The sequence below is a fragment of the Sphaerisporangium sp. NPDC088356 genome, assembly GCF_040685555.1.
Taxonomy (GTDB): domain Bacteria; phylum Actinomycetota; class Actinomycetes; order Streptosporangiales; family Streptosporangiaceae; genus Sphaerisporangium.
The window spans coordinates 57,672-115,342 of record NZ_JBFBIK010000006.1 but is presented as its reverse complement, the minus strand read 5'-3'; the positions used below and the strand labels follow the sequence as shown (position 1 = coordinate 115,342).

At 71.3% G+C, this 57,671-nt stretch carries 47 protein-coding genes and 1 pseudogene (2 of these 48 cut by a window edge); 33 read left to right on the top strand and 15 right to left on the bottom strand.

Annotated features, from left to right (window positions below; all coding sequences use genetic code 11):
- On the top strand, positions 1-225 hold the 3' end of the coding sequence (locus AB0O34_RS04615; RefSeq protein ID WP_363912556.1) for a glycosyltransferase family 2 protein. Its footprint begins 669 nt before the window's first position; 225 of the gene's 894 nt are visible here — the last part of the coding sequence; its start codon lies off the left edge, out of view; it ends in the stop codon at positions 223-225.
- Between the two features lies 1 nt (position 226).
- The gene (locus AB0O34_RS04610; RefSeq protein ID WP_363912554.1) at positions 227-1,303 is read left to right on the top strand and encodes a glycosyltransferase family 4 protein; all 1,077 of its coding nucleotides are present in this window, start codon (positions 227-229) and stop codon (positions 1,301-1,303) included.
- On the opposite strand, the gene AB0O34_RS04605 is transcribed toward AB0O34_RS04610, so the two are convergent.
- Positions 1,258-2,202 (bottom strand): lysylphosphatidylglycerol synthase domain-containing protein, encoded by a 945-nt coding sequence (locus tag AB0O34_RS04605; RefSeq protein WP_363912552.1) that lies wholly within the window; start codon positions 2,200-2,202, stop codon positions 1,258-1,260. The genes AB0O34_RS04610 and AB0O34_RS04605 overlap by 46 nt on opposite strands.
- 145 nt (positions 2,203-2,347) lie before the next feature.
- On the opposite strand from AB0O34_RS04605, the gene AB0O34_RS04600 reads away from it, so the two are divergent.
- The 7 genes from AB0O34_RS04600 (at position 2,348) to AB0O34_RS04570 (ending at position 12,371) form a co-directional block, all read left to right on the top strand.
- A complete protein-coding gene (locus tag AB0O34_RS04600; protein ID WP_363912550.1) occupies positions 2,348-3,178 on the top strand; it encodes a class I SAM-dependent methyltransferase in 831 nt (276 codons plus the stop codon).
- Positions 3,175-4,098: a lysylphosphatidylglycerol synthase transmembrane domain-containing protein gene (locus AB0O34_RS04595; protein WP_363912548.1), complete on the top strand. Its 924-nt coding sequence runs from the start codon at positions 3,175-3,177 to the stop codon at positions 4,096-4,098. The genes AB0O34_RS04600 and AB0O34_RS04595 overlap by 4 nt, the downstream gene beginning before the upstream one ends.
- Positions 4,099-4,326: 228 nt before the next feature.
- The gene (locus AB0O34_RS04590) at positions 4,327-5,454 is read left to right on the top strand and encodes a glycosyltransferase family 1 protein (RefSeq protein WP_363912546.1); all 1,128 of its coding nucleotides are present in this window, start codon (positions 4,327-4,329) and stop codon (positions 5,452-5,454) included.
- Positions 5,455-5,468: 14 nt separating this feature from the next.
- Positions 5,469-6,572, top strand: a complete 1,104-nt coding sequence (locus tag AB0O34_RS04585; protein ID WP_363912544.1) for an NDP-sugar synthase — start codon at positions 5,469-5,471, stop codon at positions 6,570-6,572.
- Positions 6,573-6,665: 93 nt separating this feature from the next.
- Positions 6,666-7,538 (top strand): DNA-3-methyladenine glycosylase 2 family protein, encoded by an 873-nt coding sequence (locus AB0O34_RS04580; protein WP_363912542.1) that lies wholly within the window; start codon positions 6,666-6,668, stop codon positions 7,536-7,538.
- Between the two features lie 316 nt (positions 7,539-7,854).
- Positions 7,855-10,428, top strand: a complete 2,574-nt coding sequence (locus AB0O34_RS04575) for a bifunctional FO biosynthesis protein CofGH (RefSeq protein ID WP_363912540.1) — start codon at positions 7,855-7,857, stop codon at positions 10,426-10,428.
- Positions 10,429-10,598: 170 nt separating this feature from the next.
- On the top strand, positions 10,599-12,371 hold the full coding sequence (locus AB0O34_RS04570) for a substrate-binding and VWA domain-containing protein (protein ID WP_363912538.1): 1,773 nt from the start codon (positions 10,599-10,601) through the stop codon (positions 12,369-12,371).
- A 20-nt stretch (positions 12,372-12,391) separates the two neighbouring features.
- On the opposite strand, the pseudogene AB0O34_RS04565 reads toward AB0O34_RS04570, so the two are convergent.
- From AB0O34_RS04565 to cofD, 3 genes and pseudogenes are all read right to left on the bottom strand, one after another.
- Positions 12,392-12,520 (bottom strand): annotated as a pseudogene (locus AB0O34_RS04565) (DNA-binding response regulator); the annotation flags it as partial.
- 18 nt (positions 12,521-12,538) lie between these two features.
- Positions 12,539-13,843 (bottom strand): coenzyme F420-0:L-glutamate ligase, encoded by a 1,305-nt coding sequence (locus AB0O34_RS04560; protein ID WP_363912536.1) that lies wholly within the window; start codon positions 13,841-13,843, stop codon positions 12,539-12,541.
- Complete coding sequence (gene cofD / locus AB0O34_RS04555; protein WP_363912534.1) at positions 13,840-14,766, bottom strand: 2-phospho-L-lactate transferase; 927 nt, start codon at positions 14,764-14,766, stop codon at positions 13,840-13,842. The genes AB0O34_RS04560 and cofD overlap by 4 nt, the downstream gene beginning before the upstream one ends.
- Positions 14,767-15,028: 262 nt before the next feature.
- Here cofD and AB0O34_RS04550 point away from each other — a divergent pair, with 262 nt between their 5' ends.
- The 4 genes from AB0O34_RS04550 to AB0O34_RS04535 all read left to right on the top strand — a co-directional run bounded on the left by AB0O34_RS04550 (position 15,029) and on the right by AB0O34_RS04535 (position 22,678).
- Positions 15,029-17,416 carry a hypothetical protein gene (locus AB0O34_RS04550; protein ID WP_363912532.1) on the top strand — a complete coding sequence of 796 codons (2,388 nt, stop codon included), beginning with the start codon at positions 15,029-15,031 and terminating at the stop codon, positions 17,414-17,416.
- Between the two features lie 279 nt (positions 17,417-17,695).
- Positions 17,696-17,938, top strand: coding sequence for a WhiB family transcriptional regulator (locus AB0O34_RS04545; protein WP_114031515.1), 243 nt, complete (start codon positions 17,696-17,698; stop codon positions 17,936-17,938).
- Between the two features lie 238 nt (positions 17,939-18,176).
- Entirely contained in the window at positions 18,177-21,251 is a 3,075-nt protein-coding gene (locus AB0O34_RS04540; RefSeq protein WP_363912530.1) for a glycosyltransferase family 2 protein, read from the top strand.
- Positions 21,248-22,678, top strand: coding sequence for a DUF5719 family protein (locus AB0O34_RS04535; RefSeq protein WP_363912528.1), 1,431 nt, complete (start codon positions 21,248-21,250; stop codon positions 22,676-22,678). The genes AB0O34_RS04540 and AB0O34_RS04535 overlap by 4 nt, the downstream gene beginning before the upstream one ends.
- Before the next feature lie 18 nt (positions 22,679-22,696).
- On the opposite strand, the gene AB0O34_RS04530 is transcribed toward AB0O34_RS04535, so the two are convergent.
- Positions 22,697-23,161 (bottom strand): metallopeptidase family protein, encoded by a 465-nt coding sequence (locus AB0O34_RS04530; RefSeq protein WP_363912526.1) that lies wholly within the window; start codon positions 23,159-23,161, stop codon positions 22,697-22,699.
- A 196-nt stretch (positions 23,162-23,357) separates the two neighbouring features.
- On the opposite strand from AB0O34_RS04530, the gene AB0O34_RS04525 reads away from it, so the two are divergent.
- The 5 genes from AB0O34_RS04525 to AB0O34_RS04505 all read left to right on the top strand — a co-directional run bounded on the left by AB0O34_RS04525 (position 23,358) and on the right by AB0O34_RS04505 (position 27,524).
- Complete coding sequence (locus tag AB0O34_RS04525) at positions 23,358-23,723, top strand: DUF3499 domain-containing protein (RefSeq protein ID WP_344947442.1); 366 nt, start codon at positions 23,358-23,360, stop codon at positions 23,721-23,723.
- 128 nt (positions 23,724-23,851) lie between these two features.
- A complete protein-coding gene (locus AB0O34_RS04520; RefSeq protein ID WP_363912524.1) occupies positions 23,852-25,210 on the top strand; it encodes a phosphomannomutase/phosphoglucomutase in 1,359 nt (452 codons plus the stop codon).
- Between the two features lies 1 nt (position 25,211).
- Complete coding sequence (locus AB0O34_RS04515) at positions 25,212-25,385, top strand: Trm112 family protein (protein WP_358548907.1); 174 nt, start codon at positions 25,212-25,214, stop codon at positions 25,383-25,385.
- Positions 25,382-26,503 (top strand): SIS domain-containing protein, encoded by a 1,122-nt coding sequence (locus tag AB0O34_RS04510; RefSeq protein WP_363912522.1) that lies wholly within the window; start codon positions 25,382-25,384, stop codon positions 26,501-26,503. Before AB0O34_RS04515 ends, AB0O34_RS04510 begins: the two co-directional genes overlap by 4 nt.
- Before the next feature lie 64 nt (positions 26,504-26,567).
- On the top strand, positions 26,568-27,524 hold the full coding sequence (locus AB0O34_RS04505) for a cation diffusion facilitator family transporter (protein WP_363912520.1): 957 nt from the start codon (positions 26,568-26,570) through the stop codon (positions 27,522-27,524).
- 57 nt (positions 27,525-27,581) lie between these two features.
- On the opposite strand, the gene AB0O34_RS04500 is transcribed toward AB0O34_RS04505, so the two are convergent.
- Positions 27,582-27,917: a MerR family DNA-binding transcriptional regulator gene (locus AB0O34_RS04500; protein ID WP_363912518.1), complete on the bottom strand. Its 336-nt coding sequence runs from the start codon at positions 27,915-27,917 to the stop codon at positions 27,582-27,584.
- Positions 27,918-28,027: 110 nt separating this feature from the next.
- Between AB0O34_RS04500 and ahcY the strand changes: the two genes are divergently transcribed.
- From ahcY to AB0O34_RS04465, 7 genes are all read left to right on the top strand, one after another.
- Complete coding sequence (ahcY, locus tag AB0O34_RS04495; RefSeq protein ID WP_363912516.1) at positions 28,028-29,455, top strand: adenosylhomocysteinase; 1,428 nt, start codon at positions 28,028-28,030, stop codon at positions 29,453-29,455.
- Positions 29,456-29,547: 92 nt separating this feature from the next.
- Positions 29,548-30,801, top strand: a complete 1,254-nt coding sequence (locus AB0O34_RS04490) for an adenosylhomocysteinase (protein WP_363912593.1) — start codon at positions 29,548-29,550, stop codon at positions 30,799-30,801.
- Positions 30,802-31,092: 291 nt separating this feature from the next.
- Positions 31,093-32,913, top strand: coding sequence for an ABC transporter substrate-binding protein (locus tag AB0O34_RS04485; protein WP_363912514.1), 1,821 nt, complete (start codon positions 31,093-31,095; stop codon positions 32,911-32,913).
- On the top strand, positions 32,910-33,941 hold the full coding sequence (locus AB0O34_RS04480; RefSeq protein ID WP_363912512.1) for an ABC transporter ATP-binding protein: 1,032 nt from the start codon (positions 32,910-32,912) through the stop codon (positions 33,939-33,941). Before AB0O34_RS04485 ends, AB0O34_RS04480 begins: the two co-directional genes overlap by 4 nt.
- Positions 33,942-33,967: 26 nt before the next feature.
- Entirely contained in the window at positions 33,968-35,023 is a 1,056-nt protein-coding gene (locus tag AB0O34_RS04475; protein ID WP_363912510.1) for a dipeptide ABC transporter ATP-binding protein, read from the top strand.
- Entirely contained in the window at positions 35,020-36,018 is a 999-nt protein-coding gene (locus AB0O34_RS04470; RefSeq protein WP_363912508.1) for an ABC transporter permease, read from the top strand. Before AB0O34_RS04475 ends, AB0O34_RS04470 begins: the two co-directional genes overlap by 4 nt.
- Positions 36,019-36,022: 4 nt before the next feature.
- Positions 36,023-36,985, top strand: coding sequence for an ABC transporter permease (locus tag AB0O34_RS04465; RefSeq protein ID WP_363912506.1), 963 nt, complete (start codon positions 36,023-36,025; stop codon positions 36,983-36,985).
- A gap of 142 nt (positions 36,986-37,127) precedes the next feature.
- Here the strand turns inward: AB0O34_RS04465 and AB0O34_RS04460 are convergent, their stop codons facing one another.
- Positions 37,128-38,042: an RDD family protein gene (locus tag AB0O34_RS04460; protein WP_363912504.1), complete on the bottom strand. Its 915-nt coding sequence runs from the start codon at positions 38,040-38,042 to the stop codon at positions 37,128-37,130.
- Positions 38,043-38,081: 39 nt separating this feature from the next.
- Here AB0O34_RS04460 and AB0O34_RS04455 point away from each other — a divergent pair, with 39 nt between their 5' ends.
- Positions 38,082-39,071: a stage II sporulation protein M gene (locus tag AB0O34_RS04455; protein ID WP_363912502.1), complete on the top strand. Its 990-nt coding sequence runs from the start codon at positions 38,082-38,084 to the stop codon at positions 39,069-39,071.
- Between the two features lie 76 nt (positions 39,072-39,147).
- Here AB0O34_RS04455 and AB0O34_RS04450 read toward each other — a convergent pair whose 3' ends face one another.
- The 6 genes from AB0O34_RS04450 to AB0O34_RS04425 all read right to left on the bottom strand — a co-directional run bounded on the left by AB0O34_RS04450 (position 39,148) and on the right by AB0O34_RS04425 (position 46,856).
- On the bottom strand, positions 39,148-40,785 hold the full coding sequence (locus tag AB0O34_RS04450; RefSeq protein WP_363912590.1) for a penicillin-binding transpeptidase domain-containing protein: 1,638 nt from the start codon (positions 40,783-40,785) through the stop codon (positions 39,148-39,150).
- 205 nt (positions 40,786-40,990) lie between these two features.
- Positions 40,991-42,376 (bottom strand): DUF58 domain-containing protein, encoded by a 1,386-nt coding sequence (locus AB0O34_RS04445; RefSeq protein WP_363912500.1) that lies wholly within the window; start codon positions 42,374-42,376, stop codon positions 40,991-40,993.
- Complete coding sequence (locus tag AB0O34_RS04440) at positions 42,376-43,314, bottom strand: MoxR family ATPase (protein WP_363912498.1); 939 nt, start codon at positions 43,312-43,314, stop codon at positions 42,376-42,378. Before AB0O34_RS04440 ends, AB0O34_RS04445 begins: the two co-directional genes overlap by 1 nt.
- A 200-nt stretch (positions 43,315-43,514) precedes the next feature.
- Positions 43,515-44,699, bottom strand: coding sequence for a DUF4350 domain-containing protein (locus tag AB0O34_RS04435; RefSeq protein WP_363912496.1), 1,185 nt, complete (start codon positions 44,697-44,699; stop codon positions 43,515-43,517).
- A 52-nt stretch (positions 44,700-44,751) separates the two neighbouring features.
- Positions 44,752-45,408, bottom strand: a complete 657-nt coding sequence (locus AB0O34_RS04430; RefSeq protein ID WP_363912494.1) for a DUF4129 domain-containing protein — start codon at positions 45,406-45,408, stop codon at positions 44,752-44,754.
- The gene (locus tag AB0O34_RS04425; RefSeq protein ID WP_363912492.1) at positions 45,405-46,856 is read right to left on the bottom strand and encodes a hypothetical protein; all 1,452 of its coding nucleotides are present in this window, start codon (positions 46,854-46,856) and stop codon (positions 45,405-45,407) included. Before AB0O34_RS04425 ends, AB0O34_RS04430 begins: the two co-directional genes overlap by 4 nt.
- 304 nt (positions 46,857-47,160) lie before the next feature.
- On the opposite strand from AB0O34_RS04425, the gene mtrA reads away from it, so the two are divergent.
- From mtrA to AB0O34_RS04395, 6 genes are all read left to right on the top strand, one after another.
- Positions 47,161-47,838 carry an MtrAB system response regulator MtrA gene (mtrA, locus tag AB0O34_RS04420; protein ID WP_114031473.1) on the top strand — a complete coding sequence of 226 codons (678 nt, stop codon included), beginning with the start codon at positions 47,161-47,163 and terminating at the stop codon, positions 47,836-47,838.
- Positions 47,839-47,879: 41 nt separating this feature from the next.
- On the top strand, positions 47,880-49,649 hold the full coding sequence (mtrB, locus tag AB0O34_RS04415; RefSeq protein ID WP_363912490.1) for an MtrAB system histidine kinase MtrB: 1,770 nt from the start codon (positions 47,880-47,882) through the stop codon (positions 49,647-49,649).
- The gene (locus AB0O34_RS04410) at positions 49,639-51,405 is read left to right on the top strand and encodes an LpqB family beta-propeller domain-containing protein (protein ID WP_363912488.1); all 1,767 of its coding nucleotides are present in this window, start codon (positions 49,639-49,641) and stop codon (positions 51,403-51,405) included. Before mtrB ends, AB0O34_RS04410 begins: the two co-directional genes overlap by 11 nt.
- A 114-nt stretch (positions 51,406-51,519) precedes the next feature.
- The gene (locus AB0O34_RS04405; RefSeq protein ID WP_363912486.1) at positions 51,520-52,221 is read left to right on the top strand and encodes a ComF family protein; all 702 of its coding nucleotides are present in this window, start codon (positions 51,520-51,522) and stop codon (positions 52,219-52,221) included.
- Between the two features lie 687 nt (positions 52,222-52,908).
- Positions 52,909-53,580 (top strand): ribosome-associated translation inhibitor RaiA, encoded by a 672-nt coding sequence (raiA, locus tag AB0O34_RS04400; RefSeq protein WP_363912484.1) that lies wholly within the window; start codon positions 52,909-52,911, stop codon positions 53,578-53,580.
- A gap of 136 nt (positions 53,581-53,716) precedes the next feature.
- Positions 53,717-54,421, top strand: a complete 705-nt coding sequence (locus AB0O34_RS04395) for a response regulator transcription factor (RefSeq protein WP_363912482.1) — start codon at positions 53,717-53,719, stop codon at positions 54,419-54,421.
- A gap of 42 nt (positions 54,422-54,463) precedes the next feature.
- On the opposite strand, the gene AB0O34_RS04390 is transcribed toward AB0O34_RS04395, so the two are convergent.
- A complete protein-coding gene (locus AB0O34_RS04390; RefSeq protein ID WP_363912480.1) occupies positions 54,464-55,738 on the bottom strand; it encodes a crosslink repair DNA glycosylase YcaQ family protein in 1,275 nt (424 codons plus the stop codon).
- 128 nt (positions 55,739-55,866) lie between these two features.
- Positions 55,867-56,154, bottom strand: coding sequence for an HGxxPAAW family protein (locus AB0O34_RS04385; protein ID WP_363912478.1), 288 nt, complete (start codon positions 56,152-56,154; stop codon positions 55,867-55,869).
- A 293-nt stretch (positions 56,155-56,447) separates the two neighbouring features.
- On the opposite strand from AB0O34_RS04385, the gene secA reads away from it, so the two are divergent.
- Positions 56,448-57,671 carry the 5' end (the start) of a preprotein translocase subunit SecA gene (gene secA / locus AB0O34_RS04380; RefSeq protein WP_363912476.1) on the top strand. The gene runs 1,581 nt beyond the window's last position, so 1,224 of the gene's 2,805 nt are visible here — the first part of the coding sequence; it begins with the start codon at positions 56,448-56,450; its stop codon lies off the right edge, out of view.

Sequence of the window (57,671 nt, the reverse complement as noted above, 5' to 3'; positions counted from 1 at the left end):
TACATCCTGCAGGTGCTGCGCATGGTGATGTACTTCAACCCGCTCAAGGTGCTCATGCCGCCCGCGATCTGGCTGGTCGTGATCGGTCTGGGCAAGGGTGTCGTCGACATGTTCCGGCACCCGTTCTACTTCCCGGCGAGCACGGTCATGCTCGTCCTCTCCGGGCTGATCATCGGATCGCTCGCACTCCTGGCCGACCTGATCGTCCGGTCCCGGGGCGCCTGAGGTGCGGGTCGCGATCGTCGGGCCCGCCTACCCGTACAAGGGCGGCGGGGCCCAGCACACCACGGAGCTGGCGCACCGGCTGGCGGCCCTGGGCCACGACGTCGTGATCGAGTCCTGGCGTGCGCAGTACCCCTCCTTCCTGTATCCCGGGCAGCAGACGATCTCGGCGCCCGAGGGCAGGCCGTTCCCGCACGTCCGGCGTGACCTCGACTGGCGTCGTCCCGACGGGTGGGTCCGCTGCGGGCGACGGCTGCGCGGCGCCGACCTCGCCGTGCTGACCCTGCTGAGCTCCGTGCAGGTGCCCGCCTACCTGGGCATCCTTTACGGCCTGCGCCGCAGGAGCCCGGTGGTCGCGCTCTGCCACAACGTGCTGCCGCACGAGCGCAAGCCGTACGACGCCCCGCTGGTGAAGGCGTTGCTGCGGCGGGCCGACCGGGTGCTGGCGCATTCCGAGGAGCAGGCGGGGCTCGCCCGCGACCTGGCGTCCGCGCCGGTCCGGGTCGCCGCGCTGCCGCCGCACCTGCCCACGACCGCCGAGGCGAGGTCCGACGGCGGGGTTCGGCACAGGCTGCTGTTCTTCGGCATGGTCCGGCCGTACAAGGGGCTCGACCTGCTGCTGCGCGCGCTGGCCCCCGTGCCGGGCGTCTCGCTCACGGTCGCGGGCGAGTTCTGGGGCGGCCTGGACGAGACCCGCGCCCTGATCGCGGAGCTGGGCCTGGGTGAGCGGGTCGAGCTGCGGCCGGGGTACGTCCCCGCCGGCGACCTGCCCGCGCTGTTCGCCGGGGCCGACGCCCTAGTGCTGCCCTACCGCAGCGTCACGGCCAGCCAGAACGCCTGGCTCGGCCACGAGCACGGCCTCCCGGTCATCGCCACCCGCGTGGGGGCCCTGGCAGACCACGTCACCGACGGGGTCGACGGGCTGCTCGTCGAGCCGGGTTCGGCCGGGGCGCTCACCGAGGCGATCACCCGGTTCTACGCGGAGGGCGAGCCCGAGCGGCTGCGCCAGGGCGTGAAGGCCGTGGACCCCGACCCCTACTGGGCGGCGTACGCCGAGGCCCTGCTCTCCTCGGACGCCTGACCGCGCGCCAGCAGGAAGCCCAGCCCGGCCCACAGGACGTCGGCCAGGGTGAAGGCCAGCCGGGACACGATCGCGATGACCAGCGCGCGGGGAGCGTCCAGGAGGGGTGCGAGCACCAGCACCATGGCGCCCTCGCGGACCCCGATGCCGGCCGGGACGATCACGGTGAGCAGGCCGGTCACCCACGCGAGCGCGTACGCCCCGGCGGCGACGGCGAACAGCGATGGACCGCCGGGACGCATGTCGGTGAGCAGCAGCCAGATGTGCACGCCGTAGAACAGCCAGCCGATCATCGTCCACGCGGTCGCGGCCAGCATCGCCGGCCCGGACAGCACCCGGTCGAGCGGCTCCTTGCGCCCGATCCTCAGCACGAGGTTGAGCCCGAAGGTCAGCACCCGGGGGTGCAGGCCAATGACGATGAGCGGGATCAGCAGCAGCAGGTACCACGTCTGCCTGGCCACCGCCTGCGAGGTCAGGGGCAGCGTCACCGCCGCGAGCGCGAGCGCGCAGCCGAGCGAGGTCACAAGGCCCACCACCGTCGCGCCGAACGTGCGGCGGGGCGGGGAGCCGTGGTCGCGGGCCAGCTCCACCATCGCGGCGAACGCCCACACCGAGCCGGGGACGTACTTGCCGAGCTGTCCCATGAACAGGACCTTGGCGGCGACGCGCAGAGGCAGCGGGGAGCCGAACCCGGCCAGCACGGCCCGCCAGGCCAGCAGCATGAACCCGAGCCCGATGAGGACGGCGGCGAGGGACCCGGCCACCGTCCACCACGACAGCCCGCTCAGCGCGGCCACGGAGTCGTTCCAGTTCCTGCGCAGGCCGTACGTCAGGAAAGCCAGGGCGACGAGCGCCAGACCCACCCGGAGCAGGGGACTCGATCGCAGACGGCTCAGCATCCGCTCAGCGTACGGCCACTCGTTACCGGCTGGTAGGTTCTGCCCCGCATCGTTACTCCACGTGGAACCGTTCATGGTCAAGAGAGAGGAATCGGAGCCGCGCGCGCCGAACCCACTACTCTTGGGCGGCGTGGGTAAGGAACGCGTGGCGCAGCTTGAGTACTCCGAGCTTCAGGCCGCGATGCTGGATGAGGCCAAGCGACGCCGCAAGGCCGCCAAGATCATCGCTGTGCTCGCGCACTTCCTGGGCCGCGATCCCGATTCGCCGGTGCTCGACGGGCTGACCGTCGCCGACATCGGGTGCTCGGCCGGGTTCATCGCCGACGAGCTGGCTTCCGCGGGCGCTCACCGGGCTTTCGGGGTCGACATCGACGTCCCCGGGCTGCGCAGGGCGGCCGAGCGTTTCGGCAAGAGGGTCGAGTTCGTCTGCGCCGACGGCACCGCGCTGCCCTTCCCCGACGGGTCGATCGACGTCCTGGTGTTCAACCACATTTACGAGCACGTCGTCGACCCCGACGCCGTGGTCAAGGAGATGCACCGGGTGCTCGCCGGCGACGGCGTGCTGTATCTCGGCCTCGGCAACCGGCTCGGCGTGATGGAACCGCACTACAAGCTGCCGTTCCTGTCCTACCTGCCGCCGTCGCTCGCCGATCGCTACGTCCGCGCGTCCGGCCGGGCCGACCACTACTACGAGCGGTTCCGCACGAGGGGCGGGCTGCGCCGGATGCTCCGGGACTTCCACGTCTGGGACTACTCGTTCCCCGTGCTCGCCTCGCCGGAGCGGTTCGCCGGCACCGAGTTGTTCCCCGGCGCCGTCGGGCGCGCCGCCCAGGGCACGCTGGCGAGGACGCCCCGCGCCGCGCTGCGGGCGCTGCTGCCGGTCGTGCCGACCTACCTGTGGGTCGCGACCAAGAGCCCGCGCCGGCCCCTCGGCCCCGCCCTCCCGCAGCCTCCCGAGCCCGTACGCGCGCCGTGACGCGCAAGAAGCTCGTCAGGCTCGCCTTTCTGCTGGTGGCGCTGGGGTTCGGGGCCTGGGCCATCGCGGGGCGGTGGACACAGGTGGCCGACGGCTTCACCAGGCTCTCCTGGCCGCTCCTCGCAGGGTCCCTCGTCGCCGTGCTGGCGGCGCTGACGGCGGGCATGATGATGTGGCGGGCGCTGCTGGCCGATCTCGGCTCGCCGCTGCGGTTCCGCGACGCGGCCAAGGTGTTCTTCGTGGGGCAGCTCGGCAAGTACATCCCCGGGTCGCTCTGGCCGGTGCTCGCGCAGATGGAGATGGGCAAGGACCTCGGCGTCCCACGCCCCCGCAGCGCCGCCGCATTTTTCCTGACATATCCGATCTACCTGGTCAGTGGTCTCGCGGTGGCCCTCGTGACCCTGCCCGCGTTCGCCGGTGACTCGGTGGCGGGCTACGCGTGGATGCTCCTGCTGCTGCCCCTGCTGGTCGTGGGCCTGCATCCCCGCGTCGTCAACGCCGTACTCGGCTTCGGGCTCAAGCTGATCAAGCGGCCCCCGCTGGAGCGCCCGCTGACCCGCAGGGGCGTGCTCACCTCGGTCGGATGGGCCTTCCTGGGCTGGGTGGCGTACGGGGTGCACCTCGCGCTGATCGTCGCCGGGCTCGGCGCCCCCGGGCCGAGGGCACTGGTCCTGTCCGTCGGGGCGTTCGCACTCGCCTGGTGCCTGGGCTTCATCGTGGTCATCGCCCCGGCCGGAGCCGGCGTGCGCGAGGTGGCCATGGTGGCGGCCCTCGCGCCGGTGCTCGACGGGGGCTCGGCGATCGCGGCGGCGCTGTGCTCGCGCCTGGTCGTGTCGGCCGGGGACCTCGTCTGCGCCGGGCTCGCCGGCCTGGCCGCACGCCGTGCGGAGACCGTGCCGGCGGCGGCTCAGAGCGACTGATGTCTCCCCATTCGCCGCCGCCGAGAAGGATGAAATGGCCTGTGATTTCTCTCACGGATTCGGGGAGCATCGCAATAGAGTGAATCTGATGGGGATCGGCGGCGACGGTGCCGGCGGCAGCCGGTGGGACATTTCATTGCCCCTGCCGGTTCGCACGAGCAGGCGGCCTTCGCCCGCATCTGGTCTCCGTCCTTGACCGGCCCGGAGACCCGAGAGGAGCGATCGCTCTTGACGCCCCGAGTGCTCGTCGACGCCGCAGCCGTTCCCGCGGACCGCGGGGCCCTGATCCGCTATGTCGACGGACTCCTTGCCGCTCTCGACCGGGCGGGCGCCGATCTCGCGGTCGTCTGCCAGCGGGCCGACGCCGAGCGGTACGGCAAGATCGCCCCCTCCGCGCGCATCCTCGCCGGGCCTCCGGCGATCTCCAGCAGGGGCACCCGGCTGGTGTGGGAGCAGACCGGCATACCGGTGCTGGCCCGCCAGGTCGGCGCGCAGGTCATCCACGCCCCCTTCTACTCGATCCCCTTGCACTCCGGGCTGCCCACTGTGGCCACCGTGCACGACGTCACGTGGTTCACCGAGCCCGAGCAGCACAACCCCGTCAGGGCGTCGTTCTTCCGGGCCGCCACGCGCACCGCGGTCCGCAACTCCACGCGCGTCATCGTGCCCTCCAAGGCCACCCGCGACGAGCTCGTACGGGTGCTCGCCGCCGACCCGACGCGCATCGACGTCGCCTACCACGGGGTCGACACAGGGCTGTTCCACCAGCCCTCCGAGCAGGAGATCAAGAGGGCGGCCGACCGCCTCGGCCTGCACGGCCGTCCCTATGTCGCCTTTCTCGGCGCCTTCGAGCCCCGTAAGAACGTTCCGAATCTGGTGAAGGGCTTCGGCCAGGCCGTCAGCGACCTGCCATCGCCGCCCGCCCTGGTGCTGGCCAGCGGGGCCGGCTGGAACGACGAGGTGAACGCCGCGATCAGCGAGCTCCCCGTCACCGTGCGGGTCGTGCGCCCCGGCTACCTCTCCTTCGCCGACCTGCCGGGGTTCCTCGGCGGTGCGGTCGTGGTGGCGTTCCCTTCGCGTGGCGAGGGCTTCGGCCTGCCCGTCCTGGAGGCCATGGCCTGCGGCGCGCCCGTGCTCACCACCCATCGCACGTCCCTGCCGGAGGTCGGCGGGGAGGCCGTCGCCTACACCGAGCCCGACGCCGAGAGCATCAGGGACGCCCTGAGGACGTTGCTGGAGTCGGCGGAGCGGCGGGCGTGGCTCTCCACGGCCGGTATCGCCCGTTCACGGGAATTCACGTGGGATGTGTCGGCTGAGGCACATATGGTGTCCTACCAACGTGCGGTCGATCAGTGAGCTAGCCTCACGGTGTGACGGAGAGCTACTCGCCGGAGTCGGCGCACCTTGAGGCCATTCTCCTTGTGGGCGGGCAGGGCACGAGGCTCCGCCCCCTGACCCTGAGCACCCCCAAGCCGCTGCTCCCGACGGCCGGCGTCCCTTTCCTGGCCCACCAGCTGGCGAGAGCCAGGTCGTTCGGCGTGCGCCGGATCGTCTTCGCCACCTCCTACCGCGCCTCGATGTTCGCCGACGTCTTCGGTGACGGCTCGGCGTTCGGCCTCTCGCTCGAATACATGACCGAGGAGAGCCCGCTCGGCACGGGCGGGGCCATCCGCAACGCCGCCGAGGCGCTGACCTGCGGCGCCGACTCTCCGGTGCTCGTGCTCAACGGCGACATCCTGTCCGGGCACGACGTCTCCGAGCAGGTCGGGCTGCACGTCTCGCGCGGGGCCGCTGTAACGCTCCATCTGACCGAGGTGGACGATCCGTCGCGGTTCGGATGCGTGCCGAGCGACGCCGACGGCCGGGTCACGGCCTTCCTGGAGAAGACCCCGAACCCTGTGACGAACCGCATCAACGCCGGATGCTACGTGTTCCAGCGGTCGTTCATCGACCAGATCCCGCAGGGGCAGGTCGTCTCGGTCGAGCGCGAGACCTTCCCCGGCCTGATCGCCTCCGGCGAGCTGGTGCTCGGGTACGCCGACCGGTCCTACTGGCTTGACGTGGGCACCCCCGCGGCCTTCGTCCAGGGCTCCTGCGATCTGGTGCTGGGCCGCCTGGCCTCTCCCGCGCTTCCCGGCCCGTGCGGGGAGTCCCTCGCGCTGCCGGAGGCCAGGGTCTCCCCGAACGCCAAGGTCGCCGGCGGCACGGTCGTCGGCCCCCGGGCGGTCGTCGAGTCCGACGCCTCCGTCCGGGGCAGCGTGCTGTACGCCGACTGCGTGGTCGAGTCCGGGGCGACCGTGGTCGAGTCCGTGGTGGGCGTGGGAGCGCGCATCTGCTCGGGGGCGGTACTGAGGAACGCCGTGATCGGTGACGGCGCCGTCGTCGGCCCCGGCAACGAGCTGCTGGCCGGCGCCCGCGTCTGGCCCGCGGTGACGCTGCCCGCGGGCGCGGTCCGGTTCTCCAGCGACATCTGACCACTGTCAGCGGGCGCTCCAGGTCGCCCGTAGCCTGGCGTCGTGCGAGAACGCAGGTGGCGCCCGGAGGGGCCCCTCGATGTGGAGGCCACGATGGCCCCGCATCGCCGTGGCAGCGGTGATCCCGCCTGGCAGTTCGCGGCCGACAGGGCGATCTGGCGCACCTGCCGCACGCCCGAGGGGGCGGGCACCATCCGCGTGACGGCCCGGCCGCACGAGGCCGTCGTCGTCGCCCAGGCGTGGGGTCCGGGGGCCGAGTGGATGCTCGAGACGCTGCCCCGGCTCCTCGGCGCGGAGGACGAGATCTCCGGCTTCCATGGGCTGGTCGAGCGGCTGGGGCTCGACGGCCACCAGCTCATCCGCGAGCTGGCCGCCCGGTACGGCGGCTTGCGCGTCGGCCGTACGCTGCGGGTCTTCGAGGCGCTGGTGCCCGCGGTGCTGGAGCAGAAGGTCGTCGGCCGAGAGGCGTGGCGGGCGTGGCGGTGGCTCCTGCGGAAGTACGGCGAGCCCGCGCCGGGCCCGGCGCCCACGGCCATGCGGGTCTTCCCCGAGCCGGAGGTGTGGCGGAAGGTCCCCTCGTGGGACTGGCACCGCGCGGGGGCGGAGGCCGTACGGGCCAGGACGATCGTGAACGCGGCCCTGCACGCGGAGAAGCTGGAGGCGGCGGGGTCCGCGGAGGCGGACAGGCTGTTACGGGCGCTGCCCGGCATCGGGGTGTGGACGTCGGCGGAGACGCGGCAGCGGGCCCACGGTGACCCGGACGCCGTCTCGGTCGGTGACTACCACCTGCCCTCGCTGGTCGGGTGGTCGCTCACCGGCCGCAAGACCGACGACGCCGGGATGCTGGAGCTGCTCGCTCCCTACCGGGGGCACCGCCACAGGATCATCCGCCTGCTCGAACTTGGCGGGCACAGGCCACCGGCGCGCGGACCTCGGATGGCCGCTCGGGACTATCGGGCCTTCTGAGCGGAGGTCGCGGGGGATACGAGCGCCGCTCGCCGGGTATCAGCGGCGTGCTCGGCTTCCAGTCGCGGCCGTCGCGCGTGTCGGCGCCGAAGAACGGGGCGAGAAGGGCGGCCGCGACGATGAGGGCGAGGACCAACAAGGACATCGGAGTCTCCTTGGGGGATGCGCGGGGAGTGACTCTGTAAGTGTGTGCCCGTGCATATGTTTACGTCTATCGAGAATTCGTGACTCTTACTCTTAAGGATCGCTAAATGCGACAGCATCTGCTGGACCCCGCCCGCGTGCCGGGTCCAGGTGATTCCGTACTGTGCGTTCCATGGACGTGAACCCCACAGACGCCGCGATGCGGCGGGCGCTGGCCAGGGCCAGAGACGGCAAGGCGCTCGACGTGACGGAGGCCACGGTTCTGTTGCATGCCCGAGGAGCCGACCTGGACCGGCTCCTCGAATACGCCGGCCGCGTCAGGGACGCGGGGCTGGCCTCGGTGGGACGGGAGGGGGTCGTCACCTACAGCCGCAAGGTCTTCATCCCCCTGACCAGGTTGTGCCGCGACCGATGTGGCTACTGCACGTTCGCCACGGCGCCCGGCAAGCTTCCCGCCGCCTTCCTCAGTCCCGACGAGGTGCTGGACATCGCCCGCCAGGGCGCCGCCATGGGCTGCAAGGAGGCCCTGTTCACGCTGGGCGACCGCCCCGAGGACCGCTGGCACCAGGCCAAGGAGTGGCTGGACGCCCACGGGTACGACGACACGCTCTCCTACGTGCGCGCCATGGCGATCCGCGTCCTTGAGGAGACGGGGCTGCTCCCGCACCTCAACCCGGGCGTGATGACCTGGAGCGACCTGCAGCGGCTCAAGCCGGTCGCCCCGTCCATGGGCATGATGCTGGAGACGACCTCCCGGCGGCTGTTCGAGGAGAAGGGCGAGGCCCACTACGGCTCGCCCGACAAGGACCCGGCCGTACGGCTGCGCGTGCTGGAGGACGCGGGGCGCACCAACGTGCCGTTCACCACGGGCGTACTGATCGGCATAGGTGAGACCATCGCCGACCGCGCCGAGTCGATCTTCGCGATCCGCCGCGTCGCCCGCGAGTACGGGGCTGTGCAGGAAGTCATCGTGCAGAACTTCCGCGCGAAGCCGGACACGGCCATGCGCGGCATGCGGGACGCCGACCTGCATGAGCTGGCCGCGACGATCGCCGTCACCCGGCTCGTGCTCGGCACCAAGGCACGCGTCCAGGCGCCGCCGAACCTCATCGGCGACGAGTACGCCCTGATGATCAGGGCCGGCATCGACGACTGGGGCGGGGTATCGCCGCTGACGCCCGACCACGTGAACCCCGAGCGCCCCTGGCCGCAGATCGAGGAGCTCGCCGCCCGCACGGCCGAGGCCGGGTTCACGCTCAAGGAGCGGCTCACGATCTACCCGGAGTACATCCTCGCGGGGGAGCCCTGGCTGGACCCGCGCCTGCGGGGTCACGTGGCCGCGCTGTCCGACCCCGAGACCGGCCTGGCCCTGGACACCATCCCGGTCGGCAGGCCGTGGCAGGAGCCCGACGGCGGGTTCGCCTCGATGGGTCGTACGGACCTGCACGTGGAGGTGGACTCCACAGGCCGCACGCACGACAGGCGCGACGACTTCGACAACGTCTACGGTGACTGGGAAGCCCTGCGTGAGCGGACTCCCGCCCCGGACGGGGCGCCGGCGGGCAGCGCGATCGGCGCCGACATGCGCGAGGCGCTCCGCCGCGCCGCCTCGGACCCCGCGGGGCTCACCGACGCCCAGGCTCTCACGCTGCTGAGCGCCGACGGGGCCGACCTGGATGAGCTGTGCCGGGTCGCGGACGACCTGCGCAGGCAGGCCGTGGGCGACGACGTCACCTACGTCGTGAACCGGAACATCAACTTCACCAACGTCTGCTACACCGGCTGCCGCTTCTGCGCGTTCGCGCAGCGGCGTACCGACGCCGACGCCTACACCCTGTCCCTGGAGCAGGTCGCCGACCGGGCGGCCGAGGGGTGGGAGGCGGGGGCGACCGAGGTGTGCATGCAGGGCGGCATCCACCCCGACCTGCCCGGCACGGCCTACTTCGAGATCGCCAAGGCGGTCAAGGAGAGGTGCCCGGAGATGCATGTCCACGCCTTCTCGCCGATGGAGGTCATCAACGGAGCCAGCCGCACCAACATGTCGGTCCACGACTGGCTCGTGGCGGCGAAGGAGGCCGGGGTCGACTCGCTGCCGGGCACGGCGGCCGAGATCCTCGACGACGACGTGCGCTGGGTCCTGACCAAGGGCAAGCTCCCCACCAGGGAGTGGGTGGACGTCGTCACCACCGCCCACCGCGTGGGCATCCCGACGACCTCGACGATGATGTACGGCCACGTGGACACGCCCGCGCACTGGGTGGCGCACATCCGGCTGATCCGCCGCATCCAGGAGGAGACCGGCGGCTTCTCGGAGTTCGTGCTGCTGCCGTTCGTCCACCACAGCGCGCCGATCTACCTGGCGGGCATCGCCCGGCCGGGCCCGACCCCCCGGGAGAACCGCGCCGTGCACGCGCTCGCGCGGATCATGCTGCACGGCGCGATCGACAACATCCAGTGCTCGTGGGTGAAGCTCCAGGACGAGCTGTGCCGGGCCGTGCTGTCCGGCGGGGTGAACGACCTGGGCGGCACGCTGATGGAGGAGACGATCAGCCGCATGGCCGGGTCGGAGAACGGGTCGTACAAGACCATCAGCGAGATCGCCGCGATGGTGGAGCCCACCGGACGTCCGCTGCGCCAGCGCGTCACCGGGTACGGCAGGCCGTCCGAGGAGCGCATCGCGGCGGCGAGGGCCAGTGACGGCGTCTGCCGCAGCGTGCGCAGGACCGTCCCGCTGCTGGCGCCGTAGCCGCGTCCCGTCCATGACCCGCCAGCCGGGGGCTTTCCAGACACGGTTATAACAAGTTCTACATTTCCGCCTTAGGGATACTTGCGCTGCCTACGGTGTCCGTTGGGAGAATCGTCCGACTCCTCCCCGAAACACGAGACATGCAACACGAGACACCGAAAGGCGAACCCGTGGCGTCTGGTCGACACGGTCGGCACCGCGCGGAACCGGTCTTCGAGCCCCCGCGCCGGCGGACCGGGCGCCGCGGCGTGCTGGCCGCGGTCATCGTCGTCGTCCTGGTCGCCGGGGTGCTCGTTGTGGTCGGCCGGCGCGGGGCGGGCTCGTGCTCGTCCCGCGATCCGGTGCTCGTCGGCGTGGACGCCGCGGTGGACATCGCCCCTGTCGCCATGGAGGCCGCCGAGGGGTTCAACGCGACCAGGGCCGCCGTGGACGGGCGCTGCGTGCTCGTGCAGGTCACCGAGCAGTCCCCGGCACCCGTGCTGCGCACGCTGATCGGCGACCGCGCCGGGGTGCTCGCCCACCGGCCGGACGCCTGGATCGCCGACTCCTCCGCCTGGATACGGCTCGCGCGCAAGCAGGGCGCACCCAGCATGGCGCCCAGCGAGACCGTGATGGCCGCCTCGCCGCTGGTGTTCGCGACCAGGCGCTCCCTGGCCCAGCGGTTCGCCACCAGGAACACCGACATGAGCTGGGAGATGATCTTCCCGGCCACGGCGAGAGGACGGCTCCAGCCGACCGGGGACGAGCCCGACATCGTCCGCATCCCGGACCCGTCGGTGGCGGGGGCGGGCATCGCCACCGTGGCCGCGGCCAGGGACATCGCGGGCGAGGGAGACCAGGGCGACAAGGAGCTGACGGCCTTCGTCCGGATGGCGCAGGCGGGCTCGGCCCCCGACTACCGCTCGATGCTCGCCGCCGTGGACGACCACTCGTTCTGGAAGCGGCCGGTCGTCGTCGTGCCCGAGCAGTCGGTGTGGCTGCACAACCGGACGCCGTCCCCCGATCCGGTCGTGGCGCTCACCCCCAAAGAGGGCACGATCATCCTCGACTATCCGTACGTGGTCACCTCCGCGGACCCCGCCGACGCGGCCGGCGCGCGGCTCTTCGGGAACTGGCTGACCTCCCCGGAGGTGAGGGCGGCGGTGCGCGGCGGCGGGTTCCGCCTCCCCGACGGCATGGACGCGCCGATGAACGCGGGACCTGAGATCCCGTCCGGCCGCCCGAGGCCGCGCCCGTCGATCACCCCACTGATGATCGACGAGGCCCTGGACGCGTGGAGCCGGCTCGCGCCGCCCAGCAACATCCTGGTGCTGGCCGACGCCGCCAAGCACATGGCCGAGCCCATCGCCGGAGCCAAGGGCGACACCCCCTTGTCGGTGGCGCTCCAGGCCACCCACCTCGGGCTCCAGCTCTTCCCCGGCTCTACCCGGATGGGCCTGTGGGAGTTCGCGGACGGGCTGGGCGGCGGCAAGGGCTACCGCTCCCTGGTCAGGCTCGGGCCGATCACGCAGCCGGACGGCGCGGACGACCAGTTCACCAGGCAGAGCCGCCTCGACCGGTTCACCCAGACGCTCAAGGCCTACAAGGACCGCGACAGCTCGCTCTACGACTCGATCTTCGCGGGGTTCCGCGAGGTGACGGACAAGTACGACCCCGCGATGAACAACTCCTTGCTGATCATCACGGCGGGCAAGGACGACGGCAAGGGGCTCTCACGGCAGGACCTGGCGGACAGGCTCCGCCAGGACTGGGACCCCGACCACCCCGTGCAGATCATCGTGCTCGCCTTCGGCAAGAACGTGGACACCGCCGGGCTTCGCGAGATCACCTCGATCACGAACGGGTCCCTCCACGTGGCCACCTCGGCCGGCGAGATCATCGACGTGTTCCTCAGCGCCCTCGCCCGCCGCCTCTGCCACCCCACGTGCGTCAAGCCGGGCTGAGGCCGGGCCGCTCCAGAAGGTCAGCCGCGCAGGCAGGTGACCACCGCGAGGACACGGCGGTGGTCGTCCTCGGCGGGGGGCAGGTCGAGCTCGGCCAGGATGTTGCCGATGTGCTTTCCGGCGGCGGCCTTGTAGACAACCAGCGCCCGCCGACCCGGTAGCTCCCATTAGCGGGTGACGATGAAGTCGGCGGCGTCGCGCGGGGGACGCTGCCTGGGCGGGGCGGCCGGGTGGCCGACGGCGACGGCGCCCATCGGGTCCCAGGACTCCGGTAGGTCGAGCACCTCCCGTACGATGTCGCGGCAGAACATCGTGGAGGACACCCAGGCCGAGCCGAGGCCCTCGACGGCGAGGTGGACCAGAAGGTTCTCCACGCCCGCGCCCATGGCGACGACGAACATCTCGCGCTCGGCCGCGTTGCGGCGGTCGTCGGGATAGGTGTGCGAGCCGTCCATGACCAGGCAGGGGACCACCAGGTAGGGCGCCCGGCGAAGGACGTCGCCGCGCCGCACCCGGCGCGTGATCGACTCCTCGGTGAAGCCGGTGGCGCGCAGGTCGCGGATCCAGGCCTCCAGCATCGCGTCCAGCAGCTTCTCGCGCGCCGAGGGCGACTCCAGCAGCACGAAACGCCACGGCGTCGTGTGGTGGGGGGCCGGCGCGCTGATCGCGGCGTTCACGGCCCGCCTGACCGCGGCCGGGTCCACAGGCTCGGGGGAGAACTCCCTGATGGTGCGGCGGGCGAACAGCACGTCGGCGGAGCCGTACCGGAACATGTCCTCGTCGGCGGGCCGTACGAGCGGCCGGACGCCCGGGCCGTCCTCGGCGGTCACCAGGTGGGACAGGCCCCGGACGACCGCCACAGGCACCCCGTCGAGCTTGCCCTTGACCAGCTCGGCCGCCGCCGCGATCTCGTCGACCAGCGCGGTGACCGTAGCGGACAGCGGGTTGCCGTAGGTGTCCGATCTGCCGCGGAAGTCGTCGAGCGGCCGGACGCCCGCCGCGCCGATCGCCACGTCGGTCAGGCCGTTGCGCCAGGGACGCCCGAAGGTGTCCGACAGGATGACCCCGGCGTTCGCCTTCAGGCCGGCCCGGATGCGGCGGGCGGAGGCGTCAGGGTCCTCGGGGAGCAGCAGCACGGTGCCGGGCTCGGTGTTGGAGGCGTCCACACCGGCGGCGGCCATCACGAAGCCGTGCCGGGTCTGGGCGATCACGGTCTCGCCGCGCCGCGCGACGACGCGCTCGGTCTCCTCGGCGATGGCCGCCGCCCGGCTGTCGCCCTGCCGGACGCGGCCCTCGGCCTTGCTGACGATCTTGGACGTGACGACGAGGATGTCGCCGTCGGCCAGGCCGGGCAGGGCTCGCGTGATCAGCTCGGCGAGGTCGTCGCCGGGCCGTACCTCGGGCAGCCCGTGCACCCCCTGGACGGTGATCGACTGCCCGGCTCCGGCGCGGCCGGTCTCCACGTCACTCATCCGGCCAGCTCGAGGGCGGCGCGGGCGATGTCGGCGGTGGCGTCGAGGTCGCTCATGAGCAGGGGTCTGGCCACCACGCGGACCCCGTCGAGCGCGACGTCCTTGTCCTCCTCGGCGACCAGCCAGCCGTCGACCAGGCGCGAGCCGTACAGCTCAAGGACCGCCTGGGCGCTGGTCTCCACGCCGATCGCGGTGAGGCACGCGTCGGCCATGCCGCGGACCGGGGCGCCGCCGATGATGGGCGAGACGCCGACCACGGTCTTGGCTTCGAGGGCCTCGCGGATGCCGGGGATCTGCAGGATGGTGCCGATGCTGACCACGGGGTTGGAGGGCGGGAGGATCACCACGTCGGCCGCCTCGATCGCCTCGATCACGCCGGGCGCGGGCTTGGCCTCCTCGGCGCCGACGAGAAGGATCTGCTCCGCCGGGATCGACGCCCGCAGCCGCACCCACCACTCCTGGAAGTGGATCGCGCGGCGGCCCCCCTCGTCGTTGACGACCACGTGGGTCTCGGCGCGGTCGTCGGTCATGGGGATCAGGCGCACGCCGGGCTGCCAGCGCGTGCAGAGCGCCTCGGTGATCGCCGACAGCGGGTAGCCGGCGCTCAGCATCTGAGTGCGGACTATATGGGTGGCGATGTCCTTGTCGCCGAGGCCGAACCACTGCGGCTCCATGCCGTAGGCGGCCAGCTCCGACTTGATCAGGTGCTGCTCGCCGGCCCTCCCCCAGCCTTGCTCCTCGTTGATGCCGCCGCCGAGTGTGTACATCACGGTGTCGAGATCGGGACAGACCCGGAGGCCGAAAAGGGTGATGTCGTCACCGGTGTTGCCGATGACGGTGATCTCGGCGTCGGGGATGGCGGCCAGGAGTCCGCGAAGAAAACGGGCGCCGCCGATTCCACCCGCTAGGGACACGATGCGCATGCTGTCAAGTGTTCCATTGCCATCTTCTTGCCTGGTCCCTGGCCGGGGCAATCGGCGAAGTGATCTGTAAAACCCCTGCTCACAGGCTTGTGGAAACGGTTGAATGGCTTTCATACGGGGCTTGTGTGATCAATGAGGTTGTTGGGTCCGGCGTCCTCGAAGTGGGGAGATGTGCGAAACTGCGGGTGCCGTATGGACCCATTGGGGGGTAGTTGTGGTGAAAGTTGAGCCCGGACGGCTCCGCGAGCCTGCGGCGTGGATCATGCTTGCGGTGGTTTGCGCACAGGTTCTCGTCGCGGCCGTGGGACTGATCCTCGGAGACGGGGCGTTCGGCTCCAGGTCGGCGGGCGCGCTCGGCACGCTGACCTCTCCACTCGCCCTGGCGCTCGCGATCGGCGCCGTCGTGCTCGTCACGAGGTTCGGACAGCCCACCCCGCGTGCCCGGCTCGTGAACCTTGTCGCCGTCGCCGCGCTCGCGGTCGCCGCGCTCTTCGGGTTCATCAGCCTCATCGGCGTGCTCCTCGGTGGCGGCACGGGCGGCTGGAGCATCATCGAGTACCTGCTGACCGGCGTGCCCGCCCTCGCCCTCACCGCGGTCGCCCTGGTGTACGCGCTGTCCATCCTGCCCCCCGGCGCGCCCTCGACGGCGCGGCCCCGGCAGGGCTTCGCCGAGCAGCCGGCACCCCACGGCAACGGTCAGGGGCTGTACCCCCCGCAGCCTCTCCAGGGAGAGAACCCGGGGTTCGGCGGGCCCGGAGAGCACCCGCCGTACGCGCCCGCGCAGAACGCCCCGGTCTCCGCGCTTCCCGCGCTGCCCCCGGCTCACACCCCCCAGCAGCCGTACGGGCAGGGCGACCAGCGGCCGGCCGAGACCTACCCGCAGCAGCAGCCGGTCCCCGACCCCTACAACCCGCAGCCCCAGTTCGGCCAGCAGGGTGAGCAGCCCCAGTTCGCCCAGCAAGGGGAGCAGCCCCAGCCGCAGTTCGCCCAGCAGGGTGAGCAGCCGCGATACGGGCAGCAGGGTGAGCAGCGGTTCGGTCCGCAGGAGCAGCAGTTCGGTCCGCAGGGGGAGCCGCAGGCACGGCCGTACGCTCCCGCCGGTGAGGCCGGCGCCCTCGGCGACACGTCCTACGCGCCCCAGCACTCGCAGCCGCTCGACGCCTACGCGGCGGCCCTGAGGTCCGAGCCGTACGCGCAGGGCTCCCAGGGTGAGTCCGCCGCCCCGCAGCCGTCAGGGTCGTACGGGCAGCAACCCCCGTCCCCGTACGCTCCGCAGTCCAACGCCTCGTACGGCCAGCAGAGCCAGCAGAGCCAGCAGAGCCAGCAGGCGTCCGATCTGTACGCTTCGCAAGGGTCTGACCCGTACGCTCCGCAGGCGGCATCGTCGTACGCGCCCTCGGGCGGCGGGGTGGGGGCCTTCGGCATGAACGACGCCTTCACGACCGGTGCCCGCCAGGCCGTGCCTGAGCCGCTCACGGCACCGACCGCCTTCGATCAGCCCCACGCCTACGGCCGGCCCGCGCCCGAGGCCGCCACCCCCTACGGCCAGACGGGTCAGCAGCCGAGCCCGCTGGACCAGTCGCCGGCGTACGGCCAGACGGGCTCGCCGGACCAGCCGTCTTCGTACGGTCAGACCGGTCCGCAGACGAACCCGCTGGACAAGGCTCCGGCCTATGGCCAGACGGGCCCGCTGGACCAGCCGTCCTCGTACGGCCAGACCGGTCCCCTGGACCAACCGCAGACCTATGGCCAGCAGCCCAGCCCGCTGGACCAGCCGTCTTCGTCATATGGTCAGACCGGTCCGCAGGCGAACCCGATGGACCAGACCCAGGTCTACTCCCAGACCAGCCCGCAGCCGAGCCCGCTGGACCAGCCGTCCTCTTATGGTCTGACCGGTCTGACCGGTCTGACCGGTCTGACCGGTTCGTACGGCCAGTCCGGCTCGCAGCCGGCCGGCGGGTACTCCGGCGCCGACTACGGCCACCAGCCCGAGCCGTCCCCGCTGTACGCCGAGGCCGCCGACGCGCGCCAGCAGCAGATCGCGCAGGCCTACCAGCAGGCGCAGAGCTACCAGCAGTCGCAGGCCGGGTCGTCCTCGGAAGGCGCGCAGGAGTACACCACGGGCACCCATCCGGTGAGGACGCCCGACTACGCGCCCGGCTACAGCGGCAGCCCGTTCGGCCACCCGCAGCCGGCGGGGGACTCCTCGGGCTATTCGCGGCCCCCGGCGGACGCGCAGCCGTACCGGCCGGCCCAGGAGCAGCCGTATCCGCAGCCCCAGGACCAGCCGTACCAGCGACCGCAGGACCAGGCGTATCCCCAGCCGCAGGACCAGGGCTACCCCCAGCCGCAGCAGGACCGGCCGTACCAGCAGGCGCCGGAGCCGCCTTACCAGCCGCAGCAGCCGGCCTGGGAGGACCCCGCCGCCGAGAGGACGACCCGGTTCGACCCCAAGGCGTTCCAGAACGACCCGCTGAACGCTCCCATGCCCCCGGCCGGGGCGCAGGGACAGCGGGACGAGCCGATCGACCCGACCGCCATCTACGCCCCCGACCGGTCGGCCCAGGCAAGGCCAGAGGAAAGCGGAAGTAGAGAACAGGCAGGTCCAGGTGTTGATCAGGGAACACGCTGGTACGGTTCCGACCGCTGAGGGCATTGAAGATCGGGGATAACAGAACGCCGTCGGATCCCGCGTAGCGGGATACGTCGAAGACGGCCACATATTCCGCCAAGGCCCGCATACCGGGGTGAGCTGGTCTTTCCCCGGATACTGCCCTGCTGCTTGACGCCACACGCGGCACACGCGTGTAATTACAGCTGTGTTGTTACGCCTTTCACATGGTGGGTATTGAGGAAGGTGTTCAAAAGGGGGGCTCCGTTGCGGGGCGGGCGGGCGATCGGCAGGAGGTGTGCATTGACCGATCTGGTCATGGCACAGGTGCTCGGCGCGGAAGAGCTGGGATGGCAGGAGCGCGCGTTGTGCGCGCAGACGGATCCGGAGGCGTTTTTCCCGGAGAAGGGCGGTTCCACCCGGGAGGCCAAGAAGGTGTGCCGGTCCTGCGAGGTGCGGGCCGAGTGCTTGGAATACGCGCTACAGCATGATGAGAGATTTGGCATCTGGGGAGGGTTGTCCGAGCGTGAGCGTCGCCGGATCAAGCGAGAGGCCGGCTGACACACGGTAGTCGCCGGAAGGCGACGGTTACGGTTTGAGAGTCCAGGATCAACACTGAGCGATCACGGTCACGGCCGAACGGCTAGGGTCTAGGGGGGCCATAGCCGGAGGCCGGGCGAGGGGACGTGCCCGCCGGTCGATGATCTGGACCCGATTGGAAGAGTGGCAGACCCGGCGCGCTCGGGGTGCCGTATCGTGATCGGCGCAAGCCACACGAGCCCCCAAGGACACCACCTCCGTGCACCCGCCGCGTCAATCCGTCACAGCGATCGTCGTCGCCCATGATGGCGCCCGCTGGTTGAGGGAGTCGCTGGAGGGCGTTCTCCGGCAGTCGCGTCCCCTCGACAGGGTCGTCGGCGTCGACAACGGCAGCCGCGACGGCAGCGGCAAGATCCTCGCCGACGCCCTCGGCGTCAACGGCATCCTGACCCTGCCCCGCTCTACCGGTTTCGGCGAGGCGGTGGCGGCGGTGCTCGAGCGGCTCCCCCGCACCGGCGGCGAAGAGTGGATCTGGCTGATCCACGACGACTGCGCGGCCCACCCGCAGGCGCTCGAAGCGCTCCTGTGGGCCGCCTCCGAGGACCCGAAGGTGGCCATCCTCGGCCCGAAGCTCCGTGACTGGCTCGACCGCCGCATCCTGCTCGAAGTCGGCGTCACGGTCGACCGGTCGGGCCGCCGCGACACCGGCCTGGAGCCCAGGGAGTACGACCAGGGACAGCACGACGGCGTACGCAAGGTGCTCTCGGTGTCCACGGCCGGCATGCTCATCCGCCGCGACGTGTGGGACGAGTTCGGCGGTCTCGACCCCGGCCTGCCCCTCTTCCGTGACGACCTCGACCTGTGCTGGCGCGCGACGGCCGCCGGCCACCACGTGCTGACCGTCACCGACGCGGTCGCCTGGCACGCCGAGGCCTCGACGCGCCGCAGGCGCCGCATGACCGCGAGCACCGACCACCCGCGCCGGCTCGACCGGCGCAACGCCATGTTCGTGATCATGGCGAACCTGCCGTTCCGGTCGCTGATGTGGTCGCTGGTGCGCAACGTCTTCGGCTCGGTGTTCCGCACGCTCCTGCTGCTGCTGGCCAAGCAGCCGGCGAACGCCCTCGACGAGGTTGTCGCGCTCGCCTCCGTGCTCGCCGCCCCCCGCCGTCTCATGAAGGCGCGAAAGGCGCGAAAACAAGGCAGGAAACAGGGCTATCCCCAGGTGAAGCGGCTGCTCACTCCCTCGGGGATGGCCTACAGGCGGCTCGCCGACATGGTCCAGAACTACCTGTCCGGCGCCGGGCCCATCGACTCCGCAGGGCGGCACCACGCGGTGATCTCCGAGCCCTCCAAGGAGGACGAGGGCGACGAGCTGCTGACCGACGCAGGTCTGATGCAGCGCGTCTTCAGCAACCCCGGCGTGCTGCTGTGCCTGGCCCTGCTCGCCGTCACGGTGGCCGCCGAGCGATCGCTGCTCTACGGCGGGCTGCTCGGCGGCGGCGCGCTGGTGCCCGTCGTGGGCGGCGCCTCCGACCTGTGGCAGTTCTACACCTCGGCCTACCACGCCAGCGGGCTCGGCTCCGACGGCTGGGCGCCGCCGTACGTCGCGGTCCTCGCGGCGCTGTCGACGATCTTCCTCGGCAAGACGTGGCTCGCGGTCTCGGTCCTGCTGCTCGGCTGCGTGCCGCTCGCGGGTCTGTCCGCCTACGTCGCCACCCGGTCGATGATCTCCTATCCGCTGGCCCGGGTCTGGCTGGCGGCCTCGTACGCGCTGCTTCCCGTCGCGACCGGAGCCGTCGCGGGCGGGCGGCTCGGCACGGCGGTGGTCTTCGTCCTGCTCCCCGCCTACGCCGCGCTGGCCTCCCGGGTCATCATGGGAGAGCGCCGTAGCGCCCGCCGGGCGGCGTGGGCGCTCGGCCTGCTGCTGGCGGTCGGCACGGCGTTCGCGCCCCTGGTCTACGTGCTGGTCGCGGTCCTCGGCGGCCTCGCCGCGGTGTCCTTCGGCGGGGTGCGGCGCGGGGTGGGCCTCTCGCTCGGCATCGCGATGGCCGTGCCGATCGTCCTGCTGTTCCCGTGGCTGGTCCAGATCGCGGGCGACCCCGGGCGCATCCTGCTGGAGGCCGGGCTGCACCGCCCCGGGCTGGCCGATCCCCGGCTCACCGCCGAAGCGCTCCTGCTGCTCAGCCCCGGCGGCCCTGGTGTGCCGCCCGTGTGGGTGACCGGGGGGCTGATCGCCGCCGCGCTGGCCGCGCTGCTGTTCCGGCGGCACCAGATGGTGGTCATCGTCGGGTGGGGCGTCACGGTCTTCGGCATCCTGGTCGCGATCGTGGTCAGCCGCGTCCCCGTGGCGGGCACGGCGGCCTGGCCCGGCGTGCCGCTGGCGTTCGCCGCCACGGGCCTGATCGTGGCGGCGGCGCTGACCGGGCACCGCATCATCGAGCTCAACCAGGCCGGCGGCCTTCGAAAGGCCGGCGCGGCGTTCATGGTCCTGGTGGCCTGCGCCTCGCCCGTCGCCGTGGCCGCTCTGTGGATCAAGGACGGCGCGCGAGGGCCGCTCCAGCGCGGCGTGCCCAGCGTGATCAGCGACTTCGCCGCCGCGAGCTCCACCGAGGGCGAGGGCACGGTCGTGCTCCGCTCGGAGGCGGACGGGCGGCTCACCTTCACCGTGCTGCGCGGCCGCACCCCTCTGCTCGGCGAGACCGACCTGCCGGTGTCCGCCGCGATGCGCCGGCGGCTCTCCGGCCTGGTCGCGGGCGTCGCCTCCGGGCGCGGCGGCGACGACGCGCTCACGCTCGCCGGCTACGGCGTCCGCTTCATCGCCGTCCCGGCTCCGGTCGATCCCAAGGTGCGGCGCTCGCTCGACTCCGATCCCGCACTGGTCAGGGTGAACCTCTCGCCCGCCGCCGGGCTGTGGCGCATGGCCCAGCCCCTCGGCCGGGCCTACCTCCAGGACCAGGCGGGGGACCGCACGCCCGTCCCGTACACCGAGGCGGCGGGCGGCGGCCTGACGGTCACGGTCCCCGCCGGTCAGGGCACCCGCACGCTGGTGCTGGCCGAGCCCGCCGGCGGGTGGACCGCCACGGCCGGCGGCTCGTCGCTCGCCGGTCGCGCCGTCGACGGCTGGGCCCAGGGCTTCGACGTGCCCGCCGCGGGCGGCCGCGTCACGGCCGAGCACGGGGCGTTCTGGCACGACCTCTGGCTCTGGGCGCAGGCCGCTCTCGTGGCACTGGTCCTCGTCCTGGCCTCTCCGGGCGCGCGGAGCGCCGAGGCCTCGGAGGAGTACGTCGAGATGCCGGTGGAGCGCGAGACCGAGGGAGTGCTGGTCCGGTGAGGGCGCTGATCGAGAACCGCTTCGGATTCCTTGCCCTGGTCCTGGTAGCCCTGACGGCCCTGTTCGGCGTGGCGTTCGTGACCCGTCCCGGCGTCGCCGCCGTGCCCGCCGTCACCCCGGACAAGGTGGCCGTGGAGACGGTCTCCACCGTCTGCCCCGACCCGGGCGGCGCGCGAGTCAGCACGATCACACCGTCCGGCGGCAAGGGCGCGGGCCACACCACGGTCTCCGAGGTCAAGGCCAAGGCCTCGCCGCTGGCGAGGCTCGACCGGCCCGGCCTGCTGTGGCAGCGCGACGTGCCCGCCAAGTCCGGGCCGCTGGAGATCGCCGGCGTCGGCGCGATGGCGGCGGGGCTGGAGGCCACGCAGACCACCCGCCAGGCCGACGGCACGGCACGCGGGCTCGCCGGGGTGCGGTGCGCCGAGCCTGGCTCCAGCGCGTGGTTCGTCGGCCCCGGCCCGGCCGCCGCCGACGTCGTGCTCTACCTCACCAACGCCGACGCCGCCCAGGCCGTCCTGGAGGTCATGGTCTACGCCGGTGAGGGTCCCGTGGTCAACGACTCCGGCAACGGCCTCGTGCTCAAGCCTGGAGAGCACCGGGCGGTACGGGTGCGCGACCTCGCGCCCTCCCCTCTGGTCATGGCCGTGGAGGTGCGCACCATCAGCGGGCGCGTGGCCGCCTCCGCGCGGGCGGTACTCGGCAAGGGCAAGGGCACCGACTGGCTCCCCGCCGCCGCCGAGCCCTCGACCAGCGTCGTCGTTCCCGGCATCCCCGGCGGGGGCGGGCTGCGCGAGCTGTACGTCACGGCGCCGGGGGAGGCCGACACCGTCGTCCACGTCAAGGCGCTCACGGCCGACGGGTTCTACGCCATGAAGAACCGCGAGTCACTCGACGTCACCGCCGGGTCCACGGCCTCGCTCGACCTGTCGACCGGCATCGCCGGGCAGCCGTCGGCCCTCGTGCTCACCGCCGACGTCCCGATCGTGGCCGGGGTGATGGCCACGGGCACCGGCACCAAGCAGGACGTCGCGTTCAGCGCGGGAGCGGTGCCGATCGACATCGGAAGCGTGGTGGCCGACAACCGCACCGGGAAGAAGATCTCCTCCCGGCTGATCCTCTCCGCGCCCGCCGCCGCGGGGAAGGTGCGCGTGCAGGCGCTGCCGCAGAAGGGCGCCGTGCCCCCGCCCGTGGAGGTGGAGATCCCCGCGTCGCGCACCAAGGAGGTCAAGCTGGCCCCGCCGGGTGTCCATGGCGACTTCGGGGTGGTCGTGCTGCCCCTGCCGGGCTCAGGCCCGGTCTACGGCGGGCGGGTGATGGACGAGCGCTCGCCCGACGGGCTGCTCGTCACCACGCAGCCCCTGGCCCTGGCGCGCACCTGGGCCATCGTGCCGCGCATCGCCGAGTCGGCCACGGTGGTGCTGCCCTGAGCCGCCGGTGACGGCCGCTCAGTGGCGCTCGTCGTAACCGGGATCGACGGTCTCGGGCGACAGGCCCAGGAGGTTGGCGACCTGCTCGACGACCACGTCGTGCACCAGCGCGCCCAGGGTGTCGCGGTCTCGGGCCCTCGCTTCGAGCGGGCGGCGGTAGACCACGACGACCGCAGGAGAGCCGCCCGCGGCGGGCTGCACCCGGCCGAAGGGGATCGGGTCGGACGACAGCCTGCCCGGCCCGTCGATCAGCTCGTCGGCCGGGGGCACCTCCTCGACGGCGAACTCGACCGAGGAGAGCTGCCCACCCCACTTGGGCTTCAGCCGGTCGACCGCGTCGAGCACGAAATCGTCGAAGCGCTCGCTTCTGGAGCGCGCGATGGGCACGTGCGACGGGGCCAGCGGCCCGCGCATGCCGCGGCCGTGCCGGTCGCGCCGCCGCGGGCCGTTGGGGCGGGCCTTGCCGCCGGGGGCCGAACTCACACAGCAAGCCTAGATCGTGCTTCTCGGATCCCGCGCCCACTCCCTGGCCTCCCGGCGAACGGGCCGTCCGCCAAGCGGTTTCCGCGCCCGGCCATACAGCGCGTAAAGGGACGGCAAGTGTCCGAATTGTGGCGACACGCTCGTTAAGAGCTGCCAGGTGGTGGCAATGTGAACGCGGACCGGATACGGTCCCTCCGTGAGCCCCGTCCGCAGCTGTTCCCGTACCGCCTGCAGGCAGCCTGCCGTCTTCACACTCACGTACGTCTACGCCGACTCGACCGCCGTGCTCGGACCGCTGGCGACGTACGTCGAACCACACTGCTATGACCTGTGCGCGGACCACGCGGAGCGGCTGACGGCCCCGCGTGGGTGGGAGGTCGTCCGGCTGCCTTCGGAGGCGGGGCAACCGAGCACCGACGATCTCGAAGCCCTCGCCAACGCCGTGCGCGAGGCGGCCAGGCCCGCGCCGTCCTCGGGCGAGCCCGTGGGGCAGGGCGTGGAGGTCGGCCGGCGCGGTCACCTGCGGGTCCTGAGGTCCGCCCAGCAGAATCTTGAGCGCTGAGGCCGGAAGATCCCGCGACCTGTTCCCCGCGCAGGCCCTGCCCGCCACCGCTTCCCGATCTTCGTGAAAGGCCCGGAAGGAACGCAGTAGGCTCGGTCAGAACAGACATGACTAGGTGCGGAGCGGCAGTGGGCGACCTCGCCAAGATCTTCAAGGCGTACGACATCCGTGGCGTCGTCCCCGGCGAGCTCGATGAGAACGTCGCCGAGGCCGTGGGCGCCGCCTTCGTCGAGGTGCTCGGAGCCGAGGCAGTGGTCATGGCGCACGACATGCGCGCGTCCTCCGGCCCTCTCGCGGCGGCCTTCGCCCGCGGGGCGACCGGCCGGGGCGCCGACGTGGTCGACACCGGGCTCGGATCGACCGATCTGCTCTATTACGCCAGCGGCAGCCTGGGGCTACCGGGCGTGATGTTTACGGCCAGCCACAATCCCGCCCGTTACAACGGGATGAAGCTGTGCCGCGCCGGCGCCGTCCCCGTGGGGGCCGACACGGGCCTGGCGCAGATCCGCGACCGCGCCGCCGAGCTGCTCGCCCCGGGCGTCCAGCCCACCGGTGGCCGCATCGGCGAGGTCACCGAGCGAGACCTGCTCGACGGGTACGCCGCCCACCTGCGCGGCCTGGTCGGCCTCTCCGGCATGAGGCCACTCAAGGTCGTCGTGGACGCCGGCAACGGCATGGGCGGCCACACCGTCCCCACGGTGTTCGAGGGCCTTCCGCTGGAGGTGATCCCGCTCTTCTTCGAGCTCGACGGCACCTTCCCCAACCACGAGGCCAACCCGATCGCGCCCGAGAACCTCCGCGACCTGCAGAAGGCCGTGCTCGACAAGGGCGCCGACATCGGCCTGGCCTTCGACGGCGACGCCGACCGCTGCTGGGTCGTCGACGAGCGCGGCGAGTCGGTCTCGCCCTCGACGATCACCGCCCTGGTGGCCGTGCGCGAGCTGGCCAAGCACCCCGGTTCGACGGTCATCCACAACCTGATCACCTCGAAGGCGGTGCCGGAGATCATCGCCGAGAACGGCGGCGTCCCGGTGCGCACCCGGGTGGGGCACTCCTACATCAAGGCCGAGATGGCCCGCACCGGAGCCGTCTTCGGCGGCGAGCACTCCGCCCACTACTACTTCCGCGACTTCTGGTTCGCCGACTCCGGCATGCTCGCGGCACTGCACGTGCTCGCCGCCCTCGGCGAGCAGAACCGCCCGCTGTCCGACGTCCTTGAGGTCTACTCCCGTTACGCCGCGTCCGGCGAGGTCAACAGCACCGTCGCCGACCAGGCGGGCGCGCTGGCGCGGGTCCGCGCCGAGTACGCCGGCCGTGACGGGGTAACGGTGGACGAGCTCGACGGCCTCACCGTGTCGGGGGCCGACTGGTGGTTCAATCTTCGTCCGTCCAACACAGAGCCGCTCCTCCGGTTGAATGCCGAGGCGGCCGACGAGAAGCTAATGGCGGCGACCCGAGACGAGGTTCTCGCCGTCGTGAGGAGTTGACGTGAAGATCGACGATTGGTTGCTCGACATCCTGGCCTGCCCGGCCTGCAAGTCACCGCTCAACGCCGTCACCCAGAGCGATGAGCTGGCGTGCAGTTCCGAGACGTGCGGGCTGGTCTATCCGGTCCGCGACGACATCCCGGTGCTGCTGGTCGACGAGGCTCGCAAGGCGTGAGCTCGTTCGAGCCCGAGCGGCTGGATGACACGGCGTTCCTGACCGAGGCCGACCCCGCGGGCATGCTGCCCGCGGTGGCCTCCTCAGGCGCGCAGGTCCGCACCTCGCACCGCGGCGCGCTGGAGGCGGGTGTCTCCCGGCTGTCCGCCAGTGACCGTCCCCGGGCGGTCGTGATCGCGGGCGTGGGCGACTCCGCCATCGCCGGCGACATGCTCGCCGCCGTGTGCGGAGGCGGGGTCCCCATCCCCATCGTGACCGTGCGCTCCTACCGGCTGCCGGGCTGGGTGGGCGCCGCCGACCTGGTCATCGCCGTGTCCAGCTCGGGCACCACCGAGGAGACCCAGACGCTGGCGCTCGAGGCGGTGCGCCGGGGGTGCCGGCTGATCACCGTGGGCCGCGCCGGGTCGCCGCTGGCGGCGATCGCCGAGCAGGCGTCCGGGCTGCACCTGCCCGCCGCGCCGGTCCAGGGGGCGGTCCGGTTGCCCCGGGCGAACCTCTGGGGCCTGACCATGCCCCTGGTCGCCGTGGCGTCGGCGCTCGGGCTGGTCGAGGTGGACACAGACGCGATCGAGGCCACGGCCAAGCGCCTGGAGGACATCGCGCACCGCTGCCGGCCGTCGAGCGAGTCGTTCATCAACCCCGGCAAGACGCTGGCGCTGGAGATCGCCGACACGATCCCGATGGTCTGGGGCTCCTCGCCGGTGGCGACCGCCGCCGCCTACCGGCTGGCGACCCAGCTCAACCAGAACGCCAAGTATCCCGCCATCTGGGGTGAGATCCCGGAGGCCGACCACAACCAGGTGGTGGCCCTCGACGGGCCGCTCGCCCAGCGCGACATCTTCGGCGACGAGCCCTCTCTGGCCCTGCGGCTGATCGTGCTGCGCGACCTGGAGGAGCATCCCCAGGTGAGCAAGCGGCGCGCGATGTCGGTGCGCCTGGCGCAAGATCGCGGCGTGCCGGTCTCGGAGATCACCGCCGAGGGGGCCCATCCGCTCGAGCGGCTGGCCTCGCTGGTGTGTCTGGCGGACTACGGAAGCGTCTACCTGGCACTTGGTTACGGCGTCGATCCGACTCCCGTGAGCGCCATCGCGGAACTTAAGGCGAGACTTTCCCAATAAGATCTCCTTGACCGCTTTACGGGCGGGGTCAGAGCACGGTGTTACGGATGGGTGGAGACTGCGGGTGAGCGCGGGCGGCGGTAACAAGGCGATCATCGCGGCGCTGGGGGCGAACCTGGCGATCGCGGTGGCGAAGTTCGTGGCGTTCATCTTCACGGGGTCGTCCTCGATGCTGGCGGAGTCGGTGCACTCCGTCGCCGACTCGGGGAACCAGGCGCTGCTCCTGCTCGGCGACAGGCAGTCGAAGAAGCGCGAGAACCGCAAGCATCCCTTCGGGTACGGCCGCGAGCGCTATTTCTACGCGTTCGTGGTCGCGGTCGTGCTGTTCACGATCGGCGCGGTCTTCTCCCTCTACGAGGGCATCGAGAAGATCATGCACCCCCACCACGTGGAGTCCCCGATCTGGGCCTTCGGCGTGCTGGTCTTCGCGGTCGCGGCCGAGGGGTTCTCCTTCCGCACCGCGATCGTCGAGTCCAACACCATCAGGGGCGAGGTCTCCTGGTTCAACTTCATCCGCAGGGCCAAGGCCCCCGAGCTCCCGGTCGTGCTGCTGGAGGACTTCGGGGCCCTGCTGGGCCTGCTGTTCGCGCTCTTCGGCGTGACGATGGCGGTGGTCACGGGCAACGGCGTCTGGGACGGCGTCGGCACCCTCATGATCGGCATCCTGCTGGCGATCATCGCGGTGATCCTCGCGATCGAGACCAAGTCCCTGCTCATCGGCGAGAGCGCGGTGCCGGAGATCGAGGAGAAGATCTGCGAGGCGCTGGAGGGCTCCCCCGAGGTCAGCAAGGTGATCCACCTGCGCACCCTGCACCTCGGTCCCGAGGAGCTCCTGGTCGCGGCGAAGATCGCCGTGGAGCACGGTGACACGGCCTCCGACATCGCCAAGGGCATCGACGAGGCCGAGCGGCGCGTCCGCGAGGCCGTGCCGATGGCCAGGGTCATCTACCTGGAGCCCGACCTCTACCGTGTCGGCCGGCCCACCGCCTCGCCCAACGGGGCGGGCGACGCGCATTCCTGAGCCGGGTCTCCCCCTGTCGGGCGATGCCGGTCGACGTCTCCGCCGGGCCCGGCCGGGTCAGCGGTCGCGGTGGAGCAGGCGCAGAGCCTTCTCCTTCTCGAAGTCGAGCGCGCGGCGTGGGGCGTGGATGCGGCCGATGCGCAGCCCGAGGTCGCGCACGGCCTGCGCCACGGCGGGCTCGCTGAGGACGCGCATCCCGAACGCCAGCTCGGCGGGGGACACGTCGAACCGCCGCTCCAGCTCCATCGCCTGGGTGACCGCCGCGAGCTCCTCGGGGCCGAACCGCCGGTGGGAGCCTCGGTCGCGCGTCGGGGGCAGCAGGCCGAGGGCCTCCCGGTAGCGGAGCATCCGGGGTGACAATCCCAGACGCTTGGCCGCCTCAGTGATGCGCATGGACCCGAATCTTACATTCTTTTGTCAGGTTCGCAGATCTGGGGATGCATTGGGGTGCGCGCGCCTCTTAAACTCGCAGAGACGCACTGACCGGGTTGAGGGGAAACACTATGGACTTCAAGGTCGCCGACCTTGCTCTGGCCGATTTCGGCCGCAGGGAAATCCAGCTCGCCGAGCATGAGATGCCGGGCCTCATGGCCATCCGCAGCGAGTACGCCGACGCGCGCCCGCTGACCGGAGCCAAGATCATGGGCTCGCTCCACATGACCATCCAGACCGCCGTGCTCATCGAGACGCTCGTAGCGCTCGGTGCCGACGTCCGCTGGGTGAGCTGCAACATCTTCTCCACCCAGGACCACGCGGCCGCCGCGGTCGTCGTCGGCCCCGACGGCACGGCCGACGACCCCAAGGGCGTGCCGGTGTTCGCCTGGAAGGGCGAGACGCTGGAGGAGTACTGGTGGTGCACCGAGCAGGCGCTCACCTGGCCTGGCGGCGGCGGCCCCAACATGATCCTCGACGACGGCGGCGACGCGACCCTGCTCGTCCACAAGGGCGCCGAGTACGAGAAGGCCGGGGCCGTGCCCTCGCCCTCCGAGAACGACGCCGAGGAGTGGAAGATCATCCTCGACCTCCTCCACCGCACGGTGTCCTCCGAGGGTCGGTGGACCGCCGTGGCCAAGGAGATCAAGGGCGTCACCGAGGAGACCACGACCGGCGTCCACCGTCTCTACGAGATGTTCAAGGCCGGCTCGCTGCTCTTCCCGGCGATCAACGTCAACGACTCGGTGACCAAGTCGAAGTTCGACAACAAGTACGGCTGCCGCCACAGCGTGATCGACGGCCTCAACCGCGCCACCGACGTGCTCATCGGCGGCAAGGTCGCCGTGGTCGCGGGGTACGGCGACGTGGGCAAGGGCTGTGCCGACGCGCTGCGCGGCCAGGGCGCCCGCGTGATCGTCACCGAGATCGACCCGATCTGCGCGCTCCAGGCGGCCATGGACGGCTTCCAGGTCACCACGCTGGAGGAGGTCGTCGGCATCGCCGACATCTTCGTGACCACGACCGGCAACTTCGACATCATCACGGCCGACCACATGAGCCGTATGAAGCACAACGCGATCGTCTCCAACATCGGCCACTTCGACAACGAGATCGACATGGCCGGTCTGGCGAAGCTGCCCGGCATCGTGAAGACCGAGATCAAGCCGCAGGTCCACACCTGGACCTTCGCCGACGGCCACTCGATCATCGTGCTGGCCGAGGGCCGCCTGATGAACCTCGGCTGCGCCACCGGCCACCCCAGCTTCGTGATGTCCAACTCCTTCACGAACCAGGTGATCGCGCAGATCGAGCTGTTCACCAAGACCGAGGAGTACCCCATCGGCGTCTACGTGCTGCCCAAGCACCTGGACGAGAAGGTCGCGCGGCTCCACCTCGACGCGCTCGGCGTCAAGCTCACCGAGCTCACCAAGGCGCAGGCCGAGTACATCGGCGTCGACGTCGAGGGTCCGTACAAGCCCGACCACTACCGCTACTGATCGACCGTACTGATCGACCGGCCTTTCCGGCCAGGCGAGGTCCCCGCGTGAGGTCGCGCGGGGACCTTTCGCCACACAGGGGGACAGGGAAGATTGTGGATGTCGCTGACGCGTCGCTCGCCGAGGCGGGCGAGCGCAGCATCGACTGGGCGCTGCGTGCCATGCCCGTGCTGCGGGCGATCGGCGCGCGGTTCGACGCCGCGCGCCCGCTCGAAGGCCTGAAGATCGCCGCGTGCCTCCACGTGACCGCGGAGACCGCGGTGTTCGTCGGCGCGCTGAAGGCTGGCGGAGCCCAGATCGCCCTCGCGGCGTCCAACCCCCTGTCCACGCGGAACGACGTCGCGGCAGCCCTGCGGACGTACGGCGTGGCGGTGCACGCCCGCGCGGGCGTGGACCGCGCCACCTACTACCGGCACCTCCACCAAGCCCTCGACATCGGGCCCGACATCGTGCTCGACGATGGCTGCGACCTGGTCAACACGCTGCACACCGAGCGCGTCGAACTGCTCGACGGGGTCACGGGCGGGTGCGAGGAGACCACGACGGGCATCATCCGGCTGCGCCAGATGGCGGCCGAGCACGCCCTGCGCTTCCCGGTCGTCGCGGTCAACGACACCCGCACGAAGCGCATGTTCGACAACAGGTACGGCACGGGACAGTCCACGCTCGACGGCATCATGCGGGCGACCAACACGCTGATCGCCGGGCGCACGATCGTGGTCGCCGGGTTCGGCTTCTGCGGGCGTGGCGTGGCCGAGCGGGCGCGGGGGCAGGGCGCCCGGGTCATCGTCACCGAGATCGACCCGGTCAAGGCGCTGGACGCCAGCATGCAGGGCTACGAGGTGCTGCCGATGGTCGAGGCGGCGCGCGCGGGAGACCTGTTCATCACCGTCACCGGTAACCGCGACGTCATCAGGGGCGAGCACCTCGCCGAGATGAGGGACGGCGCCATCCTCGCGAACGCCGGCCACTTCGACGTCGAGATCGACGTGCGGGCCCTGGAGGGCATGGCGCAGGAGGTCCACCTCGGGGTGCGGCCCCACACCGACGAGTACGTCCTCGCCGACGGGCGGCGGCTGCTGCTGCTCGCGGAGGGCCGCCTGGTCAACCTGACAGCCGCCGAGGGGCATCCCGCGGCCGTCATGGACATGTCGTTCTCGGCCCAGGCGCTGGCCGTCGCGTGGCTGGCCGAGGAGCGGGTACGGCTCGCGCCCGGCGTGTACGACGTGCCCGCGGAGATCGACGCGGAGGTGGCGCGGCTGAAGCTCGCGGCGGCCGGCATCGACATCGACACGCTCACCCCCCTCCAGGCCGATTACCTCCGGTCGTGGCGCTTCGGCTCGTGACGTCCGTTCTTCACCGCGGTTAACCGTTTTCCGATCATCGGCGCAGGCCAGGGCCTTGCTCCCGGCCCGCTAGCCCGCCATGTCGCGATTCGCTGATATTTCACCATCGAACCGGCATCACTTGCGGGTCGCGCCTCGCCAACGGTTGGGTAACCGCCCTCGACAGCCACCCCTCCGGGATGGGTTCCTTCATTCAGAGCAAGCCCCAGCAAGCCGCAGGGCGCGTCACGGTACCGGTTCAGCCCTGCTATCGGCCACCCAAGGTTCCCCATCTCGGCACGAGGAGGGCAGATGGCCAACACGCGCCATCTCACCATTGCGGTTGTGGCGGCGGCGACCCTGCTCGCCACGGCCTGTCAGACGGACGGCGCAGGCGGCGGCACGGGCAACTCCGCCGCTCCCGAGCGGGCGGGCAAGGCTGTGCCGGGCGGCACGCTGCGGCTCGTCGGCGGCGGTGACGTCGACCACCTGGACCCCACCAGCACGTACTACGTCGTGACCAACCAGCTCCTGCGGACCTACGCCCGCCAGCTGTTCACGCTGCCGGCGTCGACCGACGCCAAGAAGGCGGTGCAGGTCGTGCCCGACGTCGCCACGGAGATCCCGACGACGTCCAACGGCGGCCTCAGCCAGGACCTGCTGACCTACACGATCAAGATGCGCGACGGCGTCCAGTGGGACACCTCGCCGCCGCGCGCGGTGACGGCGCAGGACTACCTGCGCGGCTTCAAGCGGCTCTGCAACCCGGTGGCGGGCGCGGGGGCGCCGGGCTACTACACCAGCACGATCAAGGGGATGGCCGAGTACTGCGCGGCCTACGCGAAGGCGTTCGAGAAGGACAAGCCCACGCCGAAGGCCCTCGCGGACTTCCAGAACTCACACGACATCGCCGGAGTTCAGGCCAAGGACGACAAGACCATCGTCTTCACGCTGATCCAGCCGGCCGGTGACTTCCTCAACATCCTCGCGCTGAACTTCGCCTCGGCGGCTCCCCAGGAGTACGACCAGTACGCCCCCGACGACGCCGACTTCCGCCAGCACGTGATCTCCAACGGCCCCTACAAGATCACGAAGTACGTGGCGACCAAGGAGATCCGGCTGGAGCGCAACCCGGCCTGGAAGCAGGAGTCCGACCCGGTCCGCCACCAGTACGTCCAGGCCATCGAGGTCAAGGAGGGCGTCACCGAGCCCGACAGCGTGCAGCAGCAACTGGAGGCCGGCAGCGCCGACCTCGCCTGGGACCTGCCGGTCCCGACCGCGCAGCTTCCCCGGCTGAGCTCCTCGGGCGATCCGAACTACAAGGTCTACCCGGGGGCGATCACCAACCCGTACCTGGTGTTCAACCTCCAGAGCAAGAACGAGAACGGGGCCATGGGCAAGCTCGGGGTCCGCCAGGCCATCGAGTACGCCATCAGCAAGGTCGCGATCGGCAAGATCTACGGTGGCAAGGAGCTCAACACCCCGCTGCACACGGCGATCCCGCCGGGCAACATCGGGTACGAGGAGTACAACCCGTACCCGACGCCCAACGACGAGGGCGACCCGGCCAAGTGCAAGCAGACGCTCGCGGAGGCGGGCTACCCGAACGGCCTGACCCTCATCGGGGCGTTCCGCAACGCGGGCAACCACCCGTCGGTGTTCCAGTCGTACTCCGCCGACCTGAAGAAGTGCGGCATCACGGTCAAGGGTCTGCCCGTGCGGCAGGGCGACTACTACGGCGCCTTCCTGCAGAACCCGTCCCTGGCGAAGGACAGCAAGTGGGACATCTCGGCGCCTGGATGGGTCCCGGACTGGTACGGCAACAACGGCCGGTCGGTGTCGCAGCCGCTGTTCCAGACCAACTGCACCCCGGGAACCTCGAACTACGGCTGCTACAGCAACCCGCGGGTCGATGACCTGATCAAGCAGGCGCTGGCCGAGCCCGACCCGACCAAGGCGGCGGCCCTGTGGCACCAGGTGGACCAGAAGGTGCTGGCCGACGCGGTGATCGTGCCCTTCCAGAACCAGAACACCCCGATCTATCACGCGAAGCGGGTGAAGAACGCGATCTACCTGCCGTCGTTCCAGCTCTTCGACCTCACCAACCTCTGGCTGGACCCGCCGACCCCATGACCCTTCTCGAGGTGAAAGATCTCACGGTCGGCTTCCCGACCGCGGACGGCCTGGTCCAGGCCGTCCGCGGGCTGTCGTTCAGCGTCGAGCCGGGGCGGACGCTGGCGATCGTCGGGGAGTCGGGGAGCGGCAAGACGGTCAGCACTCAGGCCATCCTGGGGCTGCTCCCCGAGGCGGACATCTCGGGGAGCGCACTCTTCGAGGGTGTGGACCTTCTCGGGCTCGACGAGGAACGGCTCCGCCAGATCCGAGGATCCGAGATAAGCGTGATATTTCAGGATCCGCTGACCAGCCTGCACCCGCTGTACAAGGTGGGCTGGCAGATCGCGGAGCTGATCCGCGTCCACGACGCCGGGGTGAGCCGCGCGGAGGCCAGGCGGCGCGCGGTGGAGCTGTTGGGGCTGGTCGGCATCCCCCGGCCCGACCGCAGGGTGGACGACTACCCGCACCAGTTCTCGGGCGGCATGCGGCAGCGGGCGATGATCGCGATGGCGCTCGCGCTCAACCCCAAGCTGGTGGTCGCGGACGAGCCCACCACGGCGCTCGACGCGACCGTCCAGGCGCAGATCCTGGACCTGATCACCCGCCTCCAGCGGGAGTTCGACATCGCGCTGGTGCTGATCACGCACGACCTCGGGGTGGTCGCGGGCGTCGCCGACGAGGTCATGGTGATGTACGCCGGGCTCCCGGTGGAGCGGGCCGACCGGCGGACGATCTACTACCGGCCACATCACCCCTACACAAAGGGCTTGCTGGAGTCGATCCCCGGCAGCACGGGCGTGCGGCAGGGAAGGCTACGGCCCATCCCCGGCCAGCCGCCCAGCATGATCGCGGTGCCGTCCGGGTGCGCGTTCCACCCGCGCTGCCCGTACGCCATGCCCGTATGCGCGGCCGAGCGCCCGCCGCTCGGCAGGGTCACCGGCGACGGCGACCACGCCTCGGCCTGCTGGCTGCCGCACCAGGCCGTCGGCCTCGGCGAGGAGGCGGAGGCCGTACGGCTGCGCGCCTCGGGAACCGAGGCCCGGTGAGCGGGGACCCAGAAAACGGAGGCTCGGTGAACCTTCTGGAAGTGGACGACCTGGTCAAGCACTTCCCGATCCACGAGGGCGCCGTGCTCCGCCGTACGGTCGGGCAGGTGCACGCCGTCGACGGGGTCAGCCTGGCGCTGGCGCCCGGCGAGACGCTGGGCCTGGTGGGGGAGACCGGCTGCGGCAAGTCCACGCTGGCCCGCTGCATCGCGGGACTGCACCCGGTGACCTCCGGCAAGGTCACCTTCGACGGTCAGGACATCACCAACCTGTCGCGTAGTGCGATGCGGCCCTTCCGCAGGGACATCCAGGTGATGTTCCAGGATCCGTACGGCTCGCTGAACCCCCGCAGGCGCGTCGGCTCGATCATCGCCGACCCCCTGGTCATCCACGGCGTGGGCACCTCGAAGGAGCGGCGGCGTACGGTGTCTGAGCTGATGGAACGCGTCGGGCTCAACCCGGAGCACTACAACCGCTTCCCCGCGGAGTTCTCCGGAGGCCAGCGGCAGCGCATCGGCGTGGCCCGCGCCCTGGCGCTGCGCCCCCGGCTGATCATCTGCGACGAGCCGGTGTCGGCCCTCGACGTGTCGATCCAGGCCCAGATCCTCAACCTGCTCAAGGACCTCCAGGACGACTTCGGGCTGACGTACCTCTTCATCGCGCACGACCTCTCGGTGGTGCGGCACGTCAGCGACCGGATCGCGGTGATGTACCTCGGCCGGGTGGCCGAGCTGGCCGAGGCCGACGAGCTGTACGAGCACCCCCGCCATCCGTACTCCGACGCCCTGCTCTCGGCCACGGCCGTCGCCGACCCCGATGTGGCCGACCGGCGCGAACGCGTCATCCTCACCGGAGACGTCCCCTCGCCGATCGACCCGCCGTCCGGCTGCCGGTTCCACCCGCGCTGCCCGAGGGCAAAGGAGATCTGCTCGGCCGAGCGGCCCGCGCTGGAGGGGGCCGCGCACCTGACGGCCTGCCACTTCCCGATCGGCCCCGACAGCCCGGCGACCAGGAACGCCCCGCCCGCGGCGGACGGGTCAGACCGTGACGACGATCAGCCAGTGGACGGGGGGACGAGGTGACGCTCACCGAGATTCGCCCGGACGCGGTGCCGGACAATGTCATCGCGGGCCGCAGCCCGTGGGCCCTCGCGTGGGCACGCATCCGCACCGACAAGGTGGCCCTCGCCTCGGCGGTGATCGTGGTCGTCCTGCTCCTGCTCGCCGCCGCGGCGCCGCTCATCGCGCAGTGGAGCGGCCACGGCCCGGACGACCAGTTCCGCGACATCGGCATCACCGAGCAGGGGCTTCCGGTCGCGCCGAACGGGACGTTCTGGTTCGGCACCGACCGCCTCGGCCGCGACCTGTTCATCCGCGTCCTGTACGGGGCCCGCGTCTCGCTGGTCGTCGGGGTGGTGTCCACCGGGTTCGCGGCGCTGCTCGGGGTCGCCGTGGGGCTGCTGGCCGGGTTCTACGGCGGCGTGATCGACACGCTCCTGTCGCGGCTGATGGACGTCGTGCTGTCGTTCCCGTACCTGATCTTCGCCATCGCGATCGTCTCCATCGCCGGGCCGTCGCTCACCGCGACGATCGGGGTGATCGCCTTCTATTCCTGGGCGGCGATCGCCCGCATCGTGCGCGGGCAGACCCTGTCGATCAACCAGCGCGAGTACGTCGAGGCCGCCAGGTCACTGGGGGCGAGCGACGCGCGCATCATGTTCGTCGACATCCTGCCGAACCTGCTCGCCCCGGTGATCGTGCTGGTGACCCTGCTGGTCCCGGCGGCGATCGTGTTCGAGTCGACGCTGTCCTACCTCGGCCTCGGCATCGTCCCGCCGACCCCCTCCTGGGGCAACCTGCTCAGCGAGGCGCAGGGCTTCTACCGGGTCGCGTGGTGGTACCTCACCTTCCCGGCGGGAAGCCTGCTGCTGGCCACGCTCGCGTTCAACCTGCTCGGCGACGGCGTCCGGGACGCCATCGACCCGAGGACCGAACGGCTCTTCAACAGGCGCAGGGGCATCCTGCGGAGACGGACCGGCGGCAAGAGGGCCTCACGCGTGAAGAGCATGGAGGGCTGACCCGATGTTCCGGCGCTTCCTCATCCGGCGGGTGCTGCTCGGCGTGGTCGTGCTCTGGCTGGTCACGCTGGGGACGTTCTTCATGTTCTTCGTGGCGCCCGGCGATCCGGCGAGGACGCTGGCGGGCCGGCAGGCCACCCCCGAGCAGGTCGACCTGATCAGGCGCGACCTCGGCCTCGACCGGCCGATCCTCGTGCAGTACGGCGACTATATGGGCAGGCTGGTCCACGGCGACCTCGGCAAGTCGTACTTCAACGGGGAGCCGGTGGGCAAGCTGGTCGCCGCCGACCTCCCGCCCACCCTGTCGCTCGTCCTCGGCGGCGCGGTGCTGTGGTTCCTGGTCGGCGTCAGCGCCGGGGTGCTCAGCGCGACCCGTGCGCGCTCGCTGCTGGACAGGGCGCTGACGTTCCTGGCCCTCGCTGGAGTGTCGATGCCCACCTTCGTCATCGGGCTGCTCCTGCTGTACCTGCTCTTCTTCCAGCTCACCAAGGCCGGCGTGCCGATCTTCCCGCCCGATTCGTACGTCGGCCTGTCGGAGAACCCGGCCGAGTGGGCACGGCACCTGATCCTGCCCTGGGTCACGCTCGCCACCGTGCAGGCCGCGACCTACCTGCGGCTCACCCGGGGGTCGATGCTCGACGTGCTGGGCGAGGACTACATCCGCACGGCTCGCGCCAAGGGCGTGCCCGAGCGGCGGGTGATCGTCCGGCACGGCCTGCGGTCGGCGCTGACACCGGTGGTGTCGCAGCTCGGCGTGGACATCGGCACCCTCATCGGGGGCGTGGTCGTCACCGAGTCGGTGTTCGGCCTCGGCGGCGTCGGGCAGGCGGTGGTCCAGGCGTTCGTGAGCGGCGACCTACCGGTGATCATGGGGGTGGTGCTCATCACCGCGGCGGCGGTCGTGGTGGCGAACCTGCTGGTCGACGTGGCCTACGCCCTCCTGGACGCCCGTGTCAGGCTCGCGTGAGGGGGGTGGGTATGGCCGGTGCGACCTCTCCCTCACGCACCGGGCCATACCCGTTCCCACGTAGCGGGCTAATGCCCCAGTAGCCCGCTGGAACATCCCGTGCCCGTGCTTTACGCATGTATGCCTCGGCATTACCAAAAATCTACGCCGGAGGGATGAAACCACCGGGCGTCGGGCGCGTTCGCCCTGCTGAGGACGGGCGAGCGGCAGGCGGCGGGCCGTACGAAATCGCCGGACGCCAGGTGGGCGGAGGAAGCGGGGCGGGGGGCCCCAGCGGAGGGGGGACCGCTCCGTACGGCGAGGAGTTCTGCCGCATCTGGCGCGCGAGCCGTACCTCCGTGCGGCGGCGGCGCTCGGCGAGCACGGCGGCCAGATAGGCGTAGGGAGGCGCGGAGGGCGGGGGCGGCGGCGAGACGAAGGACGCGAACTGGGCGGCGATGCGCGTGCCCATGTCGTGCCGGACGGCGGGGGAGAGCTGGTGCCAGCGCGAGAGGTACTGCCTCGCCGTGGCGGCGAGGTCCTCGGGCAGGCGGGAGAGCTCCAGTGTGCCGGCCCAGCGGGCGAGCGGCGCGGGCATCTCGGGCGGCGGAGCCTGGCGGGGGCCCCGCTCGGAGATCACGATGGTCCCCGAGAAGATGTCACCGAGCCGCTTGCCCTGCGGCGAGATCAGCGAGCTGATCAGCGCCGGAGCGCCGAAGAACATCCAGAACTCGAGGAGCCCGGACAGCCCACGGAACAGCGCCTGCCGGAAGCGCTCGGGGCCGCCGTCGTCGCTGACGACCCGCAGGCCCATGGCGAGCTTGCCGAGGCTCCTGCCCCGGCTGAGCGTCTCGAAGATCACCGGGTATCCCACGATCACGAGCGCGCTCAGCAGGATCGTGAGCGCCACCGCGACCGCTTCCTCGGCGACGATCGACAGCATGCCCAGCAGCAGGCTCAGCCCGAGGATGGCCAGGAACTGGAGCACCATGTCGATCAACAGCGCCAGGGCCCGGCTCGGCAGCTGGGCCACTCGTACCTCTACGACCACGGCCTCGCCGGTCACGACATCTGCCACGTCCCCCACCCTATCCATCGGCCCAATAGGCTCTCGTGCGTGGACATCGACGCGTTTGTCTCCGCGCACAAGCCGACGTGGGACCGGCTGGAGACCCTGGTGCGGCACCGCGGCTCGCTCAGCGGGCCCGAGGTGGACGAGCTGGTCGACCTCTACCAGCGCGTCGCGACGCACCTGTCCATCGTCAGGTCAGGCTCCGACCAACTGCTGGTGGGCCGGCTCTCGGCGCTCGTCGCGCGGGCGCGCTCGGCGGTCACGGGGGCGCACACGCCGGCCTGGCGGGAGTTCATCCGCTTCTTCACCGTCTCGTTCCCGGTGGTCGCCTACCGCGCCCGGTGGTGGTGGGCCACCACGACGGCGGTGTTCCTGCTGGTCTCCCTGGCGGTCGGCATGTGGGTCGCGCGAAACCCCGACGTCCAGGCCGCCATCGCCGGGCCCGAGCAGATCAAGCAGCTCGTGGAGCACGACTTCGCCGACTACTACTCCGAGCATCCCTCGGGGGCGTTCGCCGGGCAGGTGTGGATCAACAACGCCTGGGTCTCGATGCAGGTGATCGCCACGTCCGTGCTGCTCGGCATCCCGATCCCGTACATCCTCTGGCAGAACGCCGCGAACGTCGGCGTCTCCGCCGGGCTCATGGCCTCCCGCGACCGGCTCGACGTCTTCTTCGGCCTGATCACCCCGCATGGCCTGCTGGAGCTGACCGCCGTCTTCCTCGCCGCCGCCGTCGGCATGCGCCTCGGCTGGACGGCCATCGACCCCGGGCCGAGGAAGCGCACTGAGGCACTGGCCGAGCAGGGACGGGCCGTGGTCGCCGTCGCGCTCGGCCTGGTGGTGGTCCTGCTGGTGTCGGGGCTGATCGAGGCGATGGTGACCCCCTCCGCCCTGCCCACGTGGGCGCGCGTCGGCATCGGGGTGGCCGCCGAGGCCGCGTTCCTGGCGTACGTCGTGTTCTTCGGGCGCCGCGCGCTGCGGGCGGACGAGACCGGCGACCTCGAACGCGCCCCCGACGTCGCCCCCTCAGCCTGAGGCGCGCATATCGAGCTACTCGGGTCTCTCCCCGTGGTGCTGGGACACTCCGGTGACCTGCGGAAACCGGTTCCAGCTACAGCGCTTTGAGGAATTTCGCGGCGATCGGCGCCGCCACGGCGCCACCGGTGCCCCCGTTCTGGACCAGCACCGCGAACGCCAGGTCGCCCCGGTACCCGATGAACCACGCGTGCGACCTGGCCCCGGCGACCTCGGCGGTGCCGGTCTTGCCCGCGGTGCCCGAGGGGAGACCGGCCCGCGCCGCGGTGCCCCGGGTGACCACGGCGCCCATCATCGTGCGCAGGCCGTCGGCCACGCCGTCGTCCAGGGGCACCTGCGCCGGTGAACCCGCGGGGGGCGCGTCCGTCATGATGGCGGGCTTCCAGACGCCGCTCGCGGCGGCGGCGGCCACCTCGGCCATGCACAGCGGGCTGGCCTGCACGGAGTTCTGGCCGATGGCGTCGGAGCCCAGCTCGTTCAGGTCCTTGTACGGCAGGATGCGGCAGAAGCTCAGGCCCGGCTTCTCGCGGAACCCGAAGCGGTCGGCGGCCTCGGCGCGCAGCCGGTCGTCGCGCAGCCGTTCGTAGGTCTGGCGCACGAACGTGGTGTTGCAGGACAACGCGAAGGCCGTGGTGAGGCTCACGGTGCCGTGGTCGGCGCCCCCGTCGTTGGTGAAGGTCCTGGCGTTCGGGATGGTGTAGCTCCCCGGGCACGCCACCGGTGACTCAGGAGTCAGGCCGCTGCGGAACAGGGCGGCGGAGGTCACCACCTTGAACGCCGAACCCGGCGGGTACAGGCCGTTGAACGCACGCTTGCCGCCCAGCGTGTCCGCCACCGCGCGGACCTGGCCAGACTGGACGTCCATGGCCACGATCGCCGAGGGCTGCCCGACCCCGTCCAGTGCGCGGGCGGCGGCGGCCTGGACGGTCTGGGAGATCGTGCTCCGCGTTCCCGTCTGCGGCGGGGTGGGGGATGCCAAAAGGACCTTGCCCGATGGCACCTCCTCCAGCTTCAGGGTGACCACCGTCGCGTCCAGCCCGGTGACGTAGTCGCCCGCCCGGCTGTCCGCGGGGAACGGCAGTCCCTCGCGGGTGAGCGTGGCGGGCCTTCGGACCCGGGTCTCCCTCAGGCGCAGGCTCCCGCCGTCCTTGAGCGAGGGGTGCAGCGTCTCGGGGGCCCAGAGCACCTTCCAGGCACCGTTCCTGGACGCCAGGCGCAGCACCGAGGAGAACGGCCACCGGCCCAGCCCGGTCACCTCCCTGACCCCCTGGAAGGGCACCTCGGCCGCCTGCTCGCCCTGGCGGCGCGGAGCGCCCGGGCTGAGCGACAGCGACGCGATCCGCAGCTCGGCGCTGAACCGCCGGTGCCGATCGGCGAAGTCGGCCGGAGGGTTGTCCACCAGCGCGGCCATGGTGGAGAAGTCACCGGCCCGCCAGGCGTCGAAGTAGCGCGCCGCGGTCACGTCGGGAGCGGCCGGCGCCGCAGTCTGGGGCGTCACGACGGACGGCGGGGGCGTCTGGGCCGTGGTCTCCAGCGGTGGGGGAGTCTCGGCCGGCAGGAGGGTCGGCGCGGGCGTCGAGGCCGGTGGCGCTCCCCCGGCCGACCGGACGGGCGCGGAGGTCTGCCGCGCCCGCGGCGTGGCCTCCACGGGACCGGGGCCGGTCAGCAGCGCGAACACGCCGAACGCGATCATCGCCACCACCAAGGCGATCATCACGAGAGGCCACCGCTCACGCATTCCGCCGACACCGCCCGATTCCCCCGCGTGCACACCAGCGCAAAAGATCGTAAGCGCGCACCCGGCCACGTACCAGGCTTTCACCCCTCCTGGCGGATTGTTCGCCCTCAAAGCATCAATTGGTGGCAGGCCGGAACTTCTCGGCCACGACTTCGCTCGCCCGCGACGGTGCGACAGACGCCTAGAGGCGGCCGGCGGCCTTGAGGGCGAGGTAGGTGTCGGCGAGGGCGGGGGCCAGGTCGTCGGGGGTGGCGTCGACCACCTCGCATCCGTGGCGGCGGAGCCGGGCGGTGAGCCGCTCGCGCTCGCCACGCAGGTGCTCGGCCGCCGCCGCGTCGTAGACCTGCTCGGCCGTGCCGCGGCCGGCCGCCATCTCGGCGACACGCGGGTCGGCGACGGCGGCCACCAGCACGACGTGTCGCGAGGCCAGCTGCGGCAGTACGGGGAGCAGGCCCTCTTCCATGGCCGCCGGGTTCAGGTCGGTGAGCAGGACGACCAGGCACCGCCGCTTGGCGCGGGCTTGGACGGCCGCCACCATGCTCGCGGAGTCCGCCTCGACGAGCTCGGCCTCGATGGGCGCCATCACGTTGACCAGCGCCGACAGCGAGTCGGTACGGGAGGCGCCGGACATCCACGCCCGTACGGCGCGGTCGTGGGCGAGGAAGTCGACCCGGTCACCGGCGCGGGTCGCGAGGGCGGCCAGCAGCAGGGCCGCGTCCATCGACCAGTCGAGACGCGGCCATCCGGCAGCGTTCGCGGCACCGCCCGGCCGACTTGGCGGGAAGATGGGAGGGGTTCTCGTGGTGGTGCCGGGAGCCGCGGGGATGGGGGAGGTGCCGACTCGGCCGGCAGATGTGCGGCCGGTGTCGAGGACGATCAGGACCCGGCGGTCGCGTTCGGGGCGCCAGGTCCTGACCACCACGTCCGAACGGCGGGCCGTGGCACGCCAGTCGATCGAGCGCACGTCGTCGCCCACGACGTACTCACGCAGGGAGTCGAACTCCGTGCCCTGGCCGCGCACCAGAGCGGGATGCTGTCCCTCCAGCTCGCGCAGCTTGGACAGCTTCGCGGGCAGGTGCTTGCGGCTGAGGAACGGCGGCAGCACCCGCACGGTCCAGGGCACCCGGTGGGACCCCTGACGCGCGGCCACGCCGAGGGGGCCGAGCGACCGTACCGTGATCGTCACGGCCTCCCGGTCGCCGCGCCGCGACGGCGTCAGCGTCGTGACGAGGCGGCGGCGCTCACCGCCCGGGACGTCGAGGCGCAGGTGGCGCGGGCTCGCGCCGGCCGACGGCGGCCAGGCGTCCCGCAGCGTGCCGCGTACGCGCCGGCGTCCGGGGTTCTCGACGATCAGCTCCACCTCGACCGACTCGCCGAGCCGTACGAGGTGCTCGCCGCCGCGCCGGAAGCGCAGCGGGCGCACGCCCCCGGCGAACAGCAGGTCGACCAGGATGAGCGCGCCCAGCAACAGCAGCAGGCCGAGCACGGCGTAGCCGGGCCGCGGCGCGAACAGCACGCCGGCCGCGCCCAGCGCCGCGATCAGCCCCGCACGGCCGGTCAGCGCCATCAGCGGGGTACCGGGACCGACGCGAGCACACCGTCGAGCAGCCCGTCCGGTGTCGCACCCTCCAGCTCGGCTTCGGGACGGAGCTGGATGCGGTGCCGCAGGGCGGGCTTGGCCAGGGCCTTCACGTCGTCGGGGGTGACGTAGGAACGGCCGGACAGCCAGGCCCACGCGCGGGCCGCCGCCAGCAGCGCGGTCGCGCCACGCGGGGACACGCCCAGTTGCAGGGACGGGGACAGGCGGGTCGCCCGGGCGAGGTCCACGATGTACCCGAGCACCTCGGGGGCCACGTGGACCTTGGCGACCTCGGCCCGCGCCGCCGCGAGGTCGGCGGCCGTCGCCACCTGCTTGACGTGCGACAGGTCCTTCGGGTCGAAGCCGAGCGCGTGGCGTTCGAGCACCGCGATCTCCTGGTCGCGCGGCGGCAGCGGCACGGTCAGCTTGAGCAGGAACCGGTCGAGCTGCGCCTCCGGCAGCTGGTACGTGCCTTCGTACTCGATCGGGTTCTGCGTGGCGACCACCACGAACGGATCGGGCAGCTTCACCGGCGAGCCGTCCACGCTGACCTGCCGCTCCTCCATGGCCTCCAGCAGCGCGGCCTGGGTCTTCGGAGGGGTGCGGTTGATCTCGTCGGCGAGCAGCAGGTTGGTGAAGATCGGCCCCTCGCGGAAGGCGAACTCGGCCGTCTTGGCGTCGTACACCAGCGACCCGGTGACGTCTCCCGGCATCAGGTCGGGCGTGAACTGCACCCGTTTGAAGTCGAGGGACAAGGTGGCGGACAGCGTGCGTACGAGCAGCGTCTTGGCCACGCCGGGGACGCCCTCGAGCAGCACGTGCCCCTTGCACAGCAGGGCGATCACCAGGCCGGTGACCACGGCGTCCTGCCCCACGACCGCCTTGCCCACCTCGGCGCGAAGCGCCCCGAGCGCGTCCCTGGCCATGTCGCCGGGGAAGGACGGCTCATGCGCCGGCGGCGGGGCGTCGGCCGGTGGCGGCGTGGACGTGACGGGCGCGACCGTCCCGGAAGGTCCCCCAGGTCCGGGAGGTGCCGGAGGCCCGGAAGGTCCCTGAGGTGCCGGGGACGATGCCTCGGGGGATGTCTGGGGCCACGGGTTCAAGGGGCCTCCGGGCGGAGGTGTGGTCACGGCTCTCGTACCTGCCTTTCCAAGGTGTCGAGGTGGCCGGCCAGGGCAACGAGCCCGGCGTCATCGGCCGGAATCGGGCCGTACATGACCGAACGCACCCAACCTGCATCCTGCCCGGTCCGCAGAGCGGTCGCTGCGATGATCTCGTCCGGAGTCGCGTCGCCGGACAGGCCGAGCCTCGGGGCGAGCCGGGCGGCGGACGCCGCCCGCAGGGTGGCGGAGGCGCGGTCGCGGGCCCGGCGGGCGCGGTAGAGACGGCCGCGCCCCTCGACGGTCTCGGCCGCGCGTACGACCACGGGCATCCGCTCGACCACGACGGGACCGAGGCGGCGGCCCCGCCAGAACGCCACCACCAGCAACGCGACGCCGAGCTGGAGCACGGCCCAGGGCACCCCCGCCGGGACGAGATCCCCGGCACTGGCATGTCCCGCCCCGGGGACCGCCCGTGACTCCTCCGGCACCAGCCAGATGAGGACCGGCTTCGCGCCCGCGAGGTTGATCGCCAGCGCGGCGTTGCCGTCCTCGGCGAGCCGCTGGTTCGTCATGAACGCGCCGTCTGCCACCACGGTCACCGTGGGGGTGCCGAAAGAGCGCACCAGGCTCGGTCCGTCGGCGCCCGGATAGCAGCCGATCGACCTGGCGGGCACAGTGAGGGCGCCGCCGCCGGTGAACGCGCTTCCCGCCCGGACGGCGGCGGGGAGATCGCATCGTGGCTCCCTCGAACGCACCGACGCCTGGCCGCTCGCCGTGATCCCGGGGGCGAGGGTGGACAGGCCGGGGACCGTGCCGACGATCATCCGGTCGGCGCGGGTGCGCGAGAGCGTGGTGATGTCGTCGTCGCCGAGGTAGGCGGTGCTGGACACCAGCAACTGCGTACCGGGCCCGTCCAGGCGTACGACGTCTTCGACGGTGGAGACCCGCTCGACCCGGATCCCTCGCCGGCCGAGGATCTCGGCCAGAGCCCTGCTCCCGGTGAGCGTCGCGTCGGCGGGATCGAGACGCCGGCCCTCCGTGGAGGTGCCGGTGACCAGCGCGGTGAGCGCGGCGAGGACGATCACGACCAGGCCGAAGAGCACCATGCCGCGGCCGCCGCGCCACATGCCGCGCACGGTCGCCGACGTCGAGGTCGAGGGGCCGCCGGGGACGGTCGAGGCGGCACGCTCGGGTGCGGTGACCGTCATGGGGCGTCTCCCCCGGCCGATCGGGAGGCGGGTCGCCTCGGTGCAGTGACGGTCATCGGGCGCCCGCCGTGGCCGGGGTGATCGCGGCCGGTCTGGCGGCGCGCAGGTCCTGGTCGAGCCCCGACATGGCCTGGTAGCCCTCCGCGTTTCCGGGCGCCTCGCCGTAGGTGACGTCGTCGAACAGGCGGGCCGCCACGGCGAGCCTCGCGGCGAACTCGGGAAGCTCACGCCCGGCGGCCTCGGCCAGCTCGTCCGCCGTCCTTCCGGGCTGCGGTGCCACGATCGCCCGGTGCTCCAGGTCGCGCGCGATGGCCCGGAGCCGCTCGCGGATGGCCTCGGCCCAGCGCGACTCCCCGGCGAGGCGCTCGGCCTCGGCCCGGTGCTCGCCGGCGGTGCGCTCACGGACGCCGAAGAGCCCGTCGGCGGCGGCCCGGCGGCTCCGCGTGGCGCGCTTCGCCTGCCAGGCGATAAGTAGGACCAGGGCGGCGACGACCAGGAGCACGACGACCAGCGCGAACACGCCTCCCGGAACGCCTCCGGGGGCGTTGTCGAGGAGGCTGTCGAGGAAGTCCTGCACGGTCCGGAAGATCCGGTCGATCAGCGACTCCTGCTGGTACTCGGGCCTGACGAGCTCTTCCACGGCTCTGCGGCGCGCTTCGTCCCGCCCGATGTCGTCGAGGACCACGGCGCCGATCACAGAGATGATCACGGCGCTCCGGGGGTGCCGGTGGGGCGGGGCTCCGCGGGACCTGATCCGTACGGTCCGGAAGCCCCAGGTCCGTACGGGCCGGTGGGGCCGGCGGCGTGGGAGGGATGCCACAGGTCGTCGGCCGTGGCCGACACCCAGCCCTGGCGCTGCTGCTCGATCGCGGCGGTCTGCAGCACGAGGTCGAACGCCTCGGCCCGCATCCGGCGGTCGGTGTAGAGCAGCCCGTTGACCCCGGCCTGGATGGGATAGGTGATCATCGAGCTGAGGATGCCGCCCACGACGAACAGGATGGTCGTGACCACGGTGGCGGCGACGCTGCCCTGCCCGCCGAACGCCACCACGATGCTGATGATGTTGACGGGCACCGACAGCACGCTGCCGAGGACGCCGACCAGAAGCTGGGTCAGCACCAGGATGCCGAGCACCCGCCAGAAGTCCCCGGTCACGAGCCCCCACGACCTGCGCATCGACTCGACGACGCCGCGCCGCTCCAGCACGACCGCCGCGGACGCCAGGGAGAAGCGGGTGCTGATGAACAGGGCGTACGCGAGGTAGGCGAGGACGAGCACCAGGCCGACGACCAAAAGGGCGGTCACGCTCGCCCCCGCGGCGGCGAGGGCCGCGACGAGCGCGATCGCCACGGCGAGCGGGGCCAGCGCGATCAGCCCGGTGAGCAGGGCCAGCCCGAACAGGGCGGGCAGCCGCGAGCGGGTGAGCCGCCAGGCCTCGCCGATGGTGATCTTGCCGCCGAAGACCGAACGGCCGAGGACCCGCGTCAGGATGCCGGTCAGCATGGTGACCAGGAAGAACTGCATGATCAGCGACAGGACCGTGCCGCCCAGCTGGGCGGCGAGCCCGCCCACCGGCACGTCGGTGCCCGACTCGATCGCCGCGGGGTTCGCCAGCAGGTCGCCCATAGAGCGGTAGTACACCGCCTGGCCGATCGCCAGCGGCAGCGTGCCGATCGCGGCGGCGATGGCCGACAGCCCGAGCGTGGCCTTGGGGTTGGAGCGGATCAGCTTGATGGTGCCGTCGAGGATGTCGCCGAGGCCGAGCGGGCGCAGCGGGATGATCCCCGGGCGCAGGGCCTGCGGCGGCGGGCGGTAGCCGTACGGCTGTCCGTAGACGGGCGCCTGCCCATACGGGCCCTGGCCGTACGGCGGCTGCGCCTGACCGTATCGCGGACCCTGGCCGTACTGCGGGGCCTGCGCGTTCGGGTCGTGACCGGGCGGGACCGGCGCCGCCTGGCCGTCAGGGGCCTGCCCGTACGTGCCCTGGCCGTAACCGGGCCGACCTGCGGGGACGGCACCCGGAGGGGGCTGGTTCACCGGCGGGCCCGAGCCGCCGGGAGCGGTCCACGGCGTCTGGCCCTGGCCGGAGTACGGCGGAGGCTGGTTCTCCGCCCAACCCGGGGGCGTGCTGGGCGTGGAGCCGTGACCGTCTGACATATCCCAATCCTGGCATGTCGCACCGCGCTCCGTGGTGGCCAGCCAAGCGATCAAGGCCTCCGATGGCCGAATAGGGGGTACTTGGCGCACACTTGGTGCGGGGGCCGTGCGGACCCGCGCCACGCCACGCCACAAGCTCATCGAGCCAGATCATTGGCGGGTTCCGTAACCTGCGCCTAAAATTCGGCTTTTGGTGAAGCTATTGTTCGATCGTTTATCACCCTGCGATGACTCGCAGGTAACCTTCGGTCGGTCGTACGGCTTTCGCCGCAACCTCCAAAACTTGCAGAACGAATGAGGGGCCATGAAAGGACGCGTGCTGGTCGTCGACGACGACGCCGCTCTCGCCGAGATGCTTGGCATTGTCCTTCGGGGCGAGGGCTTCGAGCCGTCGTTCGTATCGGACGGAGACAAGGCGCTCGACGCGTTCCGTGACACCCGGCCGGACCTGGTCCTTCTCGACCTGATGCTGCCCGGAGCCGACGGCATCGACGTGTGCCGCCGCATCCGCGCGGAGTCCGGCGTGCCGATCGTCATGCTGACGGCCAAGAGCGACACCATCGACGTCGTACTCGGCCTGGAGTCCGGGGCCGACGACTACATCGTGAAGCCCTTCAAGCCGAAGGAGCTCGTGGCACGGGTGCGCGCGCGGCTGCGCCGCACCGACGAGCCGACGCCCGAGGTGCTGCAGATCGGCGACATCACCATCGACGTCGCCGGCCACTCGGTCAAGCGGGAAGAGGAGACCGTCAACCTCACCCCGCTGGAGTTCGACCTGCTGGTCGCGCTCGCCCGCAAGCCGCGCCAGGTGTTCACCCGCGAGGTGCTGCTGGAGCAGGTCTGGGGCTACCGGCACGCGGCCGACACGCGGCTCGTCAACGTGCACGTCCAGCGTCTCCGCGCCAAGATCGAGAAAGATCCTGAGCACCCCGAGATCGTGGTGACGGTCCGCGGCGTCGGTTACAAGGCCGGTCCGGCGTAGGCGGCCCCGCCGTGCCCGCGCTGTGACCCCCGGACATCCTTATGGCCTCCCCGACCTCGTCTTCAGGCGCCGTCCGCACCGCGTCCAGGCCCAAGGCGAAGAGGAAGACCCGGCGCACCCCGCGCCAGATCGTGCGCGGTGTCCGCAGGCGGGCACGCCGCGCCGCGGGCCGGGTGCGGCGGATCTGGCGGCGCTCGTTGCAGCTCAGGGTCGTCACCAGCACGATGGTCATCTCCATGATCGTCGTCGCGGTGCTGGGCACCTTCCTCTTCCAGATGATCACCACGGCCGTCCTGGACGGCCGTGTGCACGCGGCCATCGCCGAGGCGCAGGCCAACGTCACCACGGTGACCAGCTACCTCAACCAGCCTCAGGTGGCGGTGTCCAAGCAGTCGGTGGTCTCGCAGGAGGACAACTCCGAGATCCTCATGGGCGCTCCGCTCGAACAGGCGGCGCTGGCGCTCGCCGTGCGGTCGGACTCCCGCTACAGCGTGGTGATCCTCAACGCCGACGAGGTCGGCCAGGACCGCGGCACAGGGAACGTCGATCCGAAGAGCGTGCCCCGGCAGTTGCGCGACAAGCTGCGGCAGGTCAAGGATCCGCCCCAGTGGTGGCAGTACACCTCGATGTACTACTTACACGACCCGAAGCCGGTGCCGGCCCTCGCCATCGGATCTCTGGTGTCGAACATCTACGGCGGCGACTACGAGGTCTACCACTTCTTCCCGCTCGACGCCGACGTGTACACGCTGACCATGGTCCAGCGGTGGCTGATCGTGGTGGGCGTGGCCCTGGTGCTCCTGCTCGCGGCCGTGGCGTCGCTGGTGACCCGGCAGGTGGTCACCCCGGTCCGGCTCACCCGCCAGGCCGCCGAGCGCCTCGCCGCAGGGAATCTGTCGGAGCGGCTGCGTGTGCGCGGTGAGGACGACCTCGCCCGCCTCGCGACCTCCTTCAACGAGATGGCCTCCAACCTGGCTCTGAAGATCCACCAGCTGGAGGAGCTCTCGCAGGTCCAGCGGCAGTTCGTGTCCGATGTCTCCCACGAGCTGCGCACCCCGCTCACCACCGTGCGCATGGCGGCCGACCTGCTGTACGAGAGCCGCGAGGACTTCGAGCCCGCGGCCTCGCGCTCGGCCGAGCTCATGCAGAACCAGCTCGAACGGTTCGAGTCGATGCTCGCCGACCTGCTGGAGATCAGCAGATACGACGCCGGGGCCGCCACGCTGGACATCGACTCGGTCGACATGCGCGACGTGGTCCTGCGGGCGGTGGGGGACTCCCAGCCGCTGGCCGAGCGCAAGGCCACCCGGCTCGACCTGCGGCTCCCGAACGAGCCGTGCATGGCCGAGGTGGAGGCCCGCAGGGTCGAGCGCATCCTGCGCAACCTGCTGTTCAACGCCATCGAGCACGGCGAGGGCCGCGACATCGTGGTCACCTTGGGCGCCGACCGCGACGCGGTGGCGGTGGCGGTGCGCGATCACGGGGTCGGGCTCAAGCCCGGCGAGGAGAACATGGTCTTCGACCGGTTCTGGCGAGCCGATCCCTCACGGGCACGCACCATCGGTGGCACGGGCCTCGGCCTCGCGATCTCCCGTGAGGACGCCACGCTGCACGGCGGCTGGCTCCAGGCGTGGGGCATGCACGGCGAGGGGTCGCAGTTCCGGTTGTCGCTGCCGCGCCAGGCCGGGGCCGAGCTGCGCGGGTCGCCGCTGCCGCTGGTGCCACCCGAGATCGAGATGCGGCGCACCTGGCGAGGGCAGGCCACGCCGGTCCTCTCCCCGGCGATCGAGGGAGGCTTCGATGCCGACTAGCCGGGCACGGCGGAGGCTGCGCGCGTTCGCCCTGGCCGCCGTCGTCTTGGCCTCGGCGTCCTGCTCGACGGTGCCGACCGGGGGCAGCATCTTCGCGGCCCGCGACACGGGCGGGGGCGACCCGCTCAGCCAGCCGTACGTCCGCATCCTCGCCGGGCCGCCGAAGCCGAACGGCTCCCCCCTGGAGATCGTCGTCGGCTTCCTCACCGCCGCCGCGAGCTTCGACGACCCGCTCCGGACCCTGGCCAAGCAGTACCTCACGGGAGAGGCCCAGCGCACCTGGAGCCCCTTCGACGCCGTCACGATCTACGACAACGGCAAGCCGACGATCGACACGCCCCGGGACGACATCCAGCAGGCCCACGTGGCGCTGACCGGCACCATGCTCGGCGAGCTCGACCGCGACGGTCACTACGTGCCGAACGCGGCCTCGGCGGGCAGCGGGCTGAACAAGGGGTTCACGCTGGTGAAGGTGAGCGGCCAGTGGCGCATCTCGTCGGCGCCGGCGGGGCTGCTGCTGTCCAACGACGACTTCAAACGCGCCTACCGCTCCTTCGACCTGTACTTCGCGGCGTACCAGTCGGTGGGCCTGGTCGCCGACCAGGTGCGGGTGCCGATCAACCCCGGCGAGGGGCTGGCCAAATCCCTGGTCCACCGGCTGCTCGCCGGGCCGACCACGCCGCTCAGGGGCGCGGTCGAGTCCGCGTTCGGGCCGAACGTCGACGTCAACGGGGTCTCCGTCGAGGGCGACACGGTCGTGGTCGACTTCACCTACGGCATCGTCGACTCGGCGCAGGTCTCGGGGTACAGGGAGGCGCTGTCGGCCCAGCTGTCGTGGACGCTCAAACCGCTGACCGAGTCGCGGCGCATCGAAGTGAGGGTCAACGGCGAGCAGTTCCCCGGCGGGCCGTTCATCATCGACCCCCGCGACTACGAGCGCTTTGATCCCGACGTCCTGTCCTCCCAGCCCACGACCTACTACCTTCAGCAGGGCAGGCTTCACCGGATCGACAAGGACAGCGACAGCCCCGTGACGCTCGGCACGGGAGGCCAGGCACGGCAGTTCACCCACCTCGCGGTGTCCAACGACGAGCCGCCCAAGATGGCCGCCCTGGAGAAGAGCGGCGGCGTCTGGGTCACCGGCATCACCTCCGGCAACCAGTGGCAGCGCTGGATCGAGGGGCCGGGGCTGACCCCGCCGTCGTGGGACCGCTACGGGGACGTCTGGTCGGTCTCGCGGCAGGGGCCCGGCAAGTCGCAGGTGATCAGGGCGCACGAGCCTTCCCGGCAGCTCCCCGTCAGCGCGCCCGAGCTGGAGTCCACCGACGTCAAGGCGTTCCGTGTCGCGCGGGACGGGGCACGGGTGGCCGTCATCTCCGACGACGGGCGCGGCGAGCAGGTCCTGGTGGGCTCGATCAACAGGACGAACTGGGTGGTGGAGAACCTGCACCCGCTCGTGCCGGCGGAGGACGGCCAGCGCATCGTCGACATCGCCTGGCGGGACGCGAGCACGCTCCTGGTCCTCACGGACACCAAGTCCGACCGCGAGCTGACCCCCTGGTCGGTCACGCAGGGGGTCCGGGTCGAGACGGCCAAGGCGGCGGCCCGCATCGAGAGCATCACCGCGGGCCCGGACCCCATCTCGCTGCTGGCCGGCACGGCGGAGGGCGAGGTGCTGGTGTGGGACCCGCAGAAGCCCAAGTGGAGCACGCTCGTCAAGAGCGGCGCCGGTGCCCCCGTCTACCCCCTGGGCTGATCCTGCCTGAGGGCCTGTGGACGAGCGCCTCGCGGCGGCCGGTGCCTGAGGGGGCCTGTGGACAAGTGCGGGGCGGCACCGGTTTCCGTCGGTGGCGGGTCGCATGATGCCGGGGTGCTGACCGCGTTCCTCGACCTGGTTCTGCCCGCTCGCTGCGCCGGGTGCGCCCGCGCGGGCTCTGTGGTGTGCCCCGCCTGCGCGCAGGAGCTCCACGGTGATCCGCGCCCGAGGGCGCCCAGCCCGCCTCCCCGCGGGATGCCCGACTGCTGGGCGGGCGCCTTGTACGCGGGGGCGCCGCGCCGGGCCATCCTCGCGTACAAGGAGCGCGGCCGCACGGCGCTCGCGCGCCCGCTCGCCGCGTCCCTGACCGCCACCCTCGTGGCGGCCCTGCGGGAGTCGGACGCGCTCGGCGCGCCGCTGGCCCTGGTCCCGATCCCGAGCGCCCGCAAGGCCGTACGGCAGCGTGGCCATGACCCCGTCGGCCGGCTGGCGGAGCTGGCCGTAGGGGCCCTGCGGTCGCGGGGCGCGCCGGTGACGCTCGCGCCGGTCCTCGCGCAGCGGCGGCGGGTGCGCGACCAGGCGGGCCTCAGCGCCTCGCAGAGGGCCGCGAACCTGAGTGGAGCCTTCGGGGTTCGAGCGGCGGGAAGCGCCCCGGAGCGTTCACTGTGGGGGCGGCCTGACCCGGTCGCGGTGTTGGTCGACGACATCGTGACCACGGGCACGACGCTGGCGGAGGCGGCGGGGGCGCTGCGCCGTGAGGGCGTCGTGGTCCCGCTGGCGGTCACGCTCGCCGCCACGCCACGCCGAGCGCGCTGAAGGCACCGGCAATGCCCCAGCGCGGTCTTCCCTGCCCTGCCTCCATGGCCGCGCGCTGACCGGCCGCTGGGGCGGGCCATTCCCGGGGCGCTCGCGACGACCGCCGGAGTGCTGGGACACGCGCGACACGCCCGGGTTAGATCCAACTCTAAAAGATTACGAAGGGTAATGAATTGGTCAAATCCGGAGCCTGCCCCGGCAGTCACAGGTTCCTGGCCAATCAATCCAACCCCGCAGCTCAACAGATGCGAGAAGCCTTCACACACCGGCTCCGAGCATCGTCAACTTCCCGTCTGCCGAAGGGCTAAAGCCCGTAAGCAGATCACTTACAGTGATCCTTTGGCTGATCTCACGGCTGACATTCGGGCCGGTAGCGACTAGCGTTCGAGCCATGGCACCCGTTCGGGTCCGTGGTTGCGCCGGACCGACCCCCGCAAGGGGACCGGAATGGCTAGCCGATGCCAGCCGCAGGCGAAACGGCCCACGTAAGGCGACTCTTCGTCGACCGATCACGGTGCGGCTTAGAGGTAAGTCCTGCCTTCCCGGAGGGTCAGATGCCCTCCGCAAGAAGAGAAGGGCAGTAGTGGCGACTGAGCCGCGAACCCCTCAGCAGGCGGATGTGGGGACGAAGACCAGGTCGGCCGGACGGGTGTCCTCCTCGCAGTCGAGACGAAGGGGGGCCTTTGAGTGGACATCATCGTCAAGGGACGGCACACCAGTGTGAGTGACCGGTTCCGCGATCATGTGACAACGAAACTGGCCAGGATCGAACGACTGGACAACAAGCTCATACGAGTGGACGTGGAGGTGTCCAAGGAGGCGAACGTTCGGGCGACCGACGACCGCGAGCGGGTGGAGCTGACCATCCACTCCAAGGGCCCAGCCGTCCGGGCGGAGGCATCCGCCGACGATAGGTTCGCGGCGCTCGACATCGCCCTCGGCAAGCTCGAAGGACGGCTAAGGCGCATCGCCGACCGGCGCAAGGTCCACCATGGCAACCACTGTCCCCCCTCGGTCGCCGAGCTGACCTCCGCTCTGGCCGACAACTACGAACCACTGCCCGAGCCGCTCCCCGTAGAGCCCCAGGTGCAAGAACGGGCCCAGGCCGAGAAGTCGCCGCCGAGCGAGTCCGAGTACCCCGAACCGATCGTTCCGATCGAGATGGAGGGGGACGGCCCCCTGGTCGTCCGCGAGAAGTTCCACGAGGCCGACCCGATGACCATTGACCAGGCGCTGCTGGAGATGGAGCTCGTGGGGCACGACTTCTATCTGTTCAGGGACAAGGAATGCGGGCAACCGAGCGTCGTGTACCGACGTGTCGGGTATGCCTATGGCGTCTTGCGGCTCGTAGAACAGTAACCAACGCGTTCGAAGATCCTCTCGACCCCCCGCGCGTCGGAAACCCATGTAATGATGGCGGTTCCGACGGCGCGGGAGCGTCGCGCGGTAGGGATCGACCTACCTGGCGCGATCTGGCTCCCCACGAGGAGGAGGCGTGACGCAGACCGACGAAACGGCCGGCCACTCCGGGCGTGAAGAGCCGATCCGCGTGCTGATCGTTGACGATCACGCGTTGATCCGGCGGAGCCTGGAGCTGGCGCTGGCCGCGGAGCCGGACATCGAGGTGGTCGGCGAGGCGAGCGACGGTCAGGAGGCGGTCGAGATCGCCGACCGTCTCCTGCCCGACGTCGTTCTGATGGACGTCCGCATGCCCCGGCAGGGCGGCATCGAGGCGACCAGGGTCATCAAGGCATCGGTGCCGAGCGCGCGCATCGTCATGCTGACCGTGAGCGACGAGGAAGAGGACCTCTTCGAGGCGATCAAGGCGGGGGCCACGGGCTACCTGCTGAAGGACGTGCAGATCGACGAGGTGCCGGACGCCGTCCGCGGCGTCCACGAGGGCCAGTCGCTCATCAACCCGGCCATGGCGGCCAAGCTCATCAGCGAGTTCGCCAACATGAGCCGCAAGGAGGCCGAGCGCCCGCCGCAGCTTCCGGTGCCCCGGCTGACCGAGCGCGAGATGGAAGTGCTGCGCCTGGTCGCCAAGGGCATGAACAACCGCGAGATCGCCAAGCAGCTGTTCATCTCCGAGAACACCGTCAAGAACCACGTGCGCAACATCCTGGAGAAGCTGCAGCTGCACTCTCGCATGGAAGCGGTGGTCTACGCCGTGCGCGAGCGCCTCCTCGAGATCACCTGAGGGACCCAAGGCGATCTCCTCAGGCGTTCACCTGGGGCACGGTCAGGCGAGCCCGGCGGGCGTACCCCGCAGGGCCGCCTGGAGCGGTGCCGCCAGCTCCGGCGTGCCGACGCGCTCCACGCGCACGTCGTCGCAGCCGACCCAGGCCGCGGCCTCCCAGAGCGCCGCGGCCATGGCCTCGACCGCCCCGGCGCGCACGGCGGCTCCCGCGCGGCCGGCCGCCGGCTCGAACCCCACCTGGCGGGCCACGAACGTCGACCCCTCACGAGCGGGGTCGACCCGCCCGATCAGCCGGCCCCCCGCCAGCACCGGCATGGTGAAGTAGCCGTGAACCCGCTTGTCCTTCGGCACATACGCCTCCAGCCGGTGGGTGAAGCCGAACACGCGCTCGGTGCGGGCGCGATCCCACACCAGGGAGTCGAACGGGGACAGCGGGGTCGTGCGGTGGCGGCCCCGTGGCGCGGTCTCCAGCGCGGCGGGGTCGGCCCAGGCGTTCGGCCGCGCGGCTCCGCCCGTCGCGCGGCCTCCGCCCCGGCCGTCGGGCCAGCCGGCCACGCGCACCGGGACCAGCCCTGACGTGCCGTCGAGCAGCGCCTGGTCGAGCATCGCGCCGTGGGCGGCGCGCACGCGCACGAAGTCGGCGAGGTCGGCGCGGGTGGCGACGCCGAGGGCGGCGCCCGCGATGCGCGTCAGCCGCGTGACGCACTCGGCGTCGGTGGGGTTCTGCCCGAGAAGGGCGGCGGGGACCACGCGGTCGGCCACGTCGTAGACGCGGCGCCAGCCGGCCCTGCGCGTGCAGACCACCTCGCCGATGTCGAGGAGGAACTCCACGGCGATCTTGACGTCGGACCAGTCCCACCAGGGACCGCCGTTCTTGGCTCCGCCCAGCTCGGTGGTGGTCAGCGGCCCTTCGTTCCTGACCTGCTCCAGCACCTTGTCGACGGTGGGCGGGACCTCGTGCCACCGGAAGCGCCGCTCGCGGTAGGCGCGGCGGCGGAAGGAGTAGAGCGGCCAGTCGTCGATCGGCACGATGCAGGCGGCGTGGCACCAGTACTCGAAGGCGTGGGCGGGGTCGTGCCAGTAGGCCCGCTCGACCTCGGCCCTGCCGACGGACCCTAGCCGCGCGTACGCCACCAGCTCGTGGGAGCGGGCCAGGACGGAGATGGTGTCGAGCTGCACGGCGCCGAGGCGGCGCAGCATGGCGGTCACCCCGCCACGCCGCGACTCGGCCCCGAGGAAGCCCTGGGCGCGGAGGATGACCCGGCGCGCCTCGTCGGCGGAGAGCTCCAGCGCGGGGGCGGGGAAACCATTCGGCATGGGTCGATGCTAGGGCGTGCCACCGACAAAACCGATACGCAGGTGTCGTCGCGAAAGAGAACGCCCCTGCCGCGGGTGTCCACGGCAGGGGCGGCCCGGTCTTCCGGGGCGAGGCTCAGCGAGAGCGCTCAGACCGCGTCGGTGTGACGCTCGAAGGGGGAGTGGTGCTCTTGGATCGCGATGGCGCGGGGAGCGTCCTCGATGACGTCGGAGAAGATGTCGAAGACCAGGGCGAGCACGCCGCCCACCGCGATGACTCCGGCGCCCACCCAGAAGAGGAACCAGTTGGGACCCATCACCAGGGCGACCCCGCCGATGGTGAACCCCAGCAGGATCACGGTGACGGCGAGCCACGAAGTGGGCCTTCCCGCGTGAGACTGCCCGCCGTGTGCCTGCGCCGGTGCGCTGTCGGCCATCCTGACTCCCTGTTTTAGTCCAAATTCCCATGTCGCCAGAGGGGCGCCCCGAGGCAAAGATTCCCTCCCCTTACCATCGCACGATATACAACGTCACTACCCCTCCCGCAGGCCGTGCCCTGTAAAGGCCTCAGGTGGGAGGCGTCCGGGAACCTTCGGGGCCCGGACAGCGTCGTTGACGATGGCTGTGTCCGGTGGGGAAACCGCCTACCATGGCTACGGGGAACCATGTCTCGTCCTCATGTCCGCAGCCGTCGGGCCGCGGTACAGACCTGCGAGGAGCTTTACAAAAAGTGCCAGCCATTCTCGACAAGATTCTTCGCGCCGGCGAGGGCAAGGTCCTGCGTAAGCTGAAGCGGATCTCCGAGCAGGTCAACTCCATCGAGTCCGACTTCACCAGCCTGAGCGATGCCGAGCTGCGCGCGCTGACCGCTGAGTTCAAGCAGCGGCACGCCGACGGCGAGTCCCTCGACGATCTGCTTCCCGAGGCGTTCGCGGCAGTGCGCGAGGCGGCCCGCAGGGTCCTCGGCCAGCGCCACTTCGACGTGCAGATCATGGGCGGGGCCGCGCTCCACCTCGGCAACATCGCCGAGATGCGCACCGGTGAAGGCAAGACCCTGACCTGTACGTTGCCCGCCTACCTCAACGCGATCGCAGGCAAGGGCGTGCACGTCGTCACGGTCAACGACTACCTCGCCAAGCGCGACGCCGAGAACATGGGCCGGGTGCACCGCTTCCTCGGCCTCGAGGTCGGCGTGATCCTGGCGAACATGCAGCCGGACGAGCGCCGCAAGCAGTACAACGCCGACATCACCTACGGCACGAACAACGAGTTCGGCTTCGACTACCTCCGCGACAACATGGCGTGGTCGCTGGAGGAGTGCGTCCAGCGCGGCCACGCTTTCGCCGTCGTCGACGAGGTCGACTCGATCCTCATCGACGAGGCGCGCACGCCGCTGATCATCTCCGGTCCCGGCGAGCAGTCCGGCAAGTGGTACCAGGAGTTCGCCAAGATCGTCCCCCGCCTCCGCCGCGGCGTCGAGGGCAAGGAGGGCGAAGAGAGCACCGGCGACTACATCGTCGACGAGAAGAAGCGCACGGTCGGCATCCTCGAGGCCGGTGTCGAGAAGGTCGAAGACTGGCTCGGCATCGACAACCTGTACAAGCCCGAGCACACCCACCTGGTCGGCTTCCTCAACAACGCGATCAAGGCCAAGGAGCTCTACAAGAAGGACAAGGACTACATCGTCGTCGACGGTGAGGTCCTGATCGTCGACGAGTTCACCGGTCGCGTGCTCCACGGGCGCCGCTACAACGAGGGCATGCACCAGGCCATCGAGGCCAAGGAGTCCGTGAAGATCAAGGACGAGAACCAAACCCTCGCCACGATCACCCTGCAGAACTACTTCCGCCTCTACTCCCGGCTGTCGGGCATGACCGGCACGGCGACCACCGAGGCGAACGAGTTCCACCAGACCTACAAGCTCGGCGTCATCCCGATCCCGACGAACCGGCCG

Excerpts from the sequence above, each read along its gene's own strand:
- AB0O34_RS04605 (WP_363912552.1), bottom strand. The coding sequence starts at position 2,202 with ATGCTGAGCCGTCTGCGATCGAGTCCCCTGCTCCGGGTGGGTCTGGCG.
- AB0O34_RS04580 (WP_363912542.1), top strand. The coding sequence starts at position 6,666 with ATGGCCCCGCATCGCCGTGGCAGCGGTGATCCCGCCTGGCAGTTCGCG.
- AB0O34_RS04575 (WP_363912540.1), top strand. The coding sequence starts at position 7,855 with ATGGACGTGAACCCCACAGACGCCGCGATGCGGCGGGCGCTGGCCAGG.
- AB0O34_RS04560 (WP_363912536.1), bottom strand. The coding sequence starts at position 13,843 with ATGAGTGACGTGGAGACCGGCCGCGCCGGAGCCGGGCAGTCGATCACC.
- cofD (WP_363912534.1), bottom strand. The coding sequence starts at position 14,766 with ATGCGCATCGTGTCCCTAGCGGGTGGAATCGGCGGCGCCCGTTTTCTT.
- AB0O34_RS04550 (WP_363912532.1), top strand. The coding sequence starts at position 15,029 with ATGCTTGCGGTGGTTTGCGCACAGGTTCTCGTCGCGGCCGTGGGACTG.
- AB0O34_RS04545 (WP_114031515.1), top strand. The coding sequence starts at position 17,696 with ATGGCACAGGTGCTCGGCGCGGAAGAGCTGGGATGGCAGGAGCGCGCG.
- AB0O34_RS04500 (WP_363912518.1), bottom strand. The coding sequence starts at position 27,917 with ATGCGCATCACTGAGGCGGCCAAGCGTCTGGGATTGTCACCCCGGATG.
- ahcY (WP_363912516.1), top strand. The coding sequence starts at position 28,028 with ATGGACTTCAAGGTCGCCGACCTTGCTCTGGCCGATTTCGGCCGCAGG.
- AB0O34_RS04485 (WP_363912514.1), top strand. The coding sequence starts at position 31,093 with ATGGCCAACACGCGCCATCTCACCATTGCGGTTGTGGCGGCGGCGACC.
- AB0O34_RS04480 (WP_363912512.1), top strand. The coding sequence starts at position 32,910 with ATGACCCTTCTCGAGGTGAAAGATCTCACGGTCGGCTTCCCGACCGCG.
- AB0O34_RS04465 (WP_363912506.1), top strand. The coding sequence starts at position 36,023 with ATGTTCCGGCGCTTCCTCATCCGGCGGGTGCTGCTCGGCGTGGTCGTG.
- AB0O34_RS04450 (WP_363912590.1), bottom strand. The coding sequence starts at position 40,785 with ATGATCGCCTTGGTGGTGGCGATGATCGCGTTCGGCGTGTTCGCGCTG.
- AB0O34_RS04445 (WP_363912500.1), bottom strand. The coding sequence starts at position 42,376 with ATGGCGCTGACCGGCCGTGCGGGGCTGATCGCGGCGCTGGGCGCGGCC.
- AB0O34_RS04440 (WP_363912498.1), bottom strand. The coding sequence starts at position 43,314 with ATGGCCAGGGACGCGCTCGGGGCGCTTCGCGCCGAGGTGGGCAAGGCG.
- AB0O34_RS04435 (WP_363912496.1), bottom strand. The coding sequence starts at position 44,699 with ATGACGGTCACCGCACCCGAGCGTGCCGCCTCGACCGTCCCCGGCGGC.
- AB0O34_RS04425 (WP_363912492.1), bottom strand. The coding sequence starts at position 46,856 with ATGTCAGACGGTCACGGCTCCACGCCCAGCACGCCCCCGGGTTGGGCG.
- mtrA (WP_114031473.1), top strand. The coding sequence starts at position 47,161 with ATGAAAGGACGCGTGCTGGTCGTCGACGACGACGCCGCTCTCGCCGAG.
- mtrB (WP_363912490.1), top strand. The coding sequence starts at position 47,880 with ATGGCCTCCCCGACCTCGTCTTCAGGCGCCGTCCGCACCGCGTCCAGG.
- AB0O34_RS04410 (WP_363912488.1), top strand. The coding sequence starts at position 49,639 with ATGCCGACTAGCCGGGCACGGCGGAGGCTGCGCGCGTTCGCCCTGGCC.
- AB0O34_RS04390 (WP_363912480.1), bottom strand. The coding sequence starts at position 55,738 with ATGCCGAATGGTTTCCCCGCCCCCGCGCTGGAGCTCTCCGCCGACGAG.
- AB0O34_RS04385 (WP_363912478.1), bottom strand. The coding sequence starts at position 56,154 with ATGGCCGACAGCGCACCGGCGCAGGCACACGGCGGGCAGTCTCACGCG.